Below are 57,671 nucleotides of genomic sequence, written 5' to 3' on the forward strand. Positions count from 1 at the left end.
TAAGTAGATGAAAAACCTGTCCTAAAACGGATATAAGAACAAGTTTCTGAGACAAGTAGTGGATGAAATAGTCTTAATAACAATTAGGCCTTCGTTTATCTAAGAATATGCTCATAGCTAGTTCAGATTTCATGGAAGACTGATTCAGCAATTGAAAATATAATTTATCTCGCATTCCTTTTGGTATCATGTGCCCATTAAGCTTTAGGAAGCTGTGTGTCCATGCATCAAACGTGTTTTTCTATTAAAATGTACGTCAAGATATTCATACGAAATAAAAGCCATTAAGAATATTAATAATGTAAGATAATAAAGGAGAGAACCGCTATATGGTCGATGATAATTTTTCCATTCGTTTTGCAGCATCTGAAGATGTTTCATTGATTTTAGACTTGATCAAAGAGCTGGCCGTCTATGAAAAGATGCTGGATGAAGTGGTTGCGACAGAAGAGAGCTTAAGAGAGTATGTGTTTGAGAAAAAAATGGTCGAAGTGATCATTGGCGAATATCAGGGTGAACCTGTGGCCTTTGCTTTGTTCTTTCCAAACTTTTCTACGTTTCTCGGGAAACCAGGTCTTTACTTAGAGGACTTGTACATAAAACCAGAGATGCGAGGCAAAGGTTTCGGACGGAAGATCTTTACTTTCCTGGCAAATCTGACAAGGGAAAGAGGTTACGGGCGTCTTGAATGGGTCTGTCTGGACTGGAATGAACCGTCGATCTGTTTCTACAAGAAAATGGGAGCTATCCCAATGGAAGACTGGACGACTTATCGGATGCAAGGCACAGCGCTGGAAGATTTGGCCGATAAGTATAAAGAGACATAAACCGTTCGTTGCAATAAACGATAGATGGAGGAAGTATGAAAAATATTTTTGAGACACTGAAACATTATTACGGCTATGACGCCTTCAGACCCGGTCAGCAGGAACTTATCGAAGCCATATTGAAAGGTGAAGATGTTCTCGGGGTCATGCCGACAGGCGGGGGTAAATCCCTGTGTTACCAGATTCCTGCCATAGCTATGGACGGTCTGACACTGGTCATTTCTCCGCTTATTTCATTGATGAAGGATCAGGTGGATGGCCTGCAGACAATGGGGGTAAGAGCAGCCTATATAAACAGCCAGCTATCTTATATGGAACAGCAGATGACCATGGAAGAGGCCTCAAGAGGAGAGCTGGACCTGCTTTATGTTTCTCCCGAGCGTCTCGGGAATCATCAGTTCATGTCTTACGCCAGCGGATGGAATCTCGACTTGATCGCTGTGGATGAAGCCCACTGTGTGTCGCAGTGGGGACACGATTTCAGACCGAGTTACCAGCGGATACCGGAATTGATGGCTGTTTTGCCTTCCCGTCCGGTCTTTGCGGCTTTCACGGCTACGGCGACGAAAATCGTTCAGGAAGATATGATCGACCAGTTGAGACTGAATGATCCATTTAGGCATATAGCAAGCTTTGACCGGCCGAATTTATACTTTTCAGTAGTCAAACCGAAAAAGAAAGCAGCCGAGTTACTAAAAATCATCGATAAAAAAGAATCGAGCATCATTTACTGCAACACACGGAAAAACGTGGATAAAGTTTACAGCACGTTATTGAAAAAAGATTATCCCGTAACCTACTATCATGCCGGGATCAGTTCAGACGAGAGGACCCGCCACCAGGAAGAATTCCTCTATGACCGGAAGCCGATCATGGTCGCCACGAATGCCTTTGGGATGGGTATCGACAAATCAAACGTCCGAAACGTTATACACTATAACATGCCGCTTGATATGGAAAGCTATTATCAGGAAGCAGGGCGTGCCGGAAGAGACGGGGCTCCGTCAGAAGCCATCCTGTTCTATTCAGCTCAGGATATCATCACCAACACCATGCTGATCGAACAGGGAAACTCCCCTCATGCACGGCAGAATCTGAATGCCATGATCACCTACTGCAAAACCGGCAATTGTCTGAGGAAGAGTATACTGAAGTACTTTGATCAGGAAGTGGAGTGGCAGGCGTGTGATTACTGTTCGAATTGTGACGGAGAATCGGTCATAACAGATATCACAGTCGAGAGCCAGAAGATACTGTCCTGCATTTACCGGATGAAACAGGCTTACGGAACGGGACTGATCACAGATGTCCTTCGAGGAAAGAATACCAAACGCATACAGCAGTTAGGGTTCGATGAATTAAGCACGCATGGACTCATGTCAGAGTATACCGATGGTGACATAAAGGATATGATATCCATCATGCTGAGTGAAGGATATCTGCAGTTAAGCGGAGACAGTTACCCAATCATCAAGTTTACCCAGCAGACGAACGATCTGCTTCAGGCAAAAGTGACGTTGTCTATACGAAAACAGTTGAAGCAGGAATCTGCGCCTAAACAAAAAACTGTTGAGAATATCGAACATTATGATGAAGACCTGTACGAAGAACTTAGAACGCTTCGTAAAGAAATCGCCCAGGAAGCCGGAAAGCCGCCGTTTATCGTCTTCACGGACCGAAGCCTGATCGACATGTCAGCGAAGTATCCTTTAACTGAAGCAGCCTTTCTAGATATTAACGGCGTTGGAGATGTGAAGCTACAGGCATACGGAGAAGCGTTTCTGGCGCAGATCAATGAGTATGTAGAGAGTCATGCCCTAGATGTTGAAGCATTGAAGCAGAAAAATGTAAAAACCGAAGAAGTGGTCGAACCGGTAAAAACATCTTCCTCAAGAAATTTTAACAATACAGTGGAGGAAACGGTCACTTACTTCAACGAAGGCCAGTCGATCGATGAGATAGCTGACATGAGAAATCTATCTCCGATGACCATAGTGAATCATATCTGTAAGTGGATCGAAAACGGCAAGGACATCGATCTGGAACGCTTAGTTTCTCCAGAAGCAGAACGTGAAGTAAGAAACGCCATATCAGAAGTCGGCCGTGACTTCTTAAAACCTATCAAAGAAGCTGTGGATGATGCCGTAACTTATGATGAAATCAAAGTCGTCCTGGCTAAAATAAATGCAGAAGAAAAATCACAGGAAAAACTAATGAAACACTAAGAGTGTAATTAAATGGAAAAAACCAGAGTCTCTATTACTCTGGTTTTTTCCATTTAAAGTTGTTTCTGTAAATGTGCATTGGAAATGGGAAGCAAAGTATCAGAATGTCTTTTTTAGAAGTTTTTAATCATTTTAAATCAAATCATTTATCTTCAAATCTAGTTTCCGTTATACTAATAGAGGAAACGTTTTCTTTAAAACTATATAAACAGGAGGAAATAAACATGGTAAGTTTACAAGATACATACACCTTATCAAATGGTGTGAAAATCCCTATTCTGGGATACGGAACATGGCAGGTCACTGACCCGCAGGAAGCCGTTGATGGCGTGGTAAATGCAGTCAAAGAAGGCTACCGTCATATCGATACGGCTCAAATGTACGGAAATGAAGAGTATGTAGGAAAAGGCATCAAAGAGTGTGGTGTGCCTCGTGAAGAATTGTTTGTGACAAGTAAACTGAACAATAATAATCACGGCTACGACAGAGCTAAAAAGACCATTGAAGAGTCACTGAAGAGACTGGATTTGGATTATCTTGATTTGTTTCTGATTCACTGGCCAGTCGTGAAAGACAATGGTGGAGACTGGAAACAGGATAATATCGATACTTGGCGTGCGCTTGAAGATTTATATGACGAAGGTAAGCTGAAAGCAATAGGTCTGAGTAATTTTGCTGTGCCGCATCTGGAAAACATTGAGGAAAACTGCCGGATCAAGCCTATGGTCAACCAGATCCGTCTGCACCCTGGTGTCCTTCAGGAAGATACAGTCGAGTTGAGCCGTAAGCAGAATATGGTCATTGAAGCCTGGTCACCTCTATCTCCAATGAAATATATGGAAGAGAATACAAAAGTACAGGCCATGTGCTCTGAATACGGTAAATCGATCGCTCAAATTCTATTAAGATGGAGTCTACAGCACGGTTTCGTGACGTTGACAAAATCTGTACATGAAGAACGTATCAGACAAAATGCCGATATCTTTGATTTTGAGCTTTCTCAAGGGGATATGGAATATTTGGACAGTCTGAAATTTGACGAATTAAGTAAACCTGATGACTTTCAGGAAAGATAAATACCTGGAATTAAATCATTTAATTGATAATGAGAACCCATATGTTAGAAACTTTTGAATTTATTTTCTACGATCAACGGCAAGAAAATCGTTGTTGGTAAAGGAATGATAGGAAAAACCGATTAGTTCTGAACCGAGGATCGAGTTGGAATTGTGTGAAATACCAAAAAAGGTTTGCATTTCCCTGTGCGTGTGTTATACTAGGTTTAACATATTGTAAGAGACAAACAACGAACTGTGTAATGCATTCCGAATTGGCCTTTAAGCAATAATGTAAATAATTTGTGCTGAATGGCACGAGGAGGAATTTTTAAAATGGAAACAGGTACAGTAAAATGGTTTAACGCAGAAAAAGGTTTTGGATTTATCGAACGTGAAGGCGGAGAAGACGTATTCGTACATTTCTCAGCAATCCAAGAAGACGGATTCAAATCTTTAGACGAAGGACAAACAGTTAACTTCGACATCGAAGAAGGTAACCGTGGACTTCAAGCAGCAAACGTAACTAAAGCTTAATTAACTTAAACTTTAATTCAAGGCAAGGACATGAGAATTCATGTCCTTGTTTTTTTTTTGAAAAGATATATCGGGTAACTGTTTAATATTTTCCTTTGCTTTTTGTGCAGGCTTTTGAAAGAATTAATGATCGAGGCTTTCTGTATAAGGGGTCAACCTGTCTAACTGATTTATGAATCTAAGTTTCTTTGTTAAGAACTTAAGTCAAAATACTTGTAAAATTTTATAATAGTATTAAAATGTTAATGATAGATAAAAAAATTAATAGTGCTTTTCTCGATTGTTATGTGAAAAAAGTACTATAAACCTATTAAGGAGAAATATGTATGACAGATAAAAAACAAACAGTAGTGGTAGGAGCGGGCCCTGGCGGCTATGTTTCAGCTATACGAGCGGCACAGCTAGGACAAAAAGTGACGATTATTGAAAAACAATATTTTGGAGGAACATGTTTAAATATCGGCTGTATTCCTTCAAAAGCACTTATTACAGCAGCCCACCGATATCATGATACAGCACATTCAGAAACCTTCGGTATCACTGCAGAGGATGTCAAAGTTGATCTAGAGAAAACACAGGACTGGAAAGAAAATCAGGTTGTTAAGACCCTTACTACCGGTGTCAAAGGATTATTGAAAAAAAATAAAGTGGAAATGATGACCGGGACGGCCTCTTTTAAAGACAAAAATCACCTAATCGTTGAAACAGATAAAGGATCACAGGAAATTGAGTTTGAAAATGTTATTCTTGCCACGGGGACAAATCGTATCGAGCTAGAAGAAGTACCGTTTGGCGAACGGGTACTTGATACGACGGGTGGTCTCAATATCAAAAAGGCTCCGAAGTCTATTGTGATTATCGGAGGCGGCTATGTGGGTTCTCAACTAGCTGCAGCATATAGTAATTTCGGTGTGCATGTAACAGTGTTAGAGAAAGAAGCGCATATGATGCCATTTTTTGATGAAGATATGGCAAAAATCGTTGAAAAGAATTACCGAAACAAAGGTATGGATATTATCACAGGAGTCAACGTTAAAAGTTCGAAGACCACTGAAGAAGATATCACGATCACCTATGAAAAAGCTGGAGAAGAAAAAACGGTCACTGCTGAAGTAGCGTTAATCTCAGTCGGTAGAAAACCCAATACAGATAGCCTTAATCTGGAAGCAGCTGGGATAGAAGCTACAGACGAGGGCTATCTGCAAGTCTCTGATACATTACAAACAAATGTCGAAGGGATCTATGCTGTCGGCGACATCGTTCCTGGAGTAACATTGGCAAACAAAGCCTCTCATGAAGCTAAACTTGTCGCGAGTGTGATAGCTGGGGAAGAAGTTGATACCAAATATAAACAGATGCCTATTGCCGTCTACACAGAACCTGCACTGGCAACGACGGGGGTATCGTTTACTGAAGCAAAAGCTTCTGATGGAAAATATAAGATAAGCAAATTTTCTCTAGCAGGTAATGGACGTGCTCTGTCGCTGAATCAGACAGAAGGCTTTGTTCGTATGATTACTGACTCTGATAATCATAATACTATCGTCGGTGCACAAATCGTTGGAGCAGGAGCGCCGGATATTATAAGTGAACTGAGTCTGGCCATTGAGACTGGTATGAATGCTGAAGATATTTCTTTAACCATCCATAGCCATCCATCTGTTGCCGAAGCAATTATGGATACTGCTGAATTAGCTTTAGACATGCCTATCCATATGTAAGCGAGAGTGGGCTAGAAATACAGTAAAATAAAATGATGACAATAGATTAGTAATGTGTGTAAGAAGCCTGCATAGAAGCTCTCAAAGTAGAGTTATGTGCAGGCTTTTTTTGTGAAACCAAAGGTAGTGTTCTTGAAAATTTCCATTTCAAACAGCTTGTAAGAGTGTTAAGAGGGGGAGTTCAAGGATTATAGTTATGATCCTTGCTGAAAAACGAAGAAATATAGGAATGTCTATCAGTGCTAAAAAATGCTGGACGAACGAAAAGGCTAAATAGATGATTTTTTTGGTATATATTCAAGTATAATAAAGTATGTGACATGAAAGGTGGGAGTTTTATTGCATGCCAAATCAGTTAAGAAGAACGATCACTAAGAGTTGATTTTTAATCTGTTTCTTGTATTTTTATACATAAATAGACCATATAGTGTATGTTTAAATTATAAATTAGTAATTGTAATGTAATCTGGTGTGTGCTATTCTAAAAAACGACTACAATGGAGGTTAATATATGATAAATAAGTTGAAATTTATATTTCTATCGCTTTTCGGGTTTGTGTTTTTTCTCGTTCCTTTTACAATTGGTGGAGAGAGCAAGATAATGCTCTCACACATTATTGATTTTGTGAAAAACAACATACTGGATGAGTTCCTTGCCTTTACGGCTGCAAGTGCCTGGATCGTATTGATAGGAACAGTGATTTTTATGTTCTATACATCCAAAAGTAAGACTCTCAATAACATGTTTAAGGCCTCACCGTTAAACGTTGTATTGAGGATCACAGGATCTTTCCTGTATCTGATGGTGCTTAATAACTGGTTTGCAAGTTATGACTTTGCAAGTGTCATACTGGATCCGAATACGGGTGGTCTGATGGTAGGTGAAGGTGGATTGCTCACGACACTTTACATAACATTCTTTGTGGGGATATTGGCTCTTCCTTTACTCACTCACTTTGGTATTGTTGAGTTTATTGGTATCCTGCTAGGACCGGTTGTTGAAAAACTATTCCGAGTTCCCGGCTATTCAATGATCGACGCGATCGCTTCGTTTGTTGGAGACGGAACGATCGGAATCGTAGTAACTGATAAACAATATCAACGTGGGTATTATAATAAAAGAGAAGCCTATATTATTGCCACTAGTTTCTCGGTCGTAGGTATTGCTTTTGCTGCCGCAGTCGCTGATGAATTAGGGTTTGGTAGCATCTTCCCGATCTTTTACGGGTCAATTTTATTGGTCACCCTGATCATCGCCTTTATCACTGCACGTTTACCGCTAAAAAAATTCGAGCCGACATATTATGAAGGAAAAGAACCTAAAAGTGTTGAAGTTCCTGAAGATGAAACAGTCGTTGAATACGCCTATGATTCTGCCGTGGAACAAGCTAAGGATACAAAAGTTTTAGATGCGTTTATTGAAGCAATCAAAAACATCATTCATATATATATTGGATTTTTACCTATCATTATGGCTGTAGGAACTATATCATTGATCATTGCCGAGTACACGCCATTCTTCGATGTCATCAGTGCACCACTGGTCCCTCTGTATGAGTTCATAGGATACAGCACGGATGTCGCTGCTCAGATGGCGCCTGCGTCACTTGCCGGTTTTGCTGACATGTATCTGCCGGCACTGTTTATAAGCGGTGCTGAGAGTGAAGCTGCCCGTTTCTTTATTGGTGTTCTGGCCTTTACACAACTGGTATTTATGTCAGAAACCGGAATGATCCTGGTAGAGACAAAAATTGGTCTGAACTTCTGGGATGTCATTAAAGTGTTCCTCTTCAGAACGATTCTTTCCATACCGCTATTGTATATTATTACAAATATTCTGGTTGCTATGAATGTTCTTTCATTCTAACTGAATTATTAAATAGAATAGAGAAAAAGCTTCAACTTAATTGAATGTTAAGTTGAAGCTTTTTTACATTTTATTATTTTATTGTCTTATTGTTAGTTATAAGGAGCTGGCTGCCATATAATAAGATATAAAGAAGGAGGGAGGCAATGATTAAAGATAAAATGGTTCAACCCATGCCATTCTGGCAGTCACTATTATATTTCGGCATACCAGCAGCTATATTTATAATAAGTATCTATGTGATCATGCCGTTGTTAGGTGAGGGCGGAGTCGATCCAGTGTTGAATTACACGTTGACCTTGATGGGGCCTGTCATCTTTCTTTTTGGTGCATCGTTTGTTGCCTTGAAATTTGACGGATACGAATTGAGATGGAAAGTGATCAAACGTAGATTCCGGTTGAAACCGATCAAAAAAAAGAGTGGCTTTGGACTTTAGGATTGTCTTTATTTATGATATCAGGAAATTTTCTTTTACTACCTACACAATCGTGGCTGCTCGATGTTGTTGGCTTCGCTCCGCCTGAATATTTACCTACAACATTGGATCCGCGAATGACAGTATCTGGGATACCACCTGAATTTGAAACAACGCCAATTGCACTGCTTATCACCTTTCAGTTATTCTTCTTGTTTTTTAATATCCTTGGGGAAGAGTTCTGGTGGAGGGGATATATACTTCCAAGGCAGGAAATAGTGCACGGTCAATATACTTGGATTCTTCACGGACTTCTCTGGACACTCTTTCATATTTTCTAGTGGTGGAACCTTATTTTTCTACTGCCGGGGGCACTGGCTGCGTCATTTGTAGCACAAAAATCTCAAAACACGACGATAATCATTATTGCTCACCTTTTGGTCAATACTTTAGGGGGAACAATCATATTATTCTTAACTGGATAGAAGATCAGCTGAGAAGCTTACTAATGATTAAAACAGAGGTATTTTAGATAAACCTCATAGGCATTCTTTTGGACACGGTTCTTCTTCCTATCGTTCATAGATTAGAGTATCTCTGCGCTGAAATAACTGGGAGAAACCTTTTCTATAAGATTAACAAAAATGTGTTCTATACAGTTTCCTTTACTGCACGGGAGGGACCTTATCATTAATTTTTTCTGACTTCATTGATAAGAATTCAACTTTAGACATTGAGGGAGTGAAGATATGAGACTTTTTATAGCGATTGAACTGGATAGTCAGGTTAAAAGAGTTTTGACTGACATTCAGCTGAACTTGAAAGACAGCATCAGTAAAGGAAATTACACATCATCTGATAATTTCCATATCACCTTACGCTTCATAGGAGAAGTGAATGAGGACGAAGCAGAGAAACTAAAAAAAGCTATAGACGATACTGTTCAGCAGATACAGCCGTTTACTTTATACTTAGGTGGTTTAGGACATTTCCCAAGGAAAAACAAAGAAATCATCTGGGTCGGCGTAAAGGGGCAGGCGGAGAAGCTGTTTAAGTTGAAAGAACAGCTGGAAACTGAACTCGAAGTTTCAGGATTTTCGAAAGAAGAACAGGACTACATTCCCCATATTACTATGGTCAGACAAGCCTTACTGGAAAAAGGATTTGATGAAATCAAAGCAGACTTGAGGGTGCCGGAGGAAAAAATTGCGGTAAAAAGTCTATCATTAATGGAAAGCAAACGAGTAGAGGGTGATCTGGTTTACACGGCGATCCACAAACGAGATTTTCACTAACTGAGGCATACTGTCTGTATAGTGAGATAGACATATAAAAACGAGATCCCTATATTACCAGGATCTCGTTTTGATTATTCTCTATTGAGGCTGCATGACTCCGGCGAAAGCGAGCCAGGCCAAAATAGACTTAGCCACCAGACTCAGGACGATATAGCCTTTTTCACCATACAAGTAGTTGTCCCACTTTCCGATTTTCTTGTACTGCAGGATCATATTGATTGGAAACAAATTGAAGAAGACAAAATAACTGCCGACAATGGCATAAACAAACCAGGGGACTTCTGCGGGATTTGAGTTTCCGAATGCATACAAAAGAATAACGATTCAGGGCGCTGCACCAGCAATGCTGCCGAAGACAAAGGGTTTCCAGTTGGTTTTCTCTGTATATTGATTTATTTCTTCCATATCTAAACCGAAAAGATTCATAGAAGCGTTAGCGGCAATGATCAGGATAAGGGCACCGATATCATAGACACCGAATAAGAGAGCGATCAGCACGATCATAAGTGATGAGCTGAGAGCATATTCATACCATCGAAAAGGGTTCATGCCTTTCTTCAGTTTTCTATTGTAAATGGGATTGCCCCAGGGACTGACAATGATAAAGTGCGCTGCAGCCGATATAAATAAAAACAAAGAGACTAGGATACCAAACGGCACGTCAAACAATTGATTGGTTTCAGTGACAAGACGCATTTGAGTCTGATCGAATGTGAGGAAATTGGACATGACAGGCACAGTGAATTCGGCGATCCGTTCAATGAAAAGCGCAAAACCCAGCATGAGTAATCCTTGAACGAGATGCAGAAAACCCATCACTGTATTGAATTTTTTCAGTGAATCCATAGTGATTTCCTTTGACATGATAAGCACCTTCTTTTCCATATTTTTGAAAAGTGGAGCTGGCTTTTTATTGGCAGTATCACTTCCTGTTTACTAGGGATTATATAGATTTATTATAATAAGATTATATCACACGCGTTATGTATAAGCTCGAAAGACACTCTTTGATCGATCACGATCTCAACATGTTACACTTGATCGGAATGGAAAAAATTTAAATTGAGGAGAATAAACGAATGAATTCGCTAAAATTATTAGAACCACTGATACTGCCTAATGGTAAAGAAATCAAAAACCGTTTCCTGAAGTCTGCAATGAGTGAAACCTTGGCAAACCGGGATCATCAACCCACTGAGAATCATATGAAATTGTATGAAAGATGGGCAGAAGGTGGCTCAGGTATTGTCGTTACTGGGAATGTCATGATCGACAGAAATGCTCTAGGGGAACCGGGCAATGTGGTGGTTGAAGATGAAAGAGATCTTGACCTACTAAAAAAATGGGCGGAAGCCGGGAGCAGGCAGGGGGCGCAGCTGTGGATGCAGATCAACCATCCGGGCAAACAGTCTCCCCGTTCATTATCCAAAGAGCCAGTTGCTCCCAGCGCCATTCCGTTACAGAATTACTCCAGTCAGTTATTCAGCCAGCCCAGAGCGCTGACGACAGAAGAGGTCAAAGGACTTGTTCAAAAGTATATAAAAACCGCCTCTGTCGCAAAAAGGGCTGGATTCAAAGGGGGCCAGATTCATGGGGCCCATGGCTACCTCGTCAGTCAGTTTCTTTCGGCACAGCATAATCAGCGCAGCGACCAGTACGGTGGCTCACTTGAAAATCGGATGCGATTTTTAATGGAAATCTATACAGGAATGAGAAAAGAACTGGGTCCAGACTTTTCTATAAGCGTTAAGCTCAATGCTTCTGATTTCAGTTCAGGTGGATTCAGCGAAAAGGAATCACTTCGTGTGGCACAGACTCTGGCCGGTTCGGGTATCGATCTGATCGAGATCTCAGGTGGTAACTATGAGAATCCACGAATGTTTAAAGAAACTGAAAAAGACAGTGAAGATATCTTCTTCATCGATTATGCCGAAAGATTAAAAGCATCCGTCGATGTGCCGGTAGTAGTGACGGGTGGTTTCCGATCAGTAGACAGCATGGAGAAAGCTCTACGAGAAGGCAAAACTTCGATGATCGGTCTGGCTCGACCTTTAGTTTTGTATCCTGATTTACCCAGTCAGATCATCAAAGGGAAAAGACCACAGATAAATACACCCCGACTCACCACCGGTAGCAGCTACCTGGACGGGAAAGTGGGTTCATTGATGGGGATCAGTTACTATGAACATCAGATCGCCCGCCTTTCTGAAGGAAAAGAGCCCAGGATCACCCGTAATGGGTGGAGACCCTTGTGGCATACATTAAAGTCTTATGGTTTGACTGGACTACTGCCCAGACGATAAGGGTATGTGGTCTGAAGAGAGAACATAACTGTGTTGGGGGAGTCCGACGCGGTCAACTTTGATTGACAATAAACCCCAGTGTGATAGACTTATTTTAACTAAAAGGTAACACTGTATGGAGGAAATCCAATGGCGATAGCAATCGTAACACTCATTATTCTGATCCTTTTAAATGGTTTTTTTGCAGCATCTGAACTGGCTTTTGTGAACCTGAATGACAATAAAGTCAAGCGCATGGCAGATAACGGAGACAAAAAAGCCCAGAAACTATATGATCTTATATCGAAACCGAGTTTATTCTTGAGTACCATTCAGATCGGCATTACTCTCGCAGGCTTTCTCTCCAGTGCTTTCGCTGCAGATTTCTTTGCCGACCCAATGGCACAGGCACTGTACGATTTAGGTGTCCCTATTTCTCTAAGTGCCTTGAATTCGATTTCAGTTGTGGTGATAACTGTCGTATTGTCGTATTTCACCTTAGTATTTGGTGAACTGGTCCCTAAACAGCTGGCGATGCAGAAAGCTGAAGCCATTGCCAATATTGCTGTAGGGCCTGTGTCCCTGCTGGCCAAAGTCAGTGCACCAATCGTGAAATTTTTGAGTTTTTCTATCAGGGTCATATTTAAATTATTCGGTGCAGATCCTAACGCTGAGAATGAAGAAGCGACAGAAGAAGATATTCGTATGCTTGTTGATTTAGGGCGGGAAAGAGGGACCATCCATCCGGTTGAAAGAGTGATGATCGAGAACATATTCGAATTCAACGATACGACCGCATCCAACATATTGACTCACCGGACGGATATGATCGCCTTATCTGCAGATTCGGATCTTGACACCGTGCTGGAAAAAGTAAATAAATATCAGTACACCCGTTTTCCTGTATATGAAAAGAATATAGATAATATCATAGGCGTCCTGCATGTAAAGGATTTGTTTATGTACATGAAAAAAGATAATGGCTCTACCTTTATATTGAAAGAAGCAATGCGAGCACCACATTATGTTCAGGACTCTCAAACTATTGATAAGCTGTTTGCTAAAATGAGACAGGAAAAAACGCATATGGCTATCGTGCTCGATGAATTCGGCGGCACCCAGGGAATGATCACTATTGAAGATGTCATAGAAGAAATCGTTGGAGAAATCACCAGCGAAAGTATGGAACCGGGTGTTTACGATGATGAGATCAGGAAGCTTTCTTCCAATCAGTACAGTGTGATCGGGACGTATCGTCTGCGTGATTTGGAACATACACTTAACGTCAGTTTCCCAACGGATGAATTTGATACTGTCAGAGGTTTTCTAATCAATGAACTGGGACACGTGCCATCCAAAAATGACCACGCAAGAGTAGAATACAAACACCTGACGTTTGAAGTGGAAGATATGAAGGAAAACCGTATAGAAACGGTCCTGATCACAATAAATAAACAAACGGATGAGGATTCAAAGGAGACGTCTAATCAGACCACGTAATATCCTTATAACAAAAGAGCTGACCAGAAACCTGGTCAGCTCTTTTGTGCGTAAATATTGAATTATTTATACTTTTATGTTAATCTTTTCACAAATAGACCAGATTGTCTTTATACATGGTGAATTTCCACCTAAAGACTGGAGGACAGATATGGAAAATACAAAGAAAATCAGTATATTTTTATTCGCAGTTGCTTTTCTGCTCGTTCTAGGCTTTGCTATCCGCCTGGGTGCTGACTACTTTCAGTATGTAGAAGGATTGAAAAACCACCCATTTTATTTCTATATCCTGGGCAGGGGGGCCACATTCATAGCGCCCGCTGTATTGTGCACTATTGGTGGAAGAAAGCTGCGACCTGCCCATGTGAAAAAGGATAAAAAGTAACGGAAACGGAGGACAGAAATAATGTCGCTGACCAAACGACTAGTCATTAGCTTACTGGTGCTTTCAGGAGTAGGTTTATCAGGATCACTTCTAGCTCAAACTCATTTTAAAAGAAATGTTAAAGCTGAAGTAGAGGAACTTTTCAGTACGGTAGAAAATGAGGGAGAAAGGATATCTGAAGAAGATTTGAAAGGATTGCCGGAAAATGTACAGAGATGGTTTAAGTATAGCGGGATGATAGGCAAAAAAAGTGTAGTGTCTGTTCGTTTAAGACAGCAGGCAGAAATGAGACTGGGACCAGACAGCAGATGGATGCCGGTCGAGGCTGAACAATACTTCACTTCAGTAGAGCCCGGTTTCATCTGGGATGCAACAATTAAGGCTGCACCATTCATTCATATCTCCGGACGCGACAAATATCAAAACGGCAGAGGCAGCATGCTGATAAAACCTTTGTCTCTCTTTACCTTGGCTGACTCGCAAGGCCAAGAAATCGACCAGGGGACATTGTTAAGATACCTTGCAGAGACGATGTGGTTCCCGTCTGCTTTATTGAATGACTATATAGAATGGAAAGAAATAGATAGTCACAAGGCAAAAGCTGTCATGACGTATAAAGGAGTCTCGGCTTCAGGAATATTTACAATAAATGACAAGGGAGAAGTTACACGGTTCGAAGCCGAGCGGTATGGCGATTTCGATGGTGAATTCAGAATGGAAACGTGGTCGATACCAGTCAGTACCTATAAGTCATTTGAAGGAATAAATGTACCGACCAAAGGAGAGATCACCTGGAAACTGGATGAAGGGGATTACAACTGGTTTAATTTTGAAGTAATGGACATTGAATATAATAATCCGCATGTCTATTGAATTTTTACTTAAAGTCAAATATGAGGATGTACATTTTAAATCATTAAGACGAGTGACTGTACCAGCTGATTACTATCGCTGATTTGTGTTACTATGTAAAAGAACATCGAGAAAGAAATAAAAACCAATTTTATTAAGGAGCACATAAACATGGATGGTACAAAACGCGCAGATATCGAACCAGGTAAAAAGGTGAAAGTCGTACAAAAACAGGATCAGCCTTCGGGCAAGCTGACAGAAGGTGTAGTGAAAGACATCTTAACTAACTCAAAATCGCATCATCATGGGATTAAAGTGAGACTGGAAAGCGGTATTGTCGGACGAGTGAAAGAAATAGAAAATTAATTAAAGAAAAGCAGCAGCTGTTGTTAATAACAGTTGCTGTTTTAGTGTAGAATAGAACTATCAAATGATAGATGTATGGGTTAACTAACAGACTAAATGCACTTTTCGAGGAGAGGTTGTCATGTCTGAATATAATCATTCTTGGTTGAAGCAGTTGAACTATGATCCCATTGCCCCCTTACTCGAAAAGAGTGATGATGCCTTCAAGCTTAAAGTGTTTAAAGATTTATGTGACCGGGAAGTTCCTTTTGAATCAGGGGGGACATCCGAAGAAGTCTTGCGCTTAGTAAGAATGCAGGAGCCCCAAGGCTTCTGGAAATATCCCAAAACACGTAACACCATGGATTTGTCTAACTTGAATCAGTATCAGTCATTCAGAAATCTAGGAAAGCTAGTTGAAATGTATAATCTTGATCGCTCTCATTCATCAGTTCAAAACGCAGCAGATTATTTCTTTTCTGTTCAGACTGATCAGGGAGATTTTCGTGGCATTTATGATAAACAGTATACGCCGAACTATACAGCAGGTATCACAGAACTTCTTATTAAAGCAGGTTATCCAGATGATAAAAGAATTTTAGCGGCTCTGGACTGGTTAATAAATAACCGACAGAACGATGGAGGCTGGGCACTTGCGTTCAGGACAAAAAATTATAACATTGATGTGACTTATGATTATCACAAAACAATCGAACCAGACTTCACTTAGCCCTCTTCGTACATGATCACGGTGGTAGTGCTGCTCGCCTTTTGTATACATCCACACTATAAGAAACGGCAGGAAATCATAGAAGCCGGGGAACTGGTCAGTCGGTATATATTCAAACGAGACATTTATCCTGACAGACAGGACAAAAAGTACTGGAAACAGTTTGTCTACCCATTTTGTTATGCCGACTTGATATCCGTTCTGGATTCTCTGTCGCTTCTTGGTTTCCCGCCATCTCATCCTGACATTAAAAGGGGATTGCAGTGGCTAGTTGATGAACAGCTGGAGTCAGGGGCTTGGCAGTTGAAAATCACTTCAGGTCGAGACAAAGCACAGATACAATGTTATCTGAACTTAGCTGTCTGTAAAATTTTTAATCAGTTTTATGGAAATCAGTAACTGTTTGTTGAAAGGTAAAACATATAAGAGAGCGGGGGATTGAATGATCATTAATTATGAATTAAATGAAGAAGATTTTGTGCGATTCAACCTTCATTATATAGAAGACTCGCCTGCCCAAAGAAAAACGTACTGGTTTTTACGTCTGTTGATTCCCCTGTTTTTTTCTGGATTGATCTTTTTAATGGGCACTGTTCTGTTCAGACAGCCAGCTATTTATTGGGTCATCACTGCTACAGGCTTTTTCGGGTTATGGGTTCTTTATTTCCCGGAACAGTACAGAAAAACGATCCTGAAACAAACCAGAAAGATGTTGTCAAAAGGAGAAAAAGACTATCTGTTTGGAGAAAAAAGCCTGACCATCAGTGAATATACGATAACGGTAACAGGTGAAAATGCTCAGGAAGAACTGAAACTGAAAGATATAAAAAGGATCGAACAGTATGACGATATGATTCTGATATATGATAGTAACCGGTCTGCGATCATTGTTCCAACGAGAGAATTAAGCTGGGATGAGGTAAAAATAGTGGCTACTCTAAAGTGATTATAAGACCATTAATGTGAAAACAATGATGATTTTGAGAAAAAACTGTTTCAAGGAGAGTGTGGAAAGATGAAATCAAACCATAGATCGTGGAAGAAATGGCTTTTAGGTATAGGTATCGTCATATTGCTGATCCTATCTTCTGCCTATATTTTTCTGCAGCTCAACACGTATGAGGCTTTGCCGGAAGCGACAGATTTGTTTCAAGAAGAAACAGTAAGTCAGGAGGAAGGGTGGATCAAAGTAACACCCTCTGTCTCATCTGATGATATTAAAGGACAGATCGTTATATATCAGGGAGGGCTGGTTGAAGAAGCTGCATACCTTCCATTGGCTATGGATCTTAGCGAAGAAGGGTACCAAGTCTTTATTCCTGATATGCCGCTTGAGCTTGCTATCCTGAATACAAATGCCATAGAAGAAATAAAAAAAGAATACGTAACAGATAAAGACTGGTGGCTGGCGGGACATTCTTTAGGAGGTACAAGCGCCACAATCTATGCTAAAGAAAATCCTGATGACATCGAAGGAATTATCTTACTGGCAGGGTATCCAAATGAGAATAGTGACTTGTCTGATTTGAACTTGCCTATCCTTTCCATAACAAGCACGAATGATAAAGTAATCAACGATGAAAATTATGAAAAGTCAAAGTCACTGCTGCCTGAGAAAACGTCATATAAGGAAATAGAAGGAGGCAATCACTCGAATTTCGGATATTACGGACTTCAGGATGGTGATGGCCGGAGTATTCTTTCCCGTACCGAACAGCAAGATTTGGTTGTTCACTATATAAAAACATTTATTGACCACAGTAGATAATAAAGTGATTATTTCCTGGAAATCACGTTTAGAGAATAACGATTAGAAAAACACTAGTATAGGCGTATTGACACTCTTTAACTAGTGTTTTTCTGTTTTTCCTTACATAAATAGTATACGATGAGTAAAAATGAAATCGTAGAAATCAGATGATTTAACCTGCTTTCTCGCTTTCCAATCAGCAGGTTAGTGGAGTATACTAGAATCAGTGACTTGGCATTGCAGTTTTCTTCAGCAGGACTCTGTGTGAAAAGTGTTGTTTAATGCAGTTCTTGATTTTTGCGTAAAAAAATGTAGACTGCTTAGATTAGAAGAAATAAAGATGAAATGGAGGAACTCGTAATGAATGATATCGTTGATCAGCTCTTTAAGATTGAAAAAACTGCGCAGGATATGCAAAGCAGTATAGACGAGAAAAAGAAAGATTTACGAACAGTTTACGAAAGAAAGCAGCAAGATTTTGATAGTGAAATAAATCAGCAGACACAACAACAGCTGAAAGAAATACAGTTTGAAATAAACCAGAAAGAAGAAGCAAACAAAAAGGAATTGTACAGTCTTTACGAAAATGAAATTAAACGTTTTGAGAAAGAATATAGGCAGAAAAAAGATGATATCGTTCAGGAAATCGTAGGGAATATACTGAGAACTTGAGGTGAGCAGCTTGCTGAATCAATATACAGCCATAACCACTAAAATCCGTGGGATGCATGGAAAACTTCTTTCGACAGAAGACTATATTGAAATTTCCCATCTCGATTCTATCGAAGCTTTTCTTGCATATTTACAAAGGAAACCTGGCTATAGCGAAGTGTTAAAAGATGTAGATAAAACTAAAATTTACCGGAGTTATCTTGAAGGTCTTTTAAATTCTTCAATCTATGAAGATTTTAACAAATTGTTTCATTTTGCGAATTTTAAACAACGTGATTTTTTAAAGATATACGGTATTACGTATGAAATCACTGTCTTGAAGAAAATTTTGCGTCGGGCTTTTGATATTTCTGAAATTTATGAAGAAGTTAGTTATGAATATCTTCAGTATCTCAGTCGTCATTCCCATCTCGACTTTGAAGCGTTGAAGAGTGTCAATACTTTGGAGGGCTTTAAGGAAGCACTTCAGGGGAGCATGTATTATCAGCCCATCAAACTGCTTGATACAGTAGAAGAACCGTCATTATTTGACTATGAAACTGCACTTGATACATTTGCGTTCACAACGATCTGGCAGGAGAAAAATAAAATTTTAGGAAAAAAAGAACAGGCTATATTTGAAGAGATATATGGAACTAAGCTTGACCTGTTGAATATTATTTTTATTTATCGCTATAAAAAGTACTATGACCTTCCGGCCGAACAAATCAGCACATTACTGATACCAGTGAATTATCGGTTAAGACAGCCGGAAGTTTCAGCACTGCTTTCAGCTGAGAATATGGACGGTTTCTGGCGTGTACTGGAAACAACGAAATATGGCAGATATGTTGAAAACATTGAAAATGGCGTCCAGCTTGAAAATTTATACGATACTCTAATGGAAGATATAATCCATAATAATGCAAAAAAAGATCCCTATTCCATTGCTTCTATTTATAATTATCTGCATGATAAAGAAGAAGAGGTGGAAATGCTGACTACCCTTTTAGAAGCCATCCATTATGACCGGGGTCCCCGAGAAATTCAAAGGATCATCGGAGTGAAAGAGTAGTCAATTAAAATATTTAATGAAGGAGGATAAGTTTTGATAACTAAAATGAAATTTCTGACAATCTCTGGTCCGAAAGATGACATTGATCGAATGGTAGACCAATATCTTTCGCATCATGAAATTCATTTGGAAAATGCATTGACAGAACTTTATGGTGCCAAGACACTGCGTCCATACACAAGTTCCAGTCCTTTCAAAGATTATCTTGAACGGATCAATACGTTACTGGATTATTTAGGAGCGAAAGACAGTGAACCTCCATTAACGAAAGATAAAACTTCATTGGAAACTATCCGGCATTTAATCGAACAGCTAGAACAGGATACTGACCCTTATCATCAAAAGGTCCTACAATATACGAGTCTGAGAGATAAAGAACAAGAGTCGTTGAATTTGATTGCACCCTTTGTTAATTTGGATTATCCAATAGAAAAGATCGTTCATATGGAGAATATACGCTTCAGGTTTGGTCGATTCACTCGGTCTAACTATAATAAATTTACTAAGTATGTGTATGACATTACACCGTCGATTTTTATTGAATGTGTCCAGGATGAGAATTATACCTATGGAGTCTATTTCACTCCACTGAAAAGTTTGGCTCGCGTTGATGCAATGTTTGCCTCAATGAACTGGGAACGCATCTTTATACCGGATGAATATGAAGGTACACCGCAAGAAATAGTCCTTCAGCTGAGAAGCGAATTGAAGGTCCTGAATAAACATATTTCAGATAATGAGCGGATCATCAAGACTTTGCTGACCCCATACAAAAATGCTTTATTGAAGACAAAGCAGCGTCTGGAAAACTTGGCTCATAACTTTAATATACGAAAATACGCAGCGCTGACTCATGATGAATTTGTTCAGAAAGAAACCCGTTATTTACTGAGAGGGTGGATGACCGAAAAAGCGGCCATCGAATTCGAACAGGAGACAGAAGGAGATCCAAATGTCATTGTGATCGTGGAGGATGAAGAAGACACACAGGAAGTGACACCACCAACAAAAATCCATAATTTCAGCTTTTTCCGACCCTACGAATTATTCGTAAAGATGTATGGGGTGCCGAACTACAGAGAGTTTGATCCCACATCACTTGTTGCTCTGACTTATTCACTGCTCTTTGGAGCGATGTTCGGTGATGTAGGCCAGGGCAGTATATTGGCTGTCGGTGGATTTTTACTATATAAGTTGAAGGATATAGACTTAGGCGGCATAGTAGCGTTGGCTGGTGTATTCTCTACGATCTTCGGTTTCTTATATGGAAGTCTTTTTGGTTTTGAAGACATCATAGAACCGCTTTGGCTACATCCCTTGACCGCCATGACAGATTTACCATTTATCGGAATGATCAATACAGTTTTTGTAGCGGCCATTGCTTTTGGTATGTTTATGATAACGACTACGCTAGTACTGAGTGTGGTCATTAAATGGAAGAACCATCAGAATGTTAGAGCACTGTTTGACCGTAATGGTCTGGCAGGATTAGTTTTTTATCTCTCGCTGATTACAGTTGTCCTTGTTTTCTTGAGTGGCAATCCGATTCCAGCCACACTGATTCTGCTGGTCATGTTCGGACTCCCGCTTCTCTTAATTGCTTTTGAGGAGCCTATAATTAATAAACTGGAACATCATAAAGCAGAGTCGGATAGTGGCATGGTCATGTTTATTGTGCAGGCATTCTTTGAACTATTCGAAGTGCTATTGAGTTACTTTTCCAACACTATTTCTTTTGTCCGTGTTGGGGCTTTTGCAGTAAGCCACGCAGCGATGATGCAGGTCGTACTCATGCTTGCCGGTGCAGTTGAGGGAGGCGATATCAATTGGCTGGTAATCATAATGGGAAATATTTTTGTTGCCGGACTGGAAGGTCTTGTGGTCGGTATACAGGTATTGAGATTAGAATTTTATGAAATATTCAGTCATTTTTATAAAGGTGACGGCAAGCCCTTCATCAGCATTCTTAGATAAATATCTGACTTAGTTAATACTAAAATTATTATGAATTGAAAGCGAGGAAATTAAACATGAGCATGCTCATTAAACTGACATTAATTACAACTTTCGTATTAGGGTTTATATTGCCTTACTCTTACTATTTTGCAGGAAAGAAAACGCGAGGCCGCTTTAAAAAATCTCTCACAGTCAATGTACTCTCCGTTTTCAGCGGTATCATTATTGCGACAATTCTAGCATACAACCCGGACTTATATGTATTGGGGTCTGAACTAATAGAAACACCTGGTGTTGCCGATACCGCAAATTATGGTCTGGCAACTGGTTTAGGATACATTGCTGCCGCCTTGGTTACAGGTCTCTCCTGCATCGGTGGAGGGGTTGCAGTGGCCAGCGCTGCTTCCGCTGCCTTAGGTGCAATCAGTGAAGACAGTTCGATCTTCGGTCGTTCTCTCATCTTTGTCGGGTTGGCCGAAGGCATCGCGCTATACGGATTAATCATTTCATTTATGATACTGGGACAGTTATAAAATGAAGATGTTTTTGATCAGTGACAACATCAACACTACTACAGGTATGAGGCTGGCTGGCGTCGAAGGTGTTGTTGTACATGAAAAGGCAGAAGTTCGGCAAGCGTTAGAGAAGGCGGTTCAGGACAAAGATAATGCCATCATTTTACTGACTGAAAAGCTCGGGAACGATTTTCCGGAAATTATTTCTGATATACGACTGAAAAATCAGCAGCCTTTACTTGTGGAAATTCCTGACCGATATGGTACAGGACGCCGGTCAGATTTTATTACTTCTTATATAAATGAAGCGATCGGTGTAAAACTATAGTTTAAAGAGGTGAAAAGATGGATATAGAAGAAAAAATCGACTTTTTTCGAGAAATGACTCTAAAAACTGCTGATGAGAAAGTTACGGATCAGCTGGAGTCCTTTGAAGATACTTTAAAGGAAGCTCTGGAAGATCATAAAGCCGAGCAGAGGAATAAGGCTGCAATCGAATTGGATGCAGAAAAAGATAATTTAAGAAAAGAGAGCAATAAACATCTTGCCCAGCTGCAGTTACAACAGCAAAGAGACCTGCATAAAAAACAGCAGCAGCTAAAAGAAGAAGTGTTTGTATTGGCTGAGGAACGCGTGAGTGAATTCATGCAGACAAATGACTATATTGAACTTTTAAAAAAGCAGCTGCAGGAGGCTCTGAATCTCGCCAAAGGAGAAGACATCACCTTATATATCGATCCGGTGGATTCAGACAAGAAAAATATGCTGGAAAAACATCTTGATCATGATATTACTCTTTCTGAACGTCCATTTATCGGTGGCAGTAGAGGGGTCATTCAGTCTCGAAAATTATTGATCGACAATTCATTCCTTAAGAGATTCGAAGAAGAAAAGGCGAACTTCTCTTTTGATAAAGCAGAGGAGGAGAATGCTAAGTGAAACAGTTAGGTACGATATATGGAATTAACGGACCTATAGTTTATGTCAAAGGACGAACGCTTTTTCAGATGTCTGAGAAAGTATTTGTGGGGACAGAAAAACTGATCGGTGAAGTCATTGCCTTGACGAATGAGCGCACGACTATTCAGGTTTACGAGGAAACTTCCGGCATGAAACCTGGAGAACCGGTTTTTTCTACTGGTAAACCAGTGAGTGTAACTTTGGGTCCAGGTATTTTGAATAATATTTTTGACGGTATAGAAAGACCTTTAAAGAAAATAGCAGAACAATCCGACGAATATATTCGCCGGGGGGCCAATGTACAGCTCCTTGATACAGAAAGAAAGTGGCCGGTACATGTGACTGTTGAAGTCGGTCAGGAAGTTATTGGTGGCACGATTATAGCAGAAGTACCAGAAACAAAAACGATTCTCCATAAGTCTATGGTCCCACCGAATATAGAAGGTAGAGTCGTTGAGGTCGCTGCAGATGGAGACTATACTATTACAGACCCGATCGTAAAAATCCAGCAGCTGGATGATTCAGTCGTGGAGGTTAAATTGGCGCAGGAATGGCCGATCCGAAATCCACGACCAACCAGGAGCAGGTATGAAAGTTCTATTCCTCTTGTCACTGGACAAAGAGTGGTGGATTCTCTCTTTCCTATAGCTAAAGGTGGAACGGCAGCTATTCCGGGTGGATTCGGGACAGGTAAAACGATGATGCAGCACCAGATCGCTAAATACTCAGATGCCGACATCATTATTTATATCGGCTGCGGTGAGCGAGGAAACGAAATGACAGAAGTACTGGAGGATTTTTCAGAATTGATTGATCCAAAGTCCGGGAATTCACTAATGGAAAGAACTTCTCTTATAGCAAATACGTCAAACATGCCGGTTGCGGCACGAGAAGCTTCGATCTATACAGGGACGACACTGGCAGAGTATTACAGAGATATGGGATATGATGTCGCCATCATGGCAGATTCAACATCCAGATGGGCAGAAGCCTTAAGGGAACTGTCCGGTCGCCTGGAAGAAATGCCGGCCGAGGAAGGCTTTCCTGCTTATCTGGCAAGCCGGATCGCGACTTTTTATGAACGGGCAGGATTAATGCTTAATCTGAACGAGACAGAAGGATCTGTTTCCATTATCGGAGCTGTTTCCCCTCAAGGAGGGGATTTCTCAGAGCCCGTGACACAAAACACCAAGCGGTTCGTCCGTTGTTTCTGGGGACTGGATAAGGCATTGGCACATGAGCGCCATTACCCTGCTGTTAACTGGCTCGATAGTTACAGTGAATATGTAGGCGATCTATCTGCCTGGTATCGGGACAATGTTTCCTCCGACTTTGTGGATAATCGTCGTCAGATCGTTGAAATCCTCCATCAGGAAAGTACGTTGATGGATGTCGTTAAATTGATCGGGAGTGATGTATTACCTGATGATCAGAAACTGACGATCGAAATTGGACGAGTGATCCGTCTGGGATTCCTGCAGCAAAATGCTTTTCATCCGGAAGATACCTCTGTTCCCTTACTGAAACAGGAAAAAATGATGGAAATCATACTGTACTTACGGAAACGCTGTAAAATGTTGATTTCAATGGGAATGCCGATGTCTCTGCTCTTAAGAGAGGATATTTTTTCACGAATCATTGCTATCAAATACGATGTACCTAATGATAAGCTGGATTTGTTCGATAAGTACAAGAAGGATATCGATGATTTTTATACAAAAATCATGGATATAAATGCCTAAGGAGGGATCATATGTCAATTGAATATTTAGGACTCGACTCAATTAACGGCCCTCTTGTTGTGCTGGAAGGTGTGCAGGATGCTGCATATGATGAAATCGTTGAGTTTTCGGTTCAAAGAACAGAACATAAATTGGGACGTATCATTGAAGTGTACGAAGATAAAGCCATTATTCAGGTGTTTGAGTCTACTACTAATATGTCCCTGGAAAATACACATACAAAACTAACAGGACGGTCAATGGAACTGCCGCTGGCACCGGAAATGCTCGGACGGACGTTTGATGGGATAGGACGTCCAATAGACGGATTGGGAGAGTTGAATTATGTGAGTAAAAGGGATGTGAACGGAAACCCTTTAAACCCAGTTAGACGTGAATATCCACGAAACTTCATCCAAACCGGTCTTTCAGCCATTGATGCTTTGACTACGCTGATAAGAGGCCAAAAATTACCTATTTTTTCTGGAAATGGATTACCCCATGATAAACTGGCTGCACAAATTGTACGTCAGGCCAATTTAGGTAAAGCTAATGATGAAGAGTTCGGCATCGTTTTTGCTGCAATGGGAGTCAAACATGATGTGGCTGATTTTTTCCGTCGTACTTTTGAAGAAAGCGGAGTTATAGACCATGTGACTATGTTTCTGAATTTGGCTGATGATCCGGTCGTAGAGCGTCTTATAACACCGAAAGTTGCTCTTACAGCTGCAGAATTCCTGGCATATGATCAGGGGATGCATATTCTGGTTATTTTAACAGATATGACATCTTACTGTGAGGCTTTGCGGGAAGTCTCTTCTTCCAAACAGGAAATCCCTTCAAGAAAAGGTTATCCTGGGTATCTCTATAGTGACTTGGCTTCTCTGTACGAACGTGCCGGGATTGTAGCCGGCAAGCCGGGATCCGTTACACAGATACCGATTTTGACCATGCCTAATGATGACATCACTCATCCTATCCCCGATTTAACTGGGTACATCACTGAAGGTCAAATCGTTCTGGATAGGTCGCTGGAAGGGAAGTCGATTTATCCGCCTATCAATATCCTGCCCTCCCTATCACGATTAATGAAAGGCGGGATAGGAGAAAATTATACGCGTGAAGACCATCAGTCAGTGGCCGATCAGCTGTTTGCTTCGTATTCAAAAGTAAATGATGCCCGTTCTTTGGCGTCTGTTATCGGAGAAGATGAACTTTCAGAGACGGATAAAAAGTACCTGAAGTTTGGAGAAAGATTTGAGAACCACTTCATTGGTCAAGAAGACGACGAGGATCGTACAATTATTGAAACCTTGGATCTTGCCTGGGATCTACTTCATATATTGCCACGGAATGAATTGAATCGTATTGATACCGGAATGCTGGATAACTATTTCAATAAGGGAAGGTGATTGAAATGGCAGAGGAAACGACCCCTACACGAGGAAACCTGATGCAGATTTCAAAAACCCTTGAATTATCCAACCAGGGGTATAGTTTGATGGACCGCAAACGAGTGATCCTTGTAAACGAAATAATGTCTCTTGTGGATGAAGCAAACGAGGTGCAAAAAAAGATAGATGAAACTTTCCGTGAAGCCTATGCCGCTCTTGAACGAGCAAATATAGAATCAGGGATTCACTATGTTCAGGAAATCGCCGCTACTGTCCCTGTAGAACGTTCGATTCGCATGAAAGTGCGAAGTATTATGGGCACAGAAATACCATTAGTCGAATTTGACAGACAGAAAACAAAACCGGCATATGCTTTTTACAGTACCAGTTCTTCTCTAGATGAGGCACGGATTGCGTTTGAAAAGGTGAAAGAATTAACTATTAAACTTTCAGTCATTGAAAATTCAGCCTACCGACTGGCGAATAATATTAAAAAAACTCAAAAACGAGCAAATGCACTGGAAAACATTTCTATCCCGAAACTAAAATCTGCAAAAAAATCAATTGAGAATGCTTTGGAAGAAAAAGAACGGGAAGAGTTCACTAGACTTAAAGTGGTAAAAGAGAATATTAAAGACTAGTGCATCGACGTATCGTACCACAATGGGCCTGTTTTTTTCTTCAAGGGTTTTAAAGTTTTAAACTAAAAAGAGAAATACTTTTACTAACATTAAATAAGTGTTATGATAGTAAGTGATAAAAATTACAGAAATATAAAGGAGAATGTTATTTGTCTAGTTTTGTAGATGCACTAAAGGCGCGCCGTTCGATTTATTCTTTAGGAAATGAAGTCCCCCTTTCTGAAGATGAACTTGTATCATTAGTCAAAGAAGTGGTTAGAGAAAGCCCAACATCATTCAATTCTCAAACTCAACGTGTTGTGATTCTTTTTGATGATGCACATAAAAAACTATGGGACTTTACAGAGGAATTACTCAAGCCGCTTACTCCGGAAGCCGCTTTTCCAAACACTCAAGCTAAACTGCAGAGCTTTGCAGCTGGTAAAGGGACGATCTTGTTTTTTGAAGATCAGGACGTTGTCAAACATTTGCAGGATCAGTTTGAACTATATGCAGATAATTTTCCGATCTGGTCAGATCAGTCAAGTGGCTTGACTCAGACGAATGTATGGACAGCTTTGGCTCAATATGAGATTGGAGCAAGTCTGCAGCATTATAATCCCGTGATCGATGATAAAGTAGCACAAGAATGGAATATTCCTGAAAACTGGAAACTGCGTGCTCAGCTGGTATTTGGTTCTCCTCAAGAAGAACCTGGAGAAAAAGAATATATGGCTGACGAAGATCGTTTTCGTGTTTATAAATAATAAATAGATTTCAAAAAGAACGGACACTATTACTTTGAATAGTGTCCGTTCTTTTTGAAATCACAGACTTTTTATAAGCATAACCTTTGCAGAGATTCAAACTTTCCATACATAGTAACGTATCTCTATAGTCAATGATCCATAGAAAATGGTAAACTGTATTTAGTTAATAATAGGATCGATCCATTGCTCACAGGATTTTTATATAAATAAAACAACAGCTGGAACAATGAAATGAATGGGCTCGTTTACCAGTCCACCATCTTGATGTATGGAGTTAAAATATGATCACTAGAGGGGAATATGATGACTGAAAATAAAATCAGGAAGAATAACCTGGAAACTGAAGCTAAACAGACACTTCTATCTACATTGGAAAAACGGTTTAAAGATCATATGTACAGACATGAGGATATAATGTGGGATGAGGTGATAAACAGATTGGAAAACAACGACAGTGCACTAGTGACACTTCAGGCTATGGAACAGACAAAGGGGGAACCTGATGTTGTAGGAAGGGATGAATCATCTGGAGAACTGCTTTTTTTTGATTGTTCCAAAGAATCGCCCAAGGGTCGCAGCAAAGTATGTTATGATGATGCTGCATTGAAAGCCAGAAAAAAATTCCCGCCAGAAACAAGTGCATTAAAAATGGCAGAGAAATTGGGGATAGAACTTCTGGATGAAACTCAGTACAGATATCTTCAGCAGCTTGAAGAATGCGATAGTAAAACATCGAGCTGGATCAAGACACCTGAGAAAATAAGAGCACTGGGCGGTGCGCTGTTCTGTGATCGCCGATACGATACTGTGTTCGTATATCATAACGGGGCAGACTCTTACTACAGCTCGAGAGGCTTTAGGGGATACTTGAAAGTCTAGCTTGGAAATTAAGAGAACAATGATAAATTTGTTCAAATTAAACAGAAATGATAAAAATGTGTTAAAATATAGATGATATTTGACTTGGGAAGATTATTCAAAGGAGATTAATAAATGCTTATGAAGAAATGGTTATTAACGACAGGGACGCTCATGACCCTGATGATACTTGGAGCATGTGCTCAGACTGAAGAGGATCCAGCTAATGAACCGGGTCAGGCAGAGGTCGACCAATCTGAGGATACATCATCAGAGGAGAACGATACAGATGAGATGGAAAATCAGCCGGAAGAAAGTGATGACGAAACAGAAAATCCATCAAATGAAGATAACGGCAATCCCGAAACAGAGGAAGATGTCGAAGAAACGAACGAAACTGATTCAGGGGATACAGGTAAAGCGAACAATGATGAAGAAGAGCAGACAGACGCTTCAGAGAACGAGGGACCTAAACTTGATCTAGAAGAGGACATCCTGAACCCTAACAGTTTAGCAGTACTGGTGAATAAGAAATATAGCCTGCCTGAAGATTATGTACCAGAAAACTTGGTGACAGTTGAAGTACCTACTGTCCTGCCGAATCCAGAAATCAAGCAGATGAGAGAAGCTGCCGCAGATGCATTGAAGGAAATGTTTGATGCGGCTGAAGAAGAAGGAGTGATCCTTCATGCACGATCAGGTTATCGCTCTTATAATACTCAGGTCCAGCTGTTTCGAAATTATGCATCCAATCATGGAGAGGAAGCTGCAAACAAATACAGTGCCAGAGCTGGAGAGAGTGAACACCAAACGGGACTGGTCATGGATGTCACCAGTGAAAGTGTGAACCTTCAAATCACATCAGATTTCGGTGAAACAGAAGAAGGTCAATGGGTAAAAGAGAATGCACATGAATATGGCTTCATCATAAGATACCCGAAAGGAAAATCTGATATCACTGGTTATGTTTATGAACCCTGGCATCTGCGCTATTTGGGGGAAGAACTGGCCACTGATGTCTATGCAAGCGGCCTGACCTATGAAGAATACTTAGTTGAGAGGGGATTAGACATTGAGATCCAATAATAGAAGAAGCAGTAAACGAACGGGCATCATACTGGCCATCGTTGTTCTGATCATTGTCGTCCTTGGGGCTGGTATTTTTATTTATGCCAATCCGTTTGAAACTAACGAGAATACAGCCGAGACCACAGAAGAAGTCGAAGAAACACCGGAGAATTCCGGTGACGATCAGACAAGTGAAAATGGCGAAAATGATGAAACAGACGAAGGGGATGCAACTGCCCAGGAGCCCGAAGAACCTGAAGAAACATTCATCGATATCCAGATTTCTGCCGTAGGTGATGTCATGGCTCACGGCAACCAGTTGATCGCGGCAAAAAATAACCCGGAAGGTGTCTATAACTTCAACTCGGTTTTTGAAGATATCAAGCCGTTTATCGAAGAAGCGGATCTGGCACTGGCAAATCTGGAAACGACGCTGGCAGGAGATTCTAGAGAGTACAGCGGCTATCCTCTATTCAATGCACCGGATGCACTGGCTGATGCTCTTTTATATGCCGGTTTCGACACGATCGTCACAGCGAATAATCATAGTCTGGATACACGGGCAGAAGGCTTGAGACGAACGGCTGAAGTGATCGAAGAAAAAGGAATGGATGCCATAGGTACATTCAGTTCCCCTCCTGACCCGGATGAACGTTATTTGATCAAAGATGTTGAAGGAATCAAGGTAGCAATAATCGGCTATACAGAACATTTGAATGGACTTGATTCTCAGTATTCTGCTGAAGAAGTCGACGCAATGGTCAATACGATAGATGAAGCGCAAATGGTTGCTGATATTGAGAATGTCAAAACACATGATCCGGATATCATTGTAGCTTATATGCACTGGGGCAGTGAATATTCCCGAGATCCCAATTCAATACAGACAACCAATGCTGAAATTCTGGCTCGTGAAGGTGTAGATATTATTTTTGGCAGTCACCCGCATGTGGTCCACGAAGCAGAATTCATTGAAGTCGATGGCAACGAAGCATTTGTCACTTATTCGCTGGGTAACTTTGTATCCAATCAGCGTAGAGAAACACTGGGCGAAGGAATGGAGCCGACAGAAGACGGAACTATTGTAAATGTTGATATTCAGAAAAATGAACAGACTGGGGAAACAACGATCGAAAGTGTAGACTTTATACCGACCTGGGTCTACCGTCACAGTGATACAGGAAGCGCACCGTATACGTATCGTATCCTTCCGATAGAATCTGCCTTGGAGGACTCAAACTTGTCTGAAAGCTACAAAGAACGTATGAGAGGGTCTTATGAAAGAACAAGGGATAGAATCAACATGGATGAGCCGGATACAGAATAAGTATGATCTGAGTATATATCTTGATAGCTTGAAAAGCGGATGCCGGGGAGACCTGGATCCGCTTTTTTGTGACTTATCGATGCGCCGACTTTGATAAATTTAGAGGACGTAGTATGACTTTCTCCTGTGAACGATTTATTTATCGTTTAACATTCATTAACTTTTATTTAAGTTCAACAATTATTTATTGATATTCGATAAATATAGAGATAAAATGAAGGAAATGACTTAAACAGGAGTGTATGTATATGAAGAAAGAAACATGGGTATTAAAGATTGCTGTCATATTTATTATGTTACCGGTCTTAGCTATTATAGTTTTCGGTTTTCCGGCAATCATCCGTGATGCGGCAGAGAGCAGTATGCAGATGGCGATCGTACTGTATGGCATTCTTGCAGCATTATCACTCAGTATTTTCCCATTCGCAGCGGCTTTATTTCAATCATTTAAACTGCTGAATTATATTGACCACAATGAAGCCTTTTCAGATAAATCAGTCGATGCATTGAGAAAAATCAAGCGTTACGCCTTTTCCATTGCTGCTGTTCATGTATTGAGCTTTCCACTCTATTTCATTGTAGGTGAAGTGGACGATGCACCTGGAGTCATTCTGATTGGGCTCATGTTTGTTTCAGCACCGGCAGTCATCGCTGTTTTTGCAGCAGTTCTGGAAAAACTACTGGAAAATGCTTTAGATATAAAAAGAGACAACGAGTTAACGATATGAGGGGGTTCCTATGGCTATACAAGTAAACTTAGATGTTATGCTGGCAAAACGAAAGATGAGTGTCACAGAACTCTCAGAAGAAGTGGGTATCACACTTTCAAATATTTCCATTTTAAAAACGGGAAAGGCAAAAGCAATACGGTTCTCAACACTCAATAAAATCTGTCAGGTTCTTGAGTGTCAACCTGGAGATATCCTTGAGTATATAGATGAAGAAGATCAGTAACTTCAAGAGGTATAAGTTTTATATCGATTTCCTTTAAAAAGGATTCTAAAAAGAGAGAACGAGCAAGTTAATAGTCTAGGCTGAATATTCCCTATATAATAGATTTAATCGAAAGCATCTGATATGTACCACTAACCTATATGGAGGGAATTTCATGTCTACCAACACTAAAAATCTAACGATCGTTCAAATGAACGATACTCATGCTTATTTTGACTTGCATCCGGAATGGTTTTTTGAAAATGATCAGTTTGTTTACCGTAAAGCGGGCGGTTATGCCCGAATTGCTACTCTTTTAAAAGAAATACGAGAAAATTCCAACGATGTTCTTTTTTGTGATAACGGAGACACACTGAATGGAACGATGCCGGCAGTACGGTCGGAAGGTGAAGCTGTCATCCCAGTTTTAAATGAACTGGGCATCGATGCGATGACACTGCATTGGGAATTTGGTCACGGCCCGGAAACGCTTATCGAAAAATCAAAGAAACTAAAGGTTCCCATGCTCGCCGACAATGTGTACAAACTGGACGACGATAAGCGTCTCTTCCCGGCAAGCATTGTAAAGGAATATGGTGACTTGAGCGTTGGTATCATTGGTATTGCGTCCAACATCGTTGACAAGACCATGCCTGATTCGTTCAGCAAAGGGCTCAGGTTCACACTAGGTAAAGATGAACTGACTGAAATCATTCGTGACCTTAAAGAAAATAAAAAAGCTGACCTGATCGTGCTGCTCTCTCATCTGGGCTTTCCTCAGGATATCAAGCTAGTCAATGAAATTGAGGGGATCGATGTATGCCTGAGCGGTCATACGCATAACCGCCTTTTTGAACCAGTTATTGAAAACGACACGATAGTGATCCAGTCAGGCTGTCATGGCTCATTCCTCGGTCAGCTGGACTTGGAGGTAACGGACGGACGGATCACGGATTTCAGTCATCAGCTGATCGAAGTGTCCGAAGACATCGAGCCCGATCCGAAAATTTCGAAAATTATTGAACAGTCCCTCTCTCCATACAAAGATGAGCTCGCTGCCGTTGTCGGAGAAACAAAATCAGCTTTGAATCGTGCAACGATGCTTGAATCGACGATGGATAACTTTCTTTTATCCGCGATAAAAGAAAGTACAGGAGCTCAGATGGCCTTTTCTAATGGCTGGCGATATGGAGCCCCGATCGTTCCGGGACCAGTAACGATGAACGATTTGTATAATATCACACCTATGGATCCGCCTATCATGACGGCTGATCTAACCGGACAAGAACTCCTTGATATGATCGAACAGAATCTGGAACGTTCATTTGCCTCTGATCCCTATGAGCAGATGGGTGGTTTCGTCAAACGTTCTTTAGGATTGAAGGTTTATATAAAGATCGAGAATCCAAAAGGGCATCGTATCCAGGCTCTATATGTAGGGGATGAGCCGGTCAAAAAGACCGAAACATATAAGGTCGCCTACATTACGAAACAAGGCGTTGGCGATGATTTCGGCAGCAATAAAGAAAGATTTAACATGCATGCAATTGAGAGCATGAAAGCATATCTTGAAAAGCATAGTCCAGTGACTATTGATTATCTCGACACTTACAAACCTGTATAAGAAAGATAGGTGAACGTTCATTTTAGACCTTACTTTATTCCAATCACTCCTGCTTGCAGCGATAGGGGCAGTGAATCTATTTACCCTTGCTCTGTTCTATGTCGATAAGCAGCGTGCGATAAAAAGAAAGTATCGTATTCCTGAGAAGAAACTTCTAGTTTTTTCATTTGCCTTCGGGGGGCTCGGGGCATGGCTTGGAATGTTATTGTTCAGACATAAAACCAGACATCTGTTATTTAGAATCAGTCTCCCTGCAGCGGCACTGATCACGGTTTTAACAATCATCTTTGTATTGAACAAGTAAAAAACCCCCAACCTGCGGAAGGATTTCTCAGGTTGGGTCTTTTTTGTAATCATTTATTGGACAGTCTGAAATTGTCTCATCGAGGATTGGATCATTTCTTTCAGGTTTAACCAGATGCCTGTCTTTCCGTTTCGGAACTGAGTCTTTTTGCTGTTAGAACTGATTTAAATCAATGACCTTTTCTTCGAGCGGATCTGGAAGAGGCTTTCCGAATAAATAGCCCTGAAATAAATCATAACCTTTTTCTTTCAGCCACTTAAAGTCCTTTATATCTTCAATGCCTTCAGCTAAACACAAGGCACCGTACTTTTTGGCAGTACTTAAAAATGAACTGGCTATAGCCTGTTTTTTTGTAGAGCGACTCACACCTTGAGTAACAGTCATATCGAGTTTTATATAAGGAGGCTTTAACTCGTCAAGTAACCCAAGGGTATTATAGCCTGATCCCACATCATCAAGAGCATAGTTAAATCCATTGTTCCGATAGTATGTCAGTATGGATTTCAAGTGTTCTACATCATCGACTTTCTCAGTCTCAACGACTTCAAAAATGAAACGACTACTCTCGATAGACAAACTTTCTGCTAGGGCAGTCGTTGTTCTCAAACAATACTCTGGCTCATAAATGGCCGTGGGGATGAAATTGATAAAGGCTTTTTGATGGTCGTACAATCGCTTGACCTGTCTGACTCCCTGCATCCGGCACAGACGGTCGAGTGCGAAAGTCCGGCCCCGCAATTTTGCGGCAGGGAAGACTTTATCCGGATAAATGATCGTCCCCTCATCGTCAAAAAATCTCGCCAGCATTTCATAAGCGTATATTTTGCCATTACGAGCAATGATCGGCTGGAAATACATCTGAATATTTTTAGATTCTATAAGATCATCAAGCCAAGAAGAATGACGGTATTCGTCGAAGCGGTCCAGAGACAACCAGTCTTTGTAAGGTGCTTTGAAGAAAACCTTGGAATCGAGGTTCATTTCTCTTAAAAAATCCACTAAGTCATTGCTGGCTGTTTCAGTAGTATGTAAGATATTTTTATTCCAGGTGTAGGAGGAGTTGTGGTGAATGAAATCTCGGATGATTATATCTTGCAAGTGTCGCGGCAATTTAAATGATAAGCCGCTCTCAGTTGACTGACAGTTGGGGCATTGCATAATTATTCTCCTTTTTATACTATTTTATCATCAATAGAGATAAAAAGGTATGATGAAATCAAAAAGGGAGTCCAGGTAGATCTACCCACCTGGACTGCTTTAAGTTAGTAATATATCACTCTGTCACGGTTTTCTTCTGCCAGAAATCATGTTCCAGATAAAGACCAGTAAGGCAATGACAAGAAGAATATGGATTATTCCGCCTCCAATTTCAAAAATCAGTCCTAATAGCCAGAACAGGATCAATAACCCAATCAGTGTCCACAACATTGTATGACCTCCTCATTTTTTGATAATTTTATTATACCAAATAACTTTTATATTTATGAATAATAAGCCTCGTCTATTCAGTTCTTATTATTCGTTTCAAGTGATTGTGAATGGTAAACTTATAGTAGATAACTATTGAGAGAAGGAGAGGCACATGAGTATAGGCTATGCATGTTTGACGAAGGGCGTACCGGAAGCCAATTACAAAACTTGTCGAAAAAGTAATGCGACAAACGAAAATCTGATATCTCTGATCGAACATAACCTCAATGTTTTAGAAAGGATGATCGATTATAATCACCAGGAGGGTATCAGGCTATTTCGTATCAGTTCGGATATCATCCCCTTCGGTTCGGACTTCCTTGTCAATGATTTGGACTGGACAAAATTATTTGAAGTTTCATTTACCCAGATTGGTGAGAAGATAAAACGCTACGGTATTCGGGTATCGATGCATCCCGGTCAGTATACCGTTTTGAACTCACCCAGAAAAGAAGTGGTGGACCGTGCGATCGATGACCTTACATACCACACACTTTTTCTGAATGCTCTGGGCGTGGATGCAGAGAGTAAACTCATTCTGCATGTTGGCGGTGTCTATGGTGACAAATCAAGTGCGATGGACCGATTTGCGGTTGTCTATGAACAATTGGATAACCGCATAAAAGAGCGGCTCATCATTGAAAATGATGACCGGTCCTATACGATCGAAGATGTATTGTCTCTAAGCCGGCGGACTGGCGCCCCTGTCGTGTATGATAATCTTCATCACAGGTTGAATAACGATGGCGAGCTCTACTCGGATGCTTATTGGATAAATAAAGCAAAAAAGACCTGGCACAAAAAAGACGGCCGTCCCAAAGTACATTATTCCCAGCAGCAGCTGAATGGAAGAGAAGGGGCCCATTCCCAATTTATACGCATCGATGAATTTATGGCTTTCTATGAAGAGGTCAAACCGTGTGATGTGGATATTATGCTGGAAGTAAAAGACAAGAACCTTTCCGCAGTTAAGTGCCATTTAGCCACAACGACTGAACCTAAAATAAAGGATCTGGAAAAAGAATGGTCACGCTATAAGTACACAGTACTGGAACGCTCCCCTGAGATTTATGCAAGTATAAGAAATCTATTAAAAGATAAGTCTTCCTATCCCGTGATTCAGTTTTATCGTCTGATCGAAGCAGCGCTCAGTCAGGATATCGATATGAATAAAGCGATAAACAGTCTGGATCATGTATGGGGCTATCTGAATAAACAAGCCACAGCGAAAGAGAAAGAGCGGTATCGGAAATATAAAGCTGATATTTTGGAAGAACCGATGAATCTCGACAGAGTCAAACGCTTTTTATATAAACTGGCATTAAAGTATAACGAGGCTTATCTGCTTGGATCCTTATATTTCGAATTATAGGACTTTAGAGGAGGGTATAACAATGACAATCAAAAAGAGACTAGGCATTATTTACAGTGTTACGTTCATCCTTATGCTGGCTGTCAATTACTTGACAGCTACAGATGTGGGGATGGTTGCTGACGAAAATCCGGCGATCATTCAACCCGCCGGTTACGTCTTTTCGATCTGGGGAGTGATATACTTATTACTGTTTGTCTGGATCGTCCGGATGTTCTTTAAACATAATGATAGTGATCGTGTTTATGAAAGCATTCATTACTGGCTCGTGGCCAATTTTATTCTGAACGGATTATGGATCATTGCATTTACACAGCTTTGGTATCTAACTTCGGTCATCATAATAATCGGATTGCTCGTTACATTGTTCGTTATCTATAAAAAAATATCACACGTTTCGATAAACTGGTTTGATCGGGTACCCTTCTCCATCTACTTTGGATGGGGAACAGTCGCAACAATCGTAAATATCGTGACCTGGGTCAAAGAGATGGGCGTAGAAGAGGTAGTCGGATTTAACGAATACCAGTGGACTCTGGCTCTCCTTATTATCGGAACCGGCATCGCCGTTTTTGTTTCTCTGGTACATCATGACTGGCTTTATCCATTAGTTTTTGCCTGGGCTTTTGCTGGAATCATAGTGAGAAATGATTATGAAATGTTCTGGCTGACAGTCGTCTGTGGCGTAAGTATCCTGATCCACCTGGGTATCTCCTTGTATACGGGGATCAAACGGGCAAGAAGATAGGCAGTAAATCATCCTTCACTCCATGGGAAGTACAGTTATTTGTACATTTCCTTGGGGGAAGGTTTTTTGTTTGCACACAAGTTTCCCTTAAGAATAGTCAAAAAAATGGTATAATAATTCAAGACTTATATGGAAGGATGACAGATGTGCAGCAAAAGTTAAAAGTATTACCAGGGATTATCTTATCCTTAATGATCGCCATACTGGCTGTTTACATAGAAAGTATTTTGCCGGGACACTATATAGGATCCACGGTAATTGCCATGTTTCTGGGTATTCTTTTCCGTACCGTTTATTATGACGAGGACCGGCTCCAGGAAGGTGTCCAGTACGCTTCCAAAAAAATCCTAAAAGGAGCGATCATTTTACTAGGGGCTTCTTTGAATTTTTCTATTATATTGGAAGTAGGGAGCCAGACTCTACTTGTGCTGGTCTTTACACTTCTGACAGCATTCGGTGGAGGATATCTCTTAGGCAGATTATTCAATATCAACTGGAAATTGAGTAACATGATAGCTGCCGGGACAGCTATCTGTGGAGGCTCAGCCATCGCTGCACTGGCTCCGGTCATTGAAGCGGAAGACAGCGATGTATCCTATGCTATTTCGTCCACGTTTTTATTTGACGTCTTGATGATCGTATTATATCCGATCATTGGGACTCTGCTTTCATTAAGTGACACCTTTTTCGGTTATTGGGCCGGGACATCGATCAATGATACATCAAGTGTCGTTGCAGCAAGTTTTGCTTTTTCTGAAGTTGCCGGAGAAGTGGCAACGATGGTCAAGCTGACACGTACGTTAGCGATCATCCCGACAGTTCTGATATTCTCGACTATTTATTACAGAAAAAAACGCGAACAGCCGCACTTGAGAAAAGCAAGAGTCTCATTATCTGGTCTGGTTCCATGGTTTATCATTATATTTGTCCTGATGGCCCTTTTCAATTCAGTAGGGTTGATCAGTCCGGAAATATCTGGTGGAATGAAAACGGTAAGCCGCTTTTTGATGGTTGTGGCTCTAGCAGCCATTGGACTTAAAACGAATATTTCTGTCTTCATTAAAACGGGGTTCAAGCCCTTTATACACGGGTTTATCTTGTCGTCTCTGGTAGTTGTCGTGTCATATATCGTCGTTTTTTTCGTCATTGGCTGATCTTTATTGTTTTGGAGAGTGAGAAGTTTGAAAATATGTAATTAAAGACTAATGAGGTGTAAAGGAGTAGGAGGCGCACTTAAAAAAGAGGTGATTTTCATGAAAGTTTCAGAAATGAGTTTAGCTAACTGTAATCGCAAACCCATGACTTTTTGCAAAACTGATTGCTTGTTCGACAGTCATTTCTCTCCCTGGACGAAGCCCTTCGGTCTTATAGAGAGACGCATTATAGGGTTCGCCACGAAGCAGCATATAATATATAGCTGTCAAAAGGCGACGTGCAATGGCAATAATCGCTTTTTTGTGACCACGTCGTTTTTTTAACTGTAAATATTTCTGGCGGTGTTCGGCATGTTTCTCGCTGCGAACAACGGCATTTGCCAGTTGAACGAGAAGAGGTTTTAAATACTGTCCAGCTCTTGAGATACGGACAGATTTCTTTTTACCGGCACTTTCGTTATTGGTAGGTGTTAAACCTGCCCAGGAACAGAGGTGTCCGGCAGTTGGAAAGTGTGTCATATCGACACCGATTTCAGATAATATTTTCACAGCAGTTAGAGGATTGGCACAGCCGGGGACCGTTTGAATCAGCTCTCTTTCACGTTCATAGGGAGTTGCGGTCGTCAGGATGAGTTGGGTCAGCTGATCTTTACTCGCCATTAAACTGTCATAATGACCTTTAATGATGCGCATCTTTCCTGCTTGTTCAGGCGTGATTTTTCCATCGATAGCCAATTCGAGGTCGGATAATTTATTTTTCAAACGGCTATGAATCAGAGCAGGGAGATCGATTTCATCAATTGGTTTTTCTAGGATGGCATCGATAATGCGACGGCCACTCACACCGAGGGTGTCGGATAGGACACTAGAAAGCGCAATGTTGGAAACCGTAAGGGAATTTTGAAGACGATTCTTTTCGCTGGACGCTATATTCGTCAGTTTAAAGTGATACCGAGTCAAATCTCTTAATTCTCGAATAGGTAGCTCTGGAATAAAACTACTCATAAGCAAATCGTGTTTAAATAAATCAGCGATCCATTTTGAATCCTTTTTATCTGTTTTCTTTCCTTTGATAGCTTTTAGATATTTGGGGTGAGCAAGACAAACGTGGCGAGAAGATTCAAGTAAATTAAAGACGGGAATCCAATATTTACCCGTAGATTCCATACAGACGTCAAAACAGGAGTAGTAATCCAACCATTCATTTAACGCTCTCAACCCTTTAGTGAACGTAGAAAATCGTTTCTGATAGTAATGTGTGATGCCGTGATCATCGGTTATAGCAATCGTGGCTACAACAAACGTTTTATGAACGTCGATCCCACAGCAGTTTGGATAGACGATCGATAGCACTTCAATCAGCTCCTTAAATAAAAAAATAGAAACAATCCTGCTCAGGGACTGTTTCGCTCTCTACAAACGAGTTGTTTGATCAAAGATAAGTTTTCAGGCTCAATGTCCTACTTAGTTGTGCTTGAAGAGCGAAACGACACATATAAACATGCGAGGTCATGCATGAAACTCATGCACTTACTCACCTCCCCGTGATTTGTAGTATGAGCAGGTTGTTTCTGAGTAGAGTATACACCAAACGCCAACGGCGTCACACGTTTTTCATCTCGTGTTGTGCCTTGAGCGAAGCGAAAGGAATGAATTATAAACATGAAAAAAATGTTGAAAGTTTTCGGAATCATATTGATAAGTGTATGCATGCTCTGGTTCCTGCTCTTTTTATTTCCGCTGTCTTCAAAGACTGATCATGCTTATTTTGAAGTCGAAGAAGAACCACTTGTTATTGCCCATCGGGGAGGAAAGGCCCTGGCACCTGAAAACACACTGGAAGCATTTAGAAATGCATCCGAAATCGGTGCTGATGTACTGGAGTATGATGTGCATATCACAGCAGATGGTCACCTGGTCGTCATCCATGATGACACGGTGGACCGCACGTCAAACGGTTCTGGAAACATCAACAAAATGACTTTGGAAGAAGTGAAAGCCTTAGATGCCGGTTACCATTTCGAAGATGAAACCGGTGACTATCCCTATAGAGGGACCGGTGTACAGATCCCTACAGTGGAAGAGGTCTTTTCGGAATTCGGCGACAAGAAACATCTGATCGAACTCAAAGATACCAATATGCCTGTTATGTATGATGCCCTGATCGATGAGATGTGGAATCATATTCAAGACTATGACATGAAAGAGAATGTTTTGATCGCCAGTTTCGATCACGATATCAATCTCAAATTCAAAGATATCTCAAACGGTGAAGTGGCTATAGGGGCAGGCGAGGAAGAAACACGTCAGTTCGTCATGATGCACAAAGCGTTTCTCAACGCTCTTTACCAGCCCAAGGCTTCTGCCTTCCAGTTGCCCACTGAAAGAGAAGGATATGATCTGGCAGACTGGAAACTGATTCGTGGGGCAAATAATCGGGGCATGCATGTTTATTACTGGACGATCAATGAGGAAGAGACAATGAAAGAGCTCATAGAACTGGGTGCCCACGGTATTATGACAGATGATCCGCGTCTACTATTGAATGTGTTGTCAGAGTAAGAGAATTAGTTGAAAAAATTACAGACAGAGAGGGACATTGGATGAAGCTGACTTTATTTGAAACAAGTGATATTCATGGTTATGTCTATCCCACAGACTATCAGTCTCGTATCCAGGATGCGGAATATGGCTTACTGAAACTTGCTTCTTTATTGAAAAAGGAAAGAAAGGCAACGACAGGAGCAAGCCTGGCGATTGAAAATGGAGACATCATTCAGGGATCTCCCTTCACGCATTATCTCGTCAAGCACAAACATTCTGCCGGACTTTTAATGGAAATCGTCAATGATCTTAAGTTCGATGCCGGAATCATTGGCAACCATGAGTTTAATTATGGTCTGGAATACCTGGAATCTGCAGTATCATCAGCAGATCACCCTGTTTTATGTGCCAATATCCTGACGGGTGAAGGAAACACAGCTTTCGGTGAACCGTATAAAATTTTTGAGTTAGAAGGCATAAGCGTGGCGGTTCTGGGGTTGACTACGCAATACATACCGCACTGGGAACATCCCGAAAACTATTCGGGACTGACTTTTGAGTCAGCTTTAAAAACAGCAAAAACCTATGTCCCTCTGTTGAAAGAAAAAGCAGATATCGTCGTGGTCAGTTACCATGGCGGATTTGAAAAAGACCTCCATACGGGTCAGCCGACTGAAACACTCACAGGAGAAAATGAAGGATATGCTATATTAAGTGAAGTTCCCGGCATCGATGTTCTTCTTGCCGGACACCAGCATCGGCTCATTGCAGAAGTGGTCAATGGTACAGCTATCGTCATGCCAGGCAGTAAAGGTGAATATCTTGGGAAAGTCGTACTCGACCTGGAGAAAACTAAAGGGAAAGTAACGATCAAGTCGATGGAAGCTGAGCTGCTGTCTGTTAAAAATGAACAATTGGATGAACAGCTTGCTGCGGAATATCTTTGGGTGAATGATGAGGTGGAAGACTGGCTGGATCAGCCGATCGGCCGTGTTGAAGGTGACATGACGATCGACGATGTTGAAACAGCGAGAAAAGAAGAACATCCTTATATCGAATTCATCCAGCGTGTTCAAATGTATTATTCAGACTGTGATATTTCAGGTACAGCTTTATTTAATAATAGGGTCAAAGGATTCTCTAATTCGGTCACGATGAGGGATGTCGTTTTAAATTATATTTACCCTAACACGCTGGCTGTGTTGAGTGTTTCAGGACAGGATCTGAAAGCAGCGCTTGAACGGTCTGCGTCCTACTTTACACTGAATAATGAAAACGAAATAGTTGTAAATCCGGAGTTCATGGATCCGAAACCGCAGATGTACAATTATGACATGTACGAAGGCATCGATTATGTCATAGATGTGGCTCAACCGGAGGGAGAACGTATTGTTTCGTTTATGTATCAGGGTAGAGAGATTCTGCCTGAAGACAGTCTTGATATCGTCATTAATCAGTACCGTGCCGTCGGTGGAGGCAACTACACTATGTTCGATACGGGTAAAATAATACGGGAAGTGACGATCCCCATGAATGAATTGATTGGCGATTATTTTGCAGCTTTTTCTCCAGTAAAAGCTGGAGTGAATAATAATTTCAAAGTCATATCTTCAAAATAAAGAGGATGGGAAGAATAACTCCCAGCCTTTTTGTTTTGTGAAGTCTTTTTATAGAAAGAAAAATAATCTCATGATTGATTTTGTTGTTTTGTGACCACTTCCTGGAGAAACACAGCATTAACTAGTCGCAAAACAGTTATTGCGACCACTTCCTTGAGAAACACAGCATAAACTGGTCGCTAAACAGCTATTGTGACCACTTCCTGGAGAAACACAGCATTAACTGGTCGCTAAACAGCTATTGTGACCACTTCCTAAAGGATTACAGGATTAACTGGTCACAATAAGGCTATTACGACCACTTCTTGAAAATTTTTAGCGTAAACTCGTTACAATATTGTTAGATAAACATAGGAAGAAGCTGGGAGACATGTCCCAGCTTCGTTTACGAGAAATCGTTACTATTTGCTGATAAGATAATCCATAATGCAGTTCGATATATGCGAGTCGTTAACAATTATCAGTAGAAATCGATTCTATATACTCTGACTATCTGAACACGTTCGGGAAAATCATTACACGTTTTAATGAAAAACAGCAGGTACAACCTCTATTAAAGGTTATGCCTGCTGTTTTTAGTATGTTATCACATTTGTTCCCGATTGAACTGTTCTGTTAAATCAAAAGGTTCCACATGCACATCTGTGTGCATCACATCAAATTCTTCGTAAAGCAATTTTTCGATGATTTCGGTGATGTCATGACCTTCCTGCACGGTCATCTCGCCATCCACTAGAATAGTTACATCCACATAAGTATTCGCTCCGTACATCCGCGCTTTTATCGACGGCACGCTTTTTACTCTAGGGATCATGAGTATTTTGGTTTTATAAAGGTAAAGATGTTTATCTTTGAATCCATCGGATAATGAGAAGGTACTTTCCTTAAATACTTCCACACCCGTTTTGACAATGATAATAGCGACGATGGAGGCCATGATACTGTCCAGCCACACCCAGCCGATAGAGGCACCCAAAATAGCAGCAGCCGTCGCCAGACTCGTCAGACTGTCCGCCAGATTATCCTGAGAAACAGCCTTTAAACCAGTACTTTTTGCCTTTTTTGCTAAATTCAGATTGTAGCGATAGAGTATAAACAGTATTAAAGAACTGATCAGCGCAACGACAGCAGCCAGCCGGTTAGGCGGGATCAGTTCACCTCTATAGAGGCGTATGATACTGCTTTGGAGTACCTGAAATCCCACAAAAAGCATAATAAAGGATGTGATCAGGCTGGCTATGGGTTCGGCCTTCCAGTGGCCATAAGGGTGATTTTCATCAGCAGGTTTTCGTGCGGTTTTCAGTCCCACCAAAACAGTAACGGATGAGAGGACATCAGTCAGATTATTGAACCCGTCTGCTGATAAAGAGGTCGAACGCATAAAGTAACCCACTGCCAGCTTTACAACAGCAAGAAGTACATAGACAGCGATAGAAACTCTGGCACCTTGTTCGGCAATTTTGACACGTTTTATTTGGCTTTTCAAACTATCCCTACTTTTTCATTAGTTCATTCGATACTTTTCCATATACTTATTTATTCTATAAGAATGACGATGAAAAAACAACAAAGAACTTTTTTAGATAAGGAGTGATCGCTAAAATAATCCTAGGATGAGAGGGTTAAGCATATCAGGATGTTTGTTTACCAGTTTTGTACGTCAGACCGAGCCCCTTTGAAATTATTCTTTTTTTCGTGACGGGAAGCTAAAACGGCTTCGACATCTTCAATTGAAGCACCGGTCTGATACAAAAGTACTCCCAGATGATACAAGACATCGGCGGCCTCACTGGCTATTTCTGTTTTATCTTTGTTTTTTGCTCCGATCACGACTTCAAAGGCTTCTTCACCGAACTTTTTAGCTATCTTATCGATACCTTCATTCAGCAGATAGTTTGTATATGATTTCTCTTCACCAGTCTCTGCCGGGTTTTCTATCGTTGCTTCGATATCTTTCAGGGTGAAAGAGGGACCGAGATCGAAACAGCTTTTTGACCCCGTGTGACAGGTCGGACCGGCCGGATCGATCATAACGAGGAGGGCATCCTGGTCACAATCCAGGTACATGTCTTTGACGTACTGGACATTACCGCTGGATTCGCCTTTTTTCCATAATCTGTTTTTAGACCGGGAAAAGAACCAGACAACGTCATCCTGTTTTGTCTTTTCAAAGGCTTCTTCGTTCATATAGCCCATCATGCGAACATCTTTTGTGGTGTAGTGCTGAAGGATAACGGGAAGTAATCCTTTTGAAAAATCAGGCTGCAGTGAATCGTAGTTAGTCATGGCGCATCGGCACTCCTTTTAATTGGCATAGATCTTTGACTTCGTGTATGGAGACATCTTCATCGTGGAAAATGGAGGCGGCAAGCCCAGCTGACACATCAGTATTCTGGAAAAGGTCTGCAAAATGCTGGGCATTTCCTGCACCGCCGGAAGCGATGACCGGGATAGTCACGGTTTCTTTGATTTTTTTAAGCAGTTCGTGGTCAAAGCCCTGCTGCATGCCGTCATAATCCATGCTGGTGATCAGCAATTCTCCTGCTCCTCGCGCTTCCACTTCCTTGACCCAATCCAGAGCTTTGACCTCGGTTTTTTTCTTGCCGCCGTGGGTGTAGCAGTACCAGTCCTGATCTGCTTCCTCCCATTTGGCGTCGATGGCGATGCAGATACACTGTGAACCGAATTTTTCGCTGGTTTCATTTATCAGCGACGGATCATTCAAAGCAGCTGAATTCAAGCTCACTTTATCTGCACCGGCATTCAATACAGCTGAGATATCTTCCGAAGATTTCAGGCCACCCCCGATAGTCATGGGGATGAAGAGTTCTTTAGCGGTTTCCCGTATAACATCGAGCATCAGGGCATTCCCTGTATGTGTTGCTGAGATATCAAGAAACACCAGCTCATCGGCACCTAATGTATTATAACGTTTCGCTAATTCGACTGGATCGCCGATCTCTCGAAGACCTTTAAACTGGATTCCTTTGACGACGACACCATCTCTGACGTCCAGACAAGGGATGATACGTTTTTTGATCATGAAATTTCCTCCCAGAAAGCTTCTGTATTAGCGGCTTTTCCGACAATGGCCGCTTTAATACCGGCTGTTTCCAGACGTTTCAAATCGTTTAAACTGCGTATGCCGCCGGATGCGGTAACTGGGTGAGGGGTCAGATCGGCCAATTTTTCTGTCAGTTCGAAGTTAGGGCCCTGCATTTTCCCGTCTTTAGAAATGTCCGTATAAATAATGCCTCCCAAAGCAAGCGAAGCCGTTTCTTCAGCAACATCATAAATCGTTTTATCCACGGATTCTGTCCAGCCATTCACTGCGACCTGATCTTTTTTTGCATCAAGTCCCAGATAGATCTTGCCTGGATAGAGCGTAGTCATTTCTTCCAGCCACTGACTGTCCTGCAGTCCCCGCGTGCCGACGATGACGTAAGAGGCACCACTGAATAGGTAGTGAACGGATACCACCCCCGATTTCGACAGGGGAAGTACTGGATTCGATCAATTCCTTGATGAACGTTTTGTCGCTGGGTTTTTTGTGTAAGGCACCCATGAGATCAACGATATGGATGCGTGTGACCTGTTTGAATCGATTGTAAAAAGAGATGGCTTCTTTCGGGGACCGTTTCATGACTTCTTTTGAATCATAAACGCCCTCAGTCAGGCGTACACTCTGCTGATCGATCAAATCGATCGTCGGCCAGATTTCTATCATAATTTAAAACCGCCTTTCAAAGCCTGATCAAGGATGTGAAGACCCTGGTCACCACTTTTTTCCGGGTGAAACTGGATACCGATCAGATTGTCTTTCTGTACGATAGCGACAACAGGATCTCCATAATTTGCTGTGGCAACAATATTTTCATCTGTGTGTACTTTGTATGAATGGATAAAGTACACATCCCCTTGTAAAGAAGGAAGGATGAATTCAGTTTATTCCATCCCAGATGAGGAACGGGAAGCGACCCTGTGATTTTTTTGACTGTCCCCGGAAGATATCCCAACCCGTCCGCATCTCCTTCTTCACTGTGCTCAAAAAGAAGCTGCATCCCTAGACAGTTTCCGATAAAGGGTTTCTGCTTTTTTTATTCAGTCAATACGGGGACCAGATCGAGTTCGTTTAAACGGTTCATGGCATCTTTAAAATGTCCGACACCAGGGAGTATGATCGTATCAGCCGCTTTTTAGTTTAGTGACATCATGTGTTACAACTGACTCATATCCCAAATAGTGAAGCGCGTTAGACAAGTTGGCGATATTACCTAGACCGTAATCTACAATGGCAATCATTCTTCAATGACTCCTTTCGAAGAGGGGAGTCTGGAAACATCCGAAGACTGCGATGCTTTTCTCAAAGCCTGAGCAAAAGACTTGAACAGGGCTTTGATTTCATGATGGGTATTTCCGCCACGTAAAAGATCCATGTGCACGGTCAGTCGGGCATGCATAGTCAGAGCATAGAAAAATTCTTTGACCAGCTGAACATCAAATCTTCCCACTTTCTGGCTGGAAAAATCCGCATCAAAATGCAGATAGGGACGACCGCTGATATCAACAACCGTCCGGGCCAACGTCTCATCCATCGGCACATAGGCAGTTCCGTAACGTTCGATCGATGACTTGTCCTGATTCAATTCGGCAATGGCCTGCCCGAGCAGGATACCGATATCTTCGGTCGTGTGATGATCGTCGACCTCTGTATCACCGTCAACTGTGACATCCAAAATGTAATGTCCGTGAAAGGCAAACAGGTCCAGCATGTGATTCAAAAAGCCCACACCTGTATCGATCGATGATTCTTTCAATCCTTTGTCTACACTTAGTCTGATTTTTGTTTCTTTTGTATTGCGTTCTTTGGTTACAGTCATTGAGAGTCACTCCATTTTCTGACGATTTGTCTGAGCTCTTTCATTTCTTCAGTGGTTGCGATCGAATATCTCACGGCTTCTTTGAGCGTCGGATGATCCGATTCGGGATACAATTTAGGCTGAAAGCCGTGCTGCTTAACATAAGCTCCCAGCTCCAGTGCTTTTTTTCCATGTGTGAATAAAAAGTTCGTATGGCTTTTCAGTATGCTGATATGTTCTCCCGCTTCTTCATGAAAGATTAGCTGAAGTTCTTTTGCCAGCTTGCGGTTCAATGCAATAAAGTCACTGAGTCTCTCCGGCTGATTCAGTAAATAATGAGCAATATTTAAAGAAAACGTATTGAGCGGGTAAGGATGCGCTATGGAATTCAGAACATTCATTGTTTTTTCAGTCGACATGGCAACACCGATCCTCAACCCCGCCAGCCCGTAAACTTTGGAAAGCGTACGAAAGCGAATGACATGATCGCCTTCCGGATAAGAGGGAAGCTCTTCCAGAAATTCGGCGTAGGCTTCATCAATGATCAGGTAGCCTTTTACTTCTTCCATCAATTCTGCAGCTTTTTCAATGAATTCGACCGGATGCATCATGCCAAACGGATTGTTCGGCTGTGAGAAAATGAAGACGGAAGGGCGGTACTCTTTTATTTTCTCAAAGACTTCTTCATAGTCAAAAGTCATGTCTGCCTTGGCATCCACTTTGATCAGGGGACGCTTGAACTGGATGGCGTATTCTTCATACATGACAAAATCCGGATCTAAAATCAAGGCAGGGCCTTCACCTAATATGATCATGGCTTTTTGGATCCATTCATCAGAGCCGTTCGCAAAAGAGACTAAATGGGGATCCAGTCCATTATAGGCAGCATAGCTTTCCTGCAGCTTCTCGTACTCATTATCCGCATACTTATTGAAGTGTGTGTCTATTGCGAGAGCGCTGATTTCATCTTCAGCCAGTGCTCTATAAGGACTTTCATTTTTATCTATACGTATCATTTGTTTTCCTCCATTCGACAGGCTAATGAATCATGGTGGGCCTGCAGTGATTCCTCCAGAGCTAGACGCATACCGCTTGGAGCCATGTGCTTGAACGACTCTTCTTTCAATGCAATGATCGAATTGGTCCGCAAAAAATCATTGACCGTCAGACCGCTGCTGAAACGTGCGGTACCTCCTGTTGGTAAAACGTGACTGGGTCCTGCCACATAGTCACCGATGGCTTCTGGAGAATAGTCACCGATGAATAAAGCGCCGGCTGTATTGATGCGATCGATATAGGAACTGGCATCTTTCGTTTGAATGGATACATGTTCACCTGCGATGGTATTGACGCAGTCGATGGTTTCTTCTTTATCAGCTGTCAGAATAGAGTAGTGATGATCTCTGAGACTGGTTTTTATAATAGCGGTACGGGGCTGGTCATCGACCAGATCATCGACTTTTTGCTGGATCTCTTCAAGTTTTTCCTTGCTTTCACTGATAAGGAATGTACGGGCGAGTACATCATGTTCAGCTTGAGCAAGCAGGTCGTAAGCGACATAATCTGCACGTGTGTCCTCATCAGCAACCACAACGATCTCACTTGGCCCTGCAATCGAGTCGATACCGACATCACCGTAGACCATTTTCTTGGCTAAGGCAACATACTGATTACCTGGCCCTGCGATTTTATCAACGGCCGGAATGCTTTCTGTTCCATAAGCTAAAGCGGCAATGGCCTGTGCGCCACCGACTTGAAAGACACGATCGACTTTAGCGATATGGCATGCCGCAAGGATCGCCTGATTCACTCCACCTTTTTGGGGTGGTGTCGTCACAATGATTTCATTAACACCTGCGACCTTTGCTAAAACTGCTGTCATCAAGACGGTCGAAACCAGGGGGGCGGTTCCTCCAGGGACATAGATGCCGACACGATTCAGTGGATGTACTTTCTGATAAAGCTCCGATGTTTTACCGTCTGAGATTTTTATAGACTGCTGATAATCCCATATATTTTGATAGGCCAGTTCTAAAGATGTTCTTAATTCATCCTCAATGGCATGATAGGCTGATTCAAGCTCAGTCTGCATGACTTCAAGTGTATCCAGTTTGACGTTGACGAATGTTTCAGAATAATCATAGAGAGCCTGATCTTTGTTCTCCTGCACTGATTGGATGATCGTCATGACTTGTTTCAATTTATCCCAATCTGTTTTATTCGTTGAAGCGATCACTTCTTTGAATGAATTGAATGTATACATATCATCTAACCTCGCTTTTTTAATTGATTTATGATTGATTGTATTTCTGTATTTTTTGAAAAGAATGCGTGTTTGTTGGCTATCAGCCGCGCATTGATATGATCCAGACAGACTTGTTCCTCCAGACCATTTTCCCGGAGAGTGGTTCCCGTCTGAACGATATCCATAATGGCATCAGCCATATCGATCTTAGCGGCCAGTTCCACAGACCCTTTCAAGGGAATGATTTTAACGGGCTGTCTGATGGAGTCAAAGTAGTCCTGTGTATATTTGACATATTTCGTTGCGACGATCGGATACGTATCTTTTTCTGATTTTGCCGCCAGCGCAAAGTGACAGTAACCGAAAGGCAGATCCATCAGGTTATTTATCTGACGGTTCTGCTCATAGAGAACATCACTTCCAGTGATACCCAGATCGGCAACGCCTTCTTCGACATAAACCGGTACATCTTCACCCTTCACTAACAGGAAACGGGTGTCTTTTTTCTCGATCAACAGTTCTCTCGAGATGGATTCAAGCGCAGTGTACCACTGTCTTAATTTCTGTTGCTTCAAAAAAGCTATAAAATCTTCTAGTTGTCTCCCTTTAGATAGTGCAATGGTTATCACGATGATTTTCCTCTCTGAACATTAGTCTTTAAAAATAAGCTGGATAAATTAATAGCCATACCGAATGCCCGGGTAGGGCTGGAGTACTGTCCGCCGGTCAAAACAGGTTCAACGGAGTAGTCGGCATAGAATTGCAAAAAGATACCTTTATAATAAGATTGGGGAGGGATGGAAAACAGGTCGCAGTAAACGACCCGGATATTGTTTTCAATAAGCTGATCCTGCCAGCGCTGAATCTCTTCCACAGGTTTTCTTAAATCGGGGAAATATTCTTTTGCATAATCCAGCTGATCTGGTACCGGCTGACTCATGAGTCTGACGACTGGATGTGAGTCACCCAGTCTTTTGGTCAGTCCATCCAGGTTGCGTTCACCAAGATACTGCATGATCTCGGAGTTCTGACGTTCACTTTTAGACAAAAGTTTTTTCAGCAGGGAATAGTGACTGATCACAGCAACATCCAGAGAGAGAGCAAGATTTTCCTTGATATATTGGAGAAGGTCCTGCATTGTAGAGAGCTGTCGGGAAATGTCATCTGTAAAAATTTCCATTCCAAACTGCATTTTTTCTTGATCCATAGGAAAAACCGGACCGGAGTAGGCGATTTTATCCGTTTGCAGTTTGTATTTTTTTCTATAACGCACGATGGCATCAGTCCAGTCGCTTCGCAGCGATAAGAGTGAATCACCTGCCTGCCAAATGTGTCTTGATTTCATCATTTTCAGATCATCTTCTGAAAGCCGGTCCCATTCGAATCGTTCCAGTAGAGACAAATCCAGCAAATCATATCCTAAGAAATGGAAACGATGAAGAAAATCCATTTCTTTGCGCTTTTTCTCTAATAAATACTGACTATTTTTCTCAAGACTCATCCAGCAGCTCCTCATTTCCATTTATTTATTATTTTGATACAATGATTTTATATTATAATATAAAATCATATAGATTAGAAAATTTTAATATAAAAGATGTTTTTATGAAAGATTTCAAATTTGAAGGTTTGGAGAAGATCAGATGACAGGAGACAATCATGTTCATACTCATTTCTGTCCTCATGGCAGCGAGGACGAGATGGAAGCCTATATCAAGACAGCATTGAGTAAAGGATTGAAGCAGCTCACGTTTACTGAGCATGCGCCGCTTCCAATAGAAGACACCACACCTCAAAAAGACAGTGCCATGAGAGCTGAAGATGTTGAAGCCTACTTGAAACGGGGCGAAGACCTGAAAGAAAAATACAAAGAAAAGATCACTATAAATACTGGATTCGAGATCGATTATTTAGAAGGGATGGAGGAAGAAACGAAAACATTCCTGCAACGCTATCCTGAAACAGTACCGCATTCTATATTGAGTGTCCATTTTTTAAAGATACCGGATTCCGGTTACTTCTGTATCGATTACAGTAAAGAGGAATTCCTGAAAAAAATGAAAGAAACCGGTTATGAAAAATTAACCACATTGTATGAGGAAACACTCATGAAGGCTCTGGCGGTTCCTTATGGCAAATGGACCCCTAAAAGGATCGGTCATATCACCTTGATAAATAAGTTTAGTGAAGCTCATGACCATCAAGATACGGTCAACTGGGAAGTTATACTGGAACAGGTGAAAAATAACGGGTATGATCTGGATTATAACTTTGCTGGAATAGACAAACCTTACTATAAAAAGACCTATCCTGACGCAGCACTTGTTGAACGAGCCGTAAAAAAAGGCATCTGGCTAGTTTATGGCTCGGATGCACATCAGTCAAAAGATATTGGAAGATATTTTGAAAGGGGAATGAATAATGGATAAAATTTCATACGAGGTAGTCGAACATCTTGCCGTTCTTTCTGAAACACCCAAAGGATGGAAGAAAGAGCTGAATTTAGTGAGCTGGAATAACCGCCCGCCGAAGTTTGACATCAGAGAGTGGAGTCCGGATCACACGAAAATGAGCAAGGGACTGACGTTCAACAATGATGAATTAGCTCAGCTGAAAAAGGTACTATCTGAAATCGATCTCTAAATGAATTGGAAAAAGGGATGACAGATTTGTTATAATCGAATATAATATATACTTTTATCAAGGGAGCGATAAAATGGAACATGTACGCTTGAACAATGGTACAACAATGCCTTACTTAGGAACAGGGACAAATACGTATGGGAAGGAGAATAATGACTATAACGGTGACCTGAATGGCGATTTTTCTGCTTTGGAGTCGGCGATAAAAATGGGTTACCGATTGATCGATACGGCTATATCCTACAGGAATGAAGCGGGAGTAGGAAAAACAGTCAAAGAAAGTGGTATCGACCGCAGTGAATTCTACCTCACTACCAAGATTCCTCCTCAGGATGACTATGTAAAAGACAAACAGACGGTAAGAAAGACGCTGAATCAGAGCCTTAAAAACTTGCAGAGTGACTATATCGATTTATATCTCATTCATAAACCGATCGAAGATGAAGATAAATTGAAATTGACATGGGAAGTACTGGAAGAATTTGTAGGAAAAGGAAAAATCAGAACGATCGGCGTGTCAAATTTTACGAATGAGGATTTGGAAAAACTGGGCCAGTTTGCCACGATCAAACCGGCTGTTAATCAGATCAAGTCTAATCCTGTAGAATGGAATAATGAATGGATCAAATTTATGCTTGATCGTGACATCAGACCGCAGGCTTGGGGACCGATGAAAACGACAGAACAACACCGTGACGTTTTAGCTGAAATTGGTGAACGTTATGGCAAAACGTGGGCACAGGTCCTGCTTCGCTATCAGACCCAGAGAGGCATCATCGTCATCCCGAAATCTCATGATCCCAAAAATCAGAAAGCTAATCTGGAAAGTCTGGACTTTCTGCTCTCTGATGATGATATGAAAAAAATAACTCAGCTGTAAAATGTAAAACAGGGTATTCTCCTCTTAAAGAGGAAAATACCCTGTTATTAACTTGTTCAGGAAGAGGTAGTGAGTGCCTGCTTAGCCAGTTCATCTGCTCTTTCGTTATAAATGACGCCAGTGTGAGCTTTTACTTTCACAAAAGAGATGTTTATCTTGTTTTTAAAAGCTTTAAAGAACTTAACATAATCCTTGGATACTGTTTTATTTGCCTTCCACTGCCCCGTTGCCCACATTTCGATGCCCAGATAGTCATAATAGATGATGATATCTTTGTAACTGTTGTCGATTGCCCACTTGATAGCGTTTAATGCACCAAAACATTCTCCGGCTATCTGGAAACTTTCTGCATATTCAGGATCGCGTGCTGAATTATTCAGTTCTGCCAGAACCTTGTTGTTTTTAAGTAACACCACTCCATAGCTGTAAGTCTGTGTTCGCTTGTCAAAAGAACCATCAACGTAGGCAACAAGTGAATCTGGCGTGACCAGACTGGGTGTTTCCAAGTCACCATTTACATATTCCTGTGCTTCGCGTTCAGTCTGAAACGATTTAAACTGAGCGCTGGGATATCCTGACACTTGTTTTTGAGCGTCCGGCCAAGTAGAATATATACCCGGCTTGCGTCCTTTTTTTACTGCGTAATATTTTTTCGGCATAACTTCTCCTTCAGTCAAAACTATTTATTCTACTACTTTAGAAGAAGAGGGGCGTCTTGTCAATTCAGTAATAATAGAAAAAGCAGGTAATGTAAAAAGGATTATATACGTACAGTGATTGTATGTTAGAATAAGTGGAGATAATAGAAGAGTTTTTTAAGATAATAACAGGTGCAGGAGTCGAGGGGCTCTGGCATTTTTGAAAGGAAAGAATACACGTGAGCAATCAAGACAAAAAAGATAAACAGCCTGAACTGTCTACTGATGCACTGGATAAGGTCATCAATCCGGAAGATAAAACAGTTAAAAAAATCGATTCAGATCACATCTCTATTAAAGACGACAAGTATAAGATCGTGAAAAATTATAGAGAAGCTCTGGACCTTGAATTATTGGAAGAGAGATACAGTGATTTTCTGGAAAAGTATGATTACATCGTAGGAGATATGTCTTACGGGAAATTAAGATTACGTGGATTTTATCAGGATGAGGTAAAGAAGATCCCAATCGATATGCGCATCTCATATCTGGAAGATTATTTGCTGGAGTACTGCAGCTTCGGTTGTGCTTATTTCGTACTGGAGAACTTGGAACCGAATAAAAAGCAGTCGACTCGTCAGTATGAGTCCAGCCGCAAACCTCAGTCACAAAGTAAAGGCAAAAAGAACCGTGGCGGGAAAAAACCTTATAAAAAAAAGAAGGCGTCTCATCCTTCAAAAAAATCAGATAAAAAGGAAAAAACGACTTCCAGCACCAATTCAAGCGGTAAACGATCATTTACAAAAAAGAACCGGAACAAAACTGAGGATTCTAATCAGAAAAAAGAAGAAGTCAAAGAAGTAAAAAGTAATAGCGGCAAGACCCGCTTCCAGATCAGAAAAAAGAAAGATTAGGAGTCAAATCATGCAGGATATCAAATATCGCGGTTATTTTATCGATCTCGACGGCACAATGTATAAAGGAACAGAACCAATCAAGGAAGCCCCATATTTTGTAAAAAAACTGAAAAATAGTAAAATTCCCTATCTATTCCTCACTAACAATTCGACCAGTACCCCCGAAGAAGTTGCGGATAGATTAAATAAAACATTCAATATACCGGCAAAAGCCGAGAATATTTACACAAGTGCTCTTGCCACAGCCGATTACGTTAAAGCGTTGAAAGGGAACCGTGTCTACGTGGTCGGAGAAGATGGATTAAGACAGGCTCTGACTGACGTCGGATGTGAACTGGTAGATGAGGACATCGATCATGTCGTTGTAGGACTTGACAGGCATCTGACATATGATAAATGTGAAGTTGCCAGTCTGGCTATCCAAAAAGGGGCGACGTTTGTAGCAACGAATAAAGATACCAATATCCCTACAGAAAGAGGGATGAGCCCCGGAGCAGGATCTGTGATAGCCATGATCGAAAGAGCCTCTCATACTAAGCCGATATTTGTTGGAAAACCCGAAAAAATCATGATGGCTTCAGCATTGGATAAACTGAACCTTTCTAAAAAAGAGGTACTCATGGTCGGGGACAATTACGAAACGGATATTATGGCGGGAATAAACAGTCAGATCGATACACTGCTTGTACTCACAGGATTTACGAAGAAAGAAGACCTTGAGTATCTGGAGATCCAACCAACGTACGTAATCAATACACTGGATGAGTGGGGCGATGATCGTGCCTGACATTAAAAAAATTGCAGGTGTAATCAGTCTGATTCTATTTATTATTACTGTCAGCATAGCGTTTGTCATATTATTTACACCTTTGTACTACTATTCAGCCTGGTCTCTTGGCCTGCCGGAACAGCTGGGTATGTCAATGGAAACATTAATGGAGAACTATCATGTTTTACTAAGGTATCTTCATTTCCCGTGGATAACCGAACTGAACTTTCCGGACTTCATAAGTTCTGACAGTGGGTTGTTTCATTTCTATGAAGTGAAGCTTCTGTTTTATCTCAATTATTTTGTCCTGATCGTTTCGTCAATTGGCAGCTTCTTTTATTTGAAATCACTGAAGAAGAATAAACGCTTCTGGACACTTCAGAAAACTTTTTTCATAGCAGCACTTGTTCCGCCGCTGCTCCTCACCTTTTTAGCTGTAAGTTTTGACAGAATGTTTGTGCTGTTTCATGAAATATTCTTCAATAATGATGACTGGCTGTTCAATCCAGCCACAGATCCAATCATCATGGCGCTACCGCAGGAATTTTTTATGTACACCTTTTTGCTGTTTTTCCTGCTTATAGAAGTATTCTTTATTGTTGCTTATCAGTACAGCAAGAGAAATGCTTTCAAATAAACTACACAGGTAAGGTGTATGCAACTGCAGAATTTGGTGACGGAACATTACTTTGAATAGATGTTTAATTGTTACACGAAAATACAGAAATAGCCGAGACTAAGAGTCCCGGCTATTTCTGTATTTTATATTCTATTTCATTATTTTAGAAATACCCGGATTATCATGAGCAAGGCGGCTGGCAGCCGCTGCAGCAATGGCGCCTACAATATCATCTAAAAAAGTGTGTGTTTGATTGGAGTGAGTATGATCATCCAGACGCTTGATCAGTTTCGGCTTGGTTTTATCCAGAAATCCGTAATTGGTAAACCCAATAGAACCGTAAACATTCACGATGGATAGAGCCAGTATCTCATCGATACCATACAAACTTTCATCTTCTTCAATGATTTCCTGAAGGGGACTGGAAAGTTTGCCTTCTTCTGTCAATACATCCAATTCAATGCCTGTGAGTATAGCGTTCTGCACTTCTCTTTTTCTGATAACAGCCTTAACATTTTCCAGGCAGAGATCCACCGATATTTCAGTCAGGTAAGGAGACTGCAGATCATAAACGAGCTCAGCGATCTCTTCTAACTCAACACCACGATCGTTCAATCTTTTCAATGCGACTTCATGTAATTTAGATCCTGATTGTACCATAATGATTCCTCCTTTTTATTCTTCAAATGACAACTTAGTACTCTGTATAGGTTGGGCATGTTCTTTTGGATGAATGGAATGTACAGCGTGATTGACAGCGGTGGGGGCTTCCCCGAAACCGGTAGCGATCAGCTTGATTTTTCCATCAAAAGTGATACTGTCTCCTGCGGCATAGATACCGTCGATCGATGTTTCCATTTTACTGTTTACGATAATGTCTGTCCGGTCAAGATCTAATCCCCATTGTTTAACAGGTCCAAGCTTAGAAACAAAGCCATAGTTGACGATAAAATAATCCAAATCGATTTTTTTTAGTTTATTTCCTCTTGTTTCTTTAAAAATAACAGAAGACAATGAGTTTCCCTCTCCCATCAATTCATGAGGAACAAAAGGAGTGAGCAGTTCTATACTCGAAGACTTAAGCATCTCGACGGATCCTTCATGAGCCCTGAACCGGTCGCGCCGATGGACCAAGTATACCTTTTTGGCAACAGATTCTAAAGTAAGAGCCCAGTCGACAGCAGTGTCACCGCCGCCGCAGATAACAACCGTCTTGTCTCTATATTGCTCGATTTGCTTGACGATATAGTGCAGGTTATTGTCTTCATAGTTATCGGCATCAGGGACAGTCAGTTTTCTGGGATTGAAAGAGCCTTGTCCGGTAGCTATCACGATGGTTTTGGAATAATGGATGCCTTTAGAAGTTGTCAATTCAAACAGATGGTCATCCAGCTTCTGTATGTGGGTGACTTCTTCCTCCAGACAGATGGTCTGATCGAAATGCTGCATTTGAGCGGTCAACTGGTGAACCAGTTCTTTTCCAGTGACGCCCGCGTAACCCCCCACGTCATACAGTGTTTTTTCGGGATACAAGAGGGCGACCTGACCGCCCAAAACCGGCAGGGATTCAATCATTTTTGTTTTTGCATTCCGCATACCGGCGTAAAATGCGGCAAACATGCCGATCG

Annotated in this window: 61 protein-coding genes and 2 pseudogenes (1 of these 63 running past the window's edge); 46 read left to right on the forward strand and 17 right to left on the reverse strand. The window is 41.1% G+C overall.

What is annotated here, in order from left to right; genetic code table 11:
* Positions 1–329 precede the first annotated feature (329 nt).
* From BMX84_RS05595 to thpR, 9 genes are all read left to right on the forward strand, one after another.
* Positions 330–827, forward strand: a complete 498-nt coding sequence (locus BMX84_RS05595) for a GNAT family N-acetyltransferase (RefSeq protein ID WP_091487945.1) — start codon at positions 330–332, stop codon at positions 825–827.
* A gap of 35 nt (positions 828–862) precedes the next feature.
* On the forward strand, positions 863–3,052 hold the full coding sequence (recQ, locus tag BMX84_RS05600) for a DNA helicase RecQ (RefSeq protein WP_091487946.1): 2,190 nt from the start codon (positions 863–865) through the stop codon (positions 3,050–3,052).
* A gap of 224 nt (positions 3,053–3,276) precedes the next feature.
* Positions 3,277–4,128 (forward strand): aldo/keto reductase, encoded by an 852-nt coding sequence (locus tag BMX84_RS05605; protein ID WP_091487948.1) that lies wholly within the window; start codon positions 3,277–3,279, stop codon positions 4,126–4,128.
* A gap of 315 nt (positions 4,129–4,443) precedes the next feature.
* On the forward strand, positions 4,444–4,644 hold the full coding sequence (locus BMX84_RS05610) for a cold-shock protein (protein WP_091487949.1): 201 nt from the start codon (positions 4,444–4,446) through the stop codon (positions 4,642–4,644).
* A 326-nt stretch (positions 4,645–4,970) separates the two neighbouring features.
* Positions 4,971–6,365, forward strand: a complete 1,395-nt coding sequence (gene lpdA, locus BMX84_RS05615) for a dihydrolipoyl dehydrogenase (protein ID WP_091487951.1) — start codon at positions 4,971–4,973, stop codon at positions 6,363–6,365.
* A 511-nt stretch (positions 6,366–6,876) separates the two neighbouring features.
* The gene (locus tag BMX84_RS05620; protein ID WP_091487953.1) at positions 6,877–8,232 is read left to right on the forward strand and encodes a YjiH family protein; all 1,356 of its coding nucleotides are present in this window, start codon (positions 6,877–6,879) and stop codon (positions 8,230–8,232) included.
* A gap of 146 nt (positions 8,233–8,378) precedes the next feature.
* Positions 8,379–8,669 (forward strand): hypothetical protein, encoded by a 291-nt coding sequence (locus tag BMX84_RS05625; protein WP_091487954.1) that lies wholly within the window; start codon positions 8,379–8,381, stop codon positions 8,667–8,669.
* Positions 8,670–8,785: 116 nt separating this feature from the next.
* On the forward strand, positions 8,786–8,989 hold the full coding sequence (locus BMX84_RS12850) for a CPBP family glutamic-type intramembrane protease (protein WP_425528534.1): 204 nt from the start codon (positions 8,786–8,788) through the stop codon (positions 8,987–8,989).
* Positions 8,990–9,397: 408 nt separating this feature from the next.
* Positions 9,398–9,943 carry an RNA 2',3'-cyclic phosphodiesterase gene (gene thpR, locus BMX84_RS05635; protein WP_091487957.1) on the forward strand — a complete coding sequence of 182 codons (546 nt, stop codon included), beginning with the start codon at positions 9,398–9,400 and terminating at the stop codon, positions 9,941–9,943.
* Between the two features lie 81 nt (positions 9,944–10,024).
* Here thpR and heR read toward each other — a convergent pair.
* A pseudogene (gene heR / locus BMX84_RS05640) lies at positions 10,025–10,831 on the reverse strand (heliorhodopsin HeR).
* A 194-nt stretch (positions 10,832–11,025) separates the two neighbouring features.
* Here heR and BMX84_RS05645 point away from each other — a divergent pair.
* The 26 genes from BMX84_RS05645 (at position 11,026) to BMX84_RS05770 (ending at position 33,566) form a co-directional block, all read left to right on the forward strand.
* A complete protein-coding gene (locus BMX84_RS05645) occupies positions 11,026–12,249 on the forward strand; it encodes an NADH:flavin oxidoreductase/NADH oxidase family protein (RefSeq protein WP_091487980.1) in 1,224 nt (407 codons plus the stop codon).
* A 129-nt stretch (positions 12,250–12,378) separates the two neighbouring features.
* Positions 12,379–13,728 carry a hemolysin family protein gene (locus BMX84_RS05650; protein WP_091487982.1) on the forward strand — a complete coding sequence of 450 codons (1,350 nt, stop codon included), beginning with the start codon at positions 12,379–12,381 and terminating at the stop codon, positions 13,726–13,728.
* A 151-nt stretch (positions 13,729–13,879) separates the two neighbouring features.
* The gene (locus BMX84_RS05655) at positions 13,880–14,113 is read left to right on the forward strand and encodes a hypothetical protein (protein ID WP_091487983.1); all 234 of its coding nucleotides are present in this window, start codon (positions 13,880–13,882) and stop codon (positions 14,111–14,113) included.
* 21 nt (positions 14,114–14,134) lie between these two features.
* Positions 14,135–14,986 (forward strand): DUF6544 family protein, encoded by an 852-nt coding sequence (locus BMX84_RS05660; RefSeq protein ID WP_091487985.1) that lies wholly within the window; start codon positions 14,135–14,137, stop codon positions 14,984–14,986.
* A gap of 150 nt (positions 14,987–15,136) precedes the next feature.
* On the forward strand, positions 15,137–15,331 hold the full coding sequence (locus BMX84_RS05665; RefSeq protein WP_091487986.1) for a YwbE family protein: 195 nt from the start codon (positions 15,137–15,139) through the stop codon (positions 15,329–15,331).
* 121 nt (positions 15,332–15,452) lie between these two features.
* On the forward strand, positions 15,453–16,040 hold the full coding sequence (locus BMX84_RS05670) for a prenyltransferase/squalene oxidase repeat-containing protein (protein WP_091487987.1): 588 nt from the start codon (positions 15,453–15,455) through the stop codon (positions 16,038–16,040).
* Positions 16,041–16,052: 12 nt separating this feature from the next.
* The gene (locus tag BMX84_RS05675; protein ID WP_143058674.1) at positions 16,053–16,439 is read left to right on the forward strand and encodes a hypothetical protein; all 387 of its coding nucleotides are present in this window, start codon (positions 16,053–16,055) and stop codon (positions 16,437–16,439) included.
* A gap of 43 nt (positions 16,440–16,482) precedes the next feature.
* Positions 16,483–16,986, forward strand: a complete 504-nt coding sequence (locus BMX84_RS05680; protein WP_091487989.1) for a YcxB family protein — start codon at positions 16,483–16,485, stop codon at positions 16,984–16,986.
* A gap of 69 nt (positions 16,987–17,055) precedes the next feature.
* Positions 17,056–17,808, forward strand: a complete 753-nt coding sequence (locus BMX84_RS05685; protein WP_091487990.1) for an alpha/beta hydrolase — start codon at positions 17,056–17,058, stop codon at positions 17,806–17,808.
* A gap of 342 nt (positions 17,809–18,150) precedes the next feature.
* Positions 18,151–18,462 carry a hypothetical protein gene (locus BMX84_RS05690; RefSeq protein ID WP_091487991.1) on the forward strand — a complete coding sequence of 104 codons (312 nt, stop codon included), beginning with the start codon at positions 18,151–18,153 and terminating at the stop codon, positions 18,460–18,462.
* A 1-nt stretch (position 18,463) separates the two neighbouring features.
* Positions 18,464–19,516 carry a V0D/AC39 family V-type ATPase subunit gene (locus tag BMX84_RS05695; protein ID WP_281282296.1) on the forward strand — a complete coding sequence of 351 codons (1,053 nt, stop codon included), beginning with the start codon at positions 18,464–18,466 and terminating at the stop codon, positions 19,514–19,516.
* A 33-nt stretch (positions 19,517–19,549) separates the two neighbouring features.
* Positions 19,550–21,490 carry a V-type ATP synthase subunit I gene (locus tag BMX84_RS05700; protein ID WP_091487993.1) on the forward strand — a complete coding sequence of 647 codons (1,941 nt, stop codon included), beginning with the start codon at positions 19,550–19,552 and terminating at the stop codon, positions 21,488–21,490.
* A gap of 56 nt (positions 21,491–21,546) precedes the next feature.
* Positions 21,547–22,005: an ATP synthase subunit C gene (locus BMX84_RS05705; protein ID WP_091487994.1), complete on the forward strand. Its 459-nt coding sequence runs from the start codon at positions 21,547–21,549 to the stop codon at positions 22,003–22,005.
* 1 nt (position 22,006) lies between these two features.
* On the forward strand, positions 22,007–22,315 hold the full coding sequence (locus tag BMX84_RS05710) for a V-type ATP synthase subunit F (protein WP_091487995.1): 309 nt from the start codon (positions 22,007–22,009) through the stop codon (positions 22,313–22,315).
* Between the two features lie 17 nt (positions 22,316–22,332).
* On the forward strand, positions 22,333–22,926 hold the full coding sequence (locus BMX84_RS05715; RefSeq protein ID WP_091487996.1) for a hypothetical protein: 594 nt from the start codon (positions 22,333–22,335) through the stop codon (positions 22,924–22,926).
* On the forward strand, positions 22,923–24,689 hold the full coding sequence (locus BMX84_RS05720; protein WP_091487997.1) for a V-type ATP synthase subunit A: 1,767 nt from the start codon (positions 22,923–22,925) through the stop codon (positions 24,687–24,689). Before BMX84_RS05715 ends, BMX84_RS05720 begins: the two co-directional genes overlap by 4 nt.
* A gap of 11 nt (positions 24,690–24,700) precedes the next feature.
* Complete coding sequence (locus BMX84_RS05725) at positions 24,701–26,080, forward strand: V-type ATP synthase subunit B (protein ID WP_091487998.1); 1,380 nt, start codon at positions 24,701–24,703, stop codon at positions 26,078–26,080.
* Positions 26,081–26,085: 5 nt separating this feature from the next.
* Positions 26,086–26,703 (forward strand): V-type ATP synthase subunit D, encoded by a 618-nt coding sequence (locus BMX84_RS05730; protein WP_091487999.1) that lies wholly within the window; start codon positions 26,086–26,088, stop codon positions 26,701–26,703.
* A gap of 149 nt (positions 26,704–26,852) precedes the next feature.
* On the forward strand, positions 26,853–27,449 hold the full coding sequence (locus BMX84_RS05735) for a nitroreductase family protein (RefSeq protein WP_091488000.1): 597 nt from the start codon (positions 26,853–26,855) through the stop codon (positions 27,447–27,449).
* Positions 27,450–27,755: 306 nt separating this feature from the next.
* Complete coding sequence (locus BMX84_RS05740) at positions 27,756–28,331, forward strand: DUF4256 domain-containing protein (RefSeq protein ID WP_218142336.1); 576 nt, start codon at positions 27,756–27,758, stop codon at positions 28,329–28,331.
* A gap of 114 nt (positions 28,332–28,445) precedes the next feature.
* On the forward strand, positions 28,446–29,396 hold the full coding sequence (locus tag BMX84_RS05745) for a M15 family metallopeptidase (RefSeq protein WP_218142337.1): 951 nt from the start codon (positions 28,446–28,448) through the stop codon (positions 29,394–29,396).
* Entirely contained in the window at positions 29,383–30,705 is a 1,323-nt protein-coding gene (locus tag BMX84_RS05750; RefSeq protein ID WP_091488002.1) for a CapA family protein, read from the forward strand. The genes BMX84_RS05745 and BMX84_RS05750 overlap by 14 nt, the downstream gene beginning before the upstream one ends.
* 248 nt (positions 30,706–30,953) lie before the next feature.
* The gene (locus BMX84_RS05755) at positions 30,954–31,433 is read left to right on the forward strand and encodes a DUF2975 domain-containing protein (RefSeq protein WP_091488003.1); all 480 of its coding nucleotides are present in this window, start codon (positions 30,954–30,956) and stop codon (positions 31,431–31,433) included.
* 10 nt (positions 31,434–31,443) lie between these two features.
* Positions 31,444–31,659, forward strand: a complete 216-nt coding sequence (locus tag BMX84_RS05760) for a helix-turn-helix domain-containing protein (protein WP_091488004.1) — start codon at positions 31,444–31,446, stop codon at positions 31,657–31,659.
* Between the two features lie 154 nt (positions 31,660–31,813).
* Positions 31,814–33,262, forward strand: a complete 1,449-nt coding sequence (locus BMX84_RS05765; protein ID WP_218142338.1) for a bifunctional metallophosphatase/5'-nucleotidase — start codon at positions 31,814–31,816, stop codon at positions 33,260–33,262.
* Between the two features lie 70 nt (positions 33,263–33,332).
* Positions 33,333–33,566 carry a DUF1294 domain-containing protein gene (locus BMX84_RS05770; RefSeq protein ID WP_246119078.1) on the forward strand — a complete coding sequence of 78 codons (234 nt, stop codon included), beginning with the start codon at positions 33,333–33,335 and terminating at the stop codon, positions 33,564–33,566.
* 153 nt (positions 33,567–33,719) lie between these two features.
* Here the strand turns inward: BMX84_RS05770 and BMX84_RS05775 are convergent, their stop codons facing one another.
* Complete coding sequence (locus BMX84_RS05775; RefSeq protein ID WP_091488006.1) at positions 33,720–34,724, reverse strand: EAL domain-containing protein; 1,005 nt, start codon at positions 34,722–34,724, stop codon at positions 33,720–33,722.
* A 123-nt stretch (positions 34,725–34,847) separates the two neighbouring features.
* Entirely contained in the window at positions 34,848–34,994 is a 147-nt protein-coding gene (locus BMX84_RS12405) for a lmo0937 family membrane protein (RefSeq protein ID WP_143058675.1), read from the reverse strand.
* Between the two features lie 154 nt (positions 34,995–35,148).
* On the opposite strand from BMX84_RS12405, the gene uvsE reads away from it, so the two are divergent.
* The 3 genes from uvsE to BMX84_RS05790 all read left to right on the forward strand — a co-directional run bounded on the left by uvsE (position 35,149) and on the right by BMX84_RS05790 (position 38,310).
* Positions 35,149–36,408, forward strand: coding sequence for a UV DNA damage repair endonuclease UvsE (uvsE, locus tag BMX84_RS05780; RefSeq protein WP_091488007.1), 1,260 nt, complete (start codon positions 35,149–35,151; stop codon positions 36,406–36,408).
* Positions 36,409–36,430: 22 nt separating this feature from the next.
* On the forward strand, positions 36,431–37,156 hold the full coding sequence (locus BMX84_RS05785) for a TspO/MBR family protein (protein ID WP_091488008.1): 726 nt from the start codon (positions 36,431–36,433) through the stop codon (positions 37,154–37,156).
* A 146-nt stretch (positions 37,157–37,302) separates the two neighbouring features.
* The gene (locus BMX84_RS05790) at positions 37,303–38,310 is read left to right on the forward strand and encodes a YeiH family protein (RefSeq protein WP_246119077.1); all 1,008 of its coding nucleotides are present in this window, start codon (positions 37,303–37,305) and stop codon (positions 38,308–38,310) included.
* A gap of 120 nt (positions 38,311–38,430) precedes the next feature.
* Here the strand turns inward: BMX84_RS05790 and BMX84_RS05795 are convergent, their stop codons facing one another.
* On the reverse strand, positions 38,431–39,663 hold the full coding sequence (locus BMX84_RS05795; RefSeq protein ID WP_091488010.1) for an IS110 family RNA-guided transposase: 1,233 nt from the start codon (positions 39,661–39,663) through the stop codon (positions 38,431–38,433).
* A gap of 309 nt (positions 39,664–39,972) precedes the next feature.
* Between BMX84_RS05795 and BMX84_RS05800 the strand changes: the two genes are divergently transcribed.
* On the forward strand, positions 39,973–40,872 hold the full coding sequence (locus BMX84_RS05800) for a glycerophosphodiester phosphodiesterase family protein (protein ID WP_091488011.1): 900 nt from the start codon (positions 39,973–39,975) through the stop codon (positions 40,870–40,872).
* Between the two features lie 41 nt (positions 40,873–40,913).
* Complete coding sequence (locus BMX84_RS05805; RefSeq protein ID WP_091488012.1) at positions 40,914–42,473, forward strand: bifunctional metallophosphatase/5'-nucleotidase; 1,560 nt, start codon at positions 40,914–40,916, stop codon at positions 42,471–42,473.
* 586 nt (positions 42,474–43,059) lie between these two features.
* On the opposite strand, the gene BMX84_RS05810 is transcribed toward BMX84_RS05805, so the two are convergent.
* From BMX84_RS05810 to BMX84_RS05855, 10 genes and pseudogenes are all read right to left on the reverse strand, one after another.
* Positions 43,060–43,959, reverse strand: coding sequence for a cation diffusion facilitator family transporter (locus tag BMX84_RS05810; protein WP_091488013.1), 900 nt, complete (start codon positions 43,957–43,959; stop codon positions 43,060–43,062).
* A 158-nt stretch (positions 43,960–44,117) separates the two neighbouring features.
* A complete protein-coding gene (gene hisIE, locus BMX84_RS05815; protein ID WP_091488014.1) occupies positions 44,118–44,759 on the reverse strand; it encodes a bifunctional phosphoribosyl-AMP cyclohydrolase/phosphoribosyl-ATP diphosphatase HisIE in 642 nt (213 codons plus the stop codon).
* Positions 44,752–45,516, reverse strand: coding sequence for an imidazole glycerol phosphate synthase subunit HisF (hisF, locus tag BMX84_RS05820; RefSeq protein WP_091488015.1), 765 nt, complete (start codon positions 45,514–45,516; stop codon positions 44,752–44,754). The genes hisIE and hisF overlap by 8 nt, the downstream gene beginning before the upstream one ends.
* Positions 45,513–46,200: pseudogene (locus tag BMX84_RS12705) on the reverse strand (HisA/HisF-related TIM barrel protein). The gene hisF and the pseudogene BMX84_RS12705 overlap by 4 nt, the downstream one beginning before the upstream one ends.
* Positions 46,197–46,385, reverse strand: a complete 189-nt coding sequence (locus BMX84_RS12855) for a glutamine amidotransferase-related protein (protein ID WP_371860932.1) — start codon at positions 46,383–46,385, stop codon at positions 46,197–46,199. Before BMX84_RS12855 ends, BMX84_RS12705 begins: the two are co-directional and overlap by 4 nt.
* Positions 46,386–46,771: 386 nt before the next feature.
* The gene (gene hisB, locus BMX84_RS05835) at positions 46,772–47,353 is read right to left on the reverse strand and encodes an imidazoleglycerol-phosphate dehydratase HisB (RefSeq protein ID WP_091488017.1); all 582 of its coding nucleotides are present in this window, start codon (positions 47,351–47,353) and stop codon (positions 46,772–46,774) included.
* The gene (locus tag BMX84_RS05840; RefSeq protein ID WP_091488018.1) at positions 47,350–48,348 is read right to left on the reverse strand and encodes a pyridoxal phosphate-dependent aminotransferase; all 999 of its coding nucleotides are present in this window, start codon (positions 48,346–48,348) and stop codon (positions 47,350–47,352) included. The genes hisB and BMX84_RS05840 overlap by 4 nt, the downstream gene beginning before the upstream one ends.
* Positions 48,345–49,595, reverse strand: a complete 1,251-nt coding sequence (gene hisD, locus BMX84_RS05845; protein ID WP_091488020.1) for a histidinol dehydrogenase — start codon at positions 49,593–49,595, stop codon at positions 48,345–48,347. The genes BMX84_RS05840 and hisD overlap by 4 nt, the downstream gene beginning before the upstream one ends.
* Positions 49,596–49,600: 5 nt before the next feature.
* The gene (gene hisG / locus BMX84_RS05850; protein ID WP_091488021.1) at positions 49,601–50,206 is read right to left on the reverse strand and encodes an ATP phosphoribosyltransferase; all 606 of its coding nucleotides are present in this window, start codon (positions 50,204–50,206) and stop codon (positions 49,601–49,603) included.
* Positions 50,203–51,078, reverse strand: a complete 876-nt coding sequence (locus tag BMX84_RS05855; protein ID WP_177165479.1) for an ATP phosphoribosyltransferase regulatory subunit — start codon at positions 51,076–51,078, stop codon at positions 50,203–50,205. The genes hisG and BMX84_RS05855 overlap by 4 nt, the downstream gene beginning before the upstream one ends.
* 142 nt (positions 51,079–51,220) lie before the next feature.
* Here BMX84_RS05855 and hisJ point away from each other — a divergent pair, with 142 nt between their 5' ends.
* The 3 genes from hisJ (at position 51,221) to BMX84_RS05870 (ending at position 53,100) form a co-directional block, all read left to right on the forward strand.
* Positions 51,221–52,006 (forward strand): histidinol-phosphatase HisJ, encoded by a 786-nt coding sequence (hisJ, locus tag BMX84_RS05860; protein ID WP_091488024.1) that lies wholly within the window; start codon positions 51,221–51,223, stop codon positions 52,004–52,006.
* On the forward strand, positions 51,999–52,220 hold the full coding sequence (locus BMX84_RS05865) for a YdbC family protein (RefSeq protein WP_091488026.1): 222 nt from the start codon (positions 51,999–52,001) through the stop codon (positions 52,218–52,220). The genes hisJ and BMX84_RS05865 overlap by 8 nt, the downstream gene beginning before the upstream one ends.
* A gap of 73 nt (positions 52,221–52,293) precedes the next feature.
* A complete protein-coding gene (locus tag BMX84_RS05870) occupies positions 52,294–53,100 on the forward strand; it encodes an aldo/keto reductase family protein (protein ID WP_091488028.1) in 807 nt (268 codons plus the stop codon).
* Between the two features lie 56 nt (positions 53,101–53,156).
* Here BMX84_RS05870 and BMX84_RS05875 read toward each other — a convergent pair whose 3' ends face one another.
* On the reverse strand, positions 53,157–53,759 hold the full coding sequence (locus BMX84_RS05875) for a ribonuclease H1 domain-containing protein (protein ID WP_091488030.1): 603 nt from the start codon (positions 53,757–53,759) through the stop codon (positions 53,157–53,159).
* A gap of 218 nt (positions 53,760–53,977) precedes the next feature.
* Between BMX84_RS05875 and BMX84_RS05880 the strand changes: the two genes are divergently transcribed.
* From BMX84_RS05880 to BMX84_RS05890, 3 genes are read left to right on the forward strand one after another with little or no spacing between them, the layout of a single operon-like run.
* Positions 53,978–54,652, forward strand: coding sequence for a YutD family protein (locus BMX84_RS05880; protein ID WP_177165480.1), 675 nt, complete (start codon positions 53,978–53,980; stop codon positions 54,650–54,652).
* Positions 54,653–54,671: 19 nt separating this feature from the next.
* On the forward strand, positions 54,672–55,442 hold the full coding sequence (locus tag BMX84_RS05885) for a TIGR01457 family HAD-type hydrolase (RefSeq protein WP_091488052.1): 771 nt from the start codon (positions 54,672–54,674) through the stop codon (positions 55,440–55,442).
* The gene (locus tag BMX84_RS05890; protein WP_091488034.1) at positions 55,429–56,061 is read left to right on the forward strand and encodes a TIGR01906 family membrane protein; all 633 of its coding nucleotides are present in this window, start codon (positions 55,429–55,431) and stop codon (positions 56,059–56,061) included. Before BMX84_RS05885 ends, BMX84_RS05890 begins: the two co-directional genes overlap by 14 nt.
* 132 nt (positions 56,062–56,193) lie before the next feature.
* Here the strand turns inward: BMX84_RS05890 and BMX84_RS12485 are convergent, their stop codons facing one another.
* Complete coding sequence (locus BMX84_RS12485) at positions 56,194–56,703, reverse strand: phosphatidylglycerophosphatase A family protein (protein WP_146880594.1); 510 nt, start codon at positions 56,701–56,703, stop codon at positions 56,194–56,196.
* Positions 56,704–56,718: 15 nt separating this feature from the next.
* A protein-coding gene (locus BMX84_RS12490) for an NAD(P)/FAD-dependent oxidoreductase (RefSeq protein ID WP_146880592.1) crosses the window boundary here: on the reverse strand, positions 56,719–57,671 show its 3' portion. It continues 49 nt past the right edge of the window; the window shows 953 of its 1,002 coding nt (coding positions 50–1,002); its start codon lies off the right edge, out of view; its stop codon occupies positions 56,719–56,721.

Source organism: Alkalibacterium putridalgicola, assembly GCF_900109825.1.
GTDB classification, from domain to species: domain Bacteria; phylum Bacillota; class Bacilli; order Lactobacillales; family Carnobacteriaceae_A; genus Alkalibacterium; species Alkalibacterium putridalgicola.

Bases quoted from the DNA above. Each gene is read 5' to 3' on its own strand.
- BMX84_RS05595 (WP_091487945.1), top strand. From the start codon at position 330: ATGGTCGATGATAATTTTTCCATTCGTTTTGCAGCATCTGAAGATGTT.
- recQ (WP_091487946.1), top strand. From the start codon at position 863: ATGAAAAATATTTTTGAGACACTGAAACATTATTACGGCTATGACGCC.
- BMX84_RS05605 (WP_091487948.1), top strand. From the start codon at position 3,277: ATGGTAAGTTTACAAGATACATACACCTTATCAAATGGTGTGAAAATC.
- BMX84_RS05610 (WP_091487949.1), top strand. From the start codon at position 4,444: ATGGAAACAGGTACAGTAAAATGGTTTAACGCAGAAAAAGGTTTTGGA.
- lpdA (WP_091487951.1), top strand. From the start codon at position 4,971: ATGACAGATAAAAAACAAACAGTAGTGGTAGGAGCGGGCCCTGGCGGC.
- BMX84_RS05620 (WP_091487953.1), top strand. From the start codon at position 6,877: ATGATAAATAAGTTGAAATTTATATTTCTATCGCTTTTCGGGTTTGTG.
- BMX84_RS05625 (WP_091487954.1), top strand. From the start codon at position 8,379: ATGATTAAAGATAAAATGGTTCAACCCATGCCATTCTGGCAGTCACTA.
- BMX84_RS12850 (WP_425528534.1), top strand. From the start codon at position 8,786: ATGACAGTATCTGGGATACCACCTGAATTTGAAACAACGCCAATTGCA.
- thpR (WP_091487957.1), top strand. From the start codon at position 9,398: ATGAGACTTTTTATAGCGATTGAACTGGATAGTCAGGTTAAAAGAGTT.
- BMX84_RS05645 (WP_091487980.1), top strand. From the start codon at position 11,026: ATGAATTCGCTAAAATTATTAGAACCACTGATACTGCCTAATGGTAAA.
- BMX84_RS05650 (WP_091487982.1), top strand. From the start codon at position 12,379: ATGGCGATAGCAATCGTAACACTCATTATTCTGATCCTTTTAAATGGT.
- BMX84_RS05655 (WP_091487983.1), top strand. From the start codon at position 13,880: ATGGAAAATACAAAGAAAATCAGTATATTTTTATTCGCAGTTGCTTTT.
- BMX84_RS05660 (WP_091487985.1), top strand. From the start codon at position 14,135: ATGTCGCTGACCAAACGACTAGTCATTAGCTTACTGGTGCTTTCAGGA.
- BMX84_RS05665 (WP_091487986.1), top strand. From the start codon at position 15,137: ATGGATGGTACAAAACGCGCAGATATCGAACCAGGTAAAAAGGTGAAA.
- BMX84_RS05670 (WP_091487987.1), top strand. From the start codon at position 15,453: ATGTCTGAATATAATCATTCTTGGTTGAAGCAGTTGAACTATGATCCC.
- BMX84_RS05675 (WP_143058674.1), top strand. From the start codon at position 16,053: ATGATCACGGTGGTAGTGCTGCTCGCCTTTTGTATACATCCACACTAT.
- BMX84_RS05680 (WP_091487989.1), top strand. From the start codon at position 16,483: ATGATCATTAATTATGAATTAAATGAAGAAGATTTTGTGCGATTCAAC.
- BMX84_RS05685 (WP_091487990.1), top strand. From the start codon at position 17,056: ATGAAATCAAACCATAGATCGTGGAAGAAATGGCTTTTAGGTATAGGT.
- BMX84_RS05690 (WP_091487991.1), top strand. From the start codon at position 18,151: ATGAATGATATCGTTGATCAGCTCTTTAAGATTGAAAAAACTGCGCAG.
- BMX84_RS05705 (WP_091487994.1), top strand. From the start codon at position 21,547: ATGAGCATGCTCATTAAACTGACATTAATTACAACTTTCGTATTAGGG.
- BMX84_RS05710 (WP_091487995.1), top strand. From the start codon at position 22,007: ATGAAGATGTTTTTGATCAGTGACAACATCAACACTACTACAGGTATG.
- BMX84_RS05715 (WP_091487996.1), top strand. From the start codon at position 22,333: ATGGATATAGAAGAAAAAATCGACTTTTTTCGAGAAATGACTCTAAAA.
- BMX84_RS05725 (WP_091487998.1), top strand. From the start codon at position 24,701: ATGTCAATTGAATATTTAGGACTCGACTCAATTAACGGCCCTCTTGTT.
- BMX84_RS05730 (WP_091487999.1), top strand. From the start codon at position 26,086: ATGGCAGAGGAAACGACCCCTACACGAGGAAACCTGATGCAGATTTCA.
- BMX84_RS05740 (WP_218142336.1), top strand. From the start codon at position 27,756: ATGACTGAAAATAAAATCAGGAAGAATAACCTGGAAACTGAAGCTAAA.
- BMX84_RS05745 (WP_218142337.1), top strand. From the start codon at position 28,446: ATGCTTATGAAGAAATGGTTATTAACGACAGGGACGCTCATGACCCTG.
- BMX84_RS05755 (WP_091488003.1), top strand. From the start codon at position 30,954: ATGAAGAAAGAAACATGGGTATTAAAGATTGCTGTCATATTTATTATG.
- BMX84_RS05760 (WP_091488004.1), top strand. From the start codon at position 31,444: ATGGCTATACAAGTAAACTTAGATGTTATGCTGGCAAAACGAAAGATG.
- BMX84_RS05765 (WP_218142338.1), top strand. From the start codon at position 31,814: ATGTCTACCAACACTAAAAATCTAACGATCGTTCAAATGAACGATACT.
- BMX84_RS05775 (WP_091488006.1), bottom strand. From the start codon at position 34,724: ATGCAATGCCCCAACTGTCAGTCAACTGAGAGCGGCTTATCATTTAAA.
- BMX84_RS12405 (WP_143058675.1), bottom strand. From the start codon at position 34,994: ATGTTGTGGACACTGATTGGGTTATTGATCCTGTTCTGGCTATTAGGA.
- uvsE (WP_091488007.1), top strand. From the start codon at position 35,149: ATGAGTATAGGCTATGCATGTTTGACGAAGGGCGTACCGGAAGCCAAT.
- BMX84_RS05785 (WP_091488008.1), top strand. From the start codon at position 36,431: ATGACAATCAAAAAGAGACTAGGCATTATTTACAGTGTTACGTTCATC.
- BMX84_RS05800 (WP_091488011.1), top strand. From the start codon at position 39,973: ATGAAAAAAATGTTGAAAGTTTTCGGAATCATATTGATAAGTGTATGC.
- BMX84_RS05805 (WP_091488012.1), top strand. From the start codon at position 40,914: ATGAAGCTGACTTTATTTGAAACAAGTGATATTCATGGTTATGTCTAT.
- hisIE (WP_091488014.1), bottom strand. From the start codon at position 44,759: ATGACTAACTACGATTCACTGCAGCCTGATTTTTCAAAAGGATTACTT.
- hisF (WP_091488015.1), bottom strand. From the start codon at position 45,516: ATGATCAAAAAACGTATCATCCCTTGTCTGGACGTCAGAGATGGTGTC.
- hisB (WP_091488017.1), bottom strand. From the start codon at position 47,353: ATGACTGTAACCAAAGAACGCAATACAAAAGAAACAAAAATCAGACTA.
- BMX84_RS05840 (WP_091488018.1), bottom strand. From the start codon at position 48,348: ATGATACGTATAGATAAAAATGAAAGTCCTTATAGAGCACTGGCTGAA.
- hisD (WP_091488020.1), bottom strand. From the start codon at position 49,595: ATGTATACATTCAATTCATTCAAAGAAGTGATCGCTTCAACGAATAAA.
- BMX84_RS05855 (WP_177165479.1), bottom strand. From the start codon at position 51,078: ATGAGTCTTGAGAAAAATAGTCAGTATTTATTAGAGAAAAAGCGCAAA.
- hisJ (WP_091488024.1), top strand. From the start codon at position 51,221: ATGACAGGAGACAATCATGTTCATACTCATTTCTGTCCTCATGGCAGC.
- BMX84_RS05865 (WP_091488026.1), top strand. From the start codon at position 51,999: ATGGATAAAATTTCATACGAGGTAGTCGAACATCTTGCCGTTCTTTCT.
- BMX84_RS05870 (WP_091488028.1), top strand. From the start codon at position 52,294: ATGGAACATGTACGCTTGAACAATGGTACAACAATGCCTTACTTAGGA.
- BMX84_RS05875 (WP_091488030.1), bottom strand. From the start codon at position 53,759: ATGCCGAAAAAATATTACGCAGTAAAAAAAGGACGCAAGCCGGGTATA.
- BMX84_RS05890 (WP_091488034.1), top strand. From the start codon at position 55,429: ATGATCGTGCCTGACATTAAAAAAATTGCAGGTGTAATCAGTCTGATT.
- BMX84_RS12485 (WP_146880594.1), bottom strand. From the start codon at position 56,703: ATGGTACAATCAGGATCTAAATTACATGAAGTCGCATTGAAAAGATTG.